Annotated in this window: 48 protein-coding genes (2 of these 48 running past the window's edge); 18 read left to right on the top strand and 30 right to left on the bottom strand. The window is 50.0% G+C overall.

Going from position 1 to position 57671, the window contains the following annotated elements; genetic code table 11:
* Both BZG25_RS00965 and BZG25_RS00960 read right to left on the bottom strand, forming a co-directional pair.
* Window positions 1-313, bottom strand: the beginning of a protein-coding gene (locus tag BZG25_RS00965; RefSeq protein WP_046075667.1) for a glutathione S-transferase. Its footprint begins 350 nt before the window's first position; 313 of the gene's 663 nt are visible here — the first part of the coding sequence; it begins with the start codon at window positions 311-313; its stop codon lies beyond the left edge, outside the window.
* 90 nt (window positions 314-403) lie between these two features.
* Entirely contained in the window at window positions 404-934 is a 531-nt protein-coding gene (locus BZG25_RS00960; RefSeq protein ID WP_052708116.1) for a hypothetical protein, read from the bottom strand.
* Window positions 935-1125: 191 nt separating this feature from the next.
* Here BZG25_RS00960 and BZG25_RS00955 point away from each other — a divergent pair, with 191 nt between their 5' ends.
* On the top strand, window positions 1126-2682 hold the full coding sequence (locus tag BZG25_RS00955; RefSeq protein ID WP_241828623.1) for a cryptochrome/photolyase family protein: 1557 nt from the start codon (window positions 1126-1128) through the stop codon (window positions 2680-2682).
* A 48-nt stretch (window positions 2683-2730) separates the two neighbouring features.
* Here BZG25_RS00955 and BZG25_RS00950 read toward each other — a convergent pair whose 3' ends face one another.
* Window positions 2731-3369, bottom strand: coding sequence for an OmpA family protein (locus BZG25_RS00950; RefSeq protein ID WP_046075670.1), 639 nt, complete (start codon window positions 3367-3369; stop codon window positions 2731-2733).
* Between the two features lie 285 nt (window positions 3370-3654).
* On the opposite strand from BZG25_RS00950, the gene yiaY reads away from it, so the two are divergent.
* Complete coding sequence (gene yiaY, locus BZG25_RS00945; RefSeq protein ID WP_077638373.1) at window positions 3655-4803, top strand: L-threonine dehydrogenase; 1149 nt, start codon at window positions 3655-3657, stop codon at window positions 4801-4803.
* 86 nt (window positions 4804-4889) lie between these two features.
* On the opposite strand, the gene BZG25_RS00940 is transcribed toward yiaY, so the two are convergent.
* Together BZG25_RS00940 and BZG25_RS00935 are read right to left on the bottom strand one after the other, a co-directional pair.
* A complete protein-coding gene (locus tag BZG25_RS00940) occupies window positions 4890-5903 on the bottom strand; it encodes a 2-hydroxyacid dehydrogenase (protein ID WP_077606719.1) in 1014 nt (337 codons plus the stop codon).
* Between the two features lie 160 nt (window positions 5904-6063).
* Window positions 6064-8238, bottom strand: a complete 2175-nt coding sequence (locus BZG25_RS00935) for a TonB-dependent receptor domain-containing protein (RefSeq protein ID WP_077638372.1) — start codon at window positions 8236-8238, stop codon at window positions 6064-6066.
* Between the two features lie 150 nt (window positions 8239-8388).
* Here BZG25_RS00935 and BZG25_RS00930 point away from each other — a divergent pair, with 150 nt between their 5' ends.
* The 4 genes from BZG25_RS00930 to glpD all read left to right on the top strand — a co-directional run bounded on the left by BZG25_RS00930 (window position 8389) and on the right by glpD (window position 13732).
* On the top strand, window positions 8389-9087 hold the full coding sequence (locus BZG25_RS00930) for a riboflavin synthase subunit alpha (RefSeq protein WP_077578465.1): 699 nt from the start codon (window positions 8389-8391) through the stop codon (window positions 9085-9087).
* A 281-nt stretch (window positions 9088-9368) separates the two neighbouring features.
* Complete coding sequence (locus BZG25_RS00925) at window positions 9369-10232, top strand: MIP/aquaporin family protein (protein ID WP_077578464.1); 864 nt, start codon at window positions 9369-9371, stop codon at window positions 10230-10232.
* A 129-nt stretch (window positions 10233-10361) separates the two neighbouring features.
* Window positions 10362-11885: a glycerol kinase GlpK gene (gene glpK, locus BZG25_RS00920; RefSeq protein WP_077578463.1), complete on the top strand. Its 1524-nt coding sequence runs from the start codon at window positions 10362-10364 to the stop codon at window positions 11883-11885.
* Window positions 11886-12190: 305 nt separating this feature from the next.
* Window positions 12191-13732, top strand: coding sequence for a glycerol-3-phosphate dehydrogenase (glpD, locus tag BZG25_RS00915; RefSeq protein WP_077638371.1), 1542 nt, complete (start codon window positions 12191-12193; stop codon window positions 13730-13732).
* An 84-nt stretch (window positions 13733-13816) separates the two neighbouring features.
* On the opposite strand, the gene BZG25_RS00910 is transcribed toward glpD, so the two are convergent.
* From BZG25_RS00910 to BZG25_RS00900, 3 genes are all read right to left on the bottom strand, one after another.
* Window positions 13817-14668, bottom strand: a complete 852-nt coding sequence (locus BZG25_RS00910; protein ID WP_077578461.1) for a DMT family transporter — start codon at window positions 14666-14668, stop codon at window positions 13817-13819.
* 115 nt (window positions 14669-14783) lie between these two features.
* Window positions 14784-15065, bottom strand: a complete 282-nt coding sequence (locus BZG25_RS00905; RefSeq protein WP_046075679.1) for a hypothetical protein — start codon at window positions 15063-15065, stop codon at window positions 14784-14786.
* Window positions 15066-15146: 81 nt separating this feature from the next.
* The gene (locus BZG25_RS00900; protein ID WP_046075680.1) at window positions 15147-15725 is read right to left on the bottom strand and encodes a BON domain-containing protein; all 579 of its coding nucleotides are present in this window, start codon (window positions 15723-15725) and stop codon (window positions 15147-15149) included.
* A 236-nt stretch (window positions 15726-15961) separates the two neighbouring features.
* Between BZG25_RS00900 and BZG25_RS00895 the strand changes: the two genes are divergently transcribed.
* Complete coding sequence (locus BZG25_RS00895; protein WP_198532131.1) at window positions 15962-17356, top strand: sigma-54 dependent transcriptional regulator; 1395 nt, start codon at window positions 15962-15964, stop codon at window positions 17354-17356.
* Here the strand turns inward: BZG25_RS00895 and BZG25_RS00890 are convergent.
* Complete coding sequence (locus tag BZG25_RS00890; protein ID WP_158010248.1) at window positions 17335-18987, bottom strand: diacylglycerol kinase family protein; 1653 nt, start codon at window positions 18985-18987, stop codon at window positions 17335-17337. The genes BZG25_RS00895 and BZG25_RS00890 overlap by 22 nt on opposite strands.
* Window positions 18988-19108: 121 nt before the next feature.
* Window positions 19109-20089, bottom strand: a complete 981-nt coding sequence (locus BZG25_RS00885; protein WP_046075682.1) for a rhodanese-related sulfurtransferase — start codon at window positions 20087-20089, stop codon at window positions 19109-19111.
* A 405-nt stretch (window positions 20090-20494) separates the two neighbouring features.
* Here BZG25_RS00885 and BZG25_RS00880 point away from each other — a divergent pair, with 405 nt between their 5' ends.
* Window positions 20495-21877, top strand: a complete 1383-nt coding sequence (locus tag BZG25_RS00880) for a sodium:alanine symporter family protein (protein WP_198535194.1) — start codon at window positions 20495-20497, stop codon at window positions 21875-21877.
* A gap of 110 nt (window positions 21878-21987) precedes the next feature.
* On the opposite strand, the gene BZG25_RS00875 is transcribed toward BZG25_RS00880, so the two are convergent.
* The 4 genes from BZG25_RS00875 to BZG25_RS00860 form a co-directional block, all read right to left on the bottom strand.
* Complete coding sequence (locus BZG25_RS00875) at window positions 21988-22983, bottom strand: chemotaxis protein CheV (protein WP_046075684.1); 996 nt, start codon at window positions 22981-22983, stop codon at window positions 21988-21990.
* A gap of 227 nt (window positions 22984-23210) precedes the next feature.
* Window positions 23211-24467 carry an FAD-binding oxidoreductase gene (locus BZG25_RS00870; RefSeq protein ID WP_077638368.1) on the bottom strand — a complete coding sequence of 419 codons (1257 nt, stop codon included), beginning with the start codon at window positions 24465-24467 and terminating at the stop codon, window positions 23211-23213.
* On the bottom strand, window positions 24464-25843 hold the full coding sequence (locus tag BZG25_RS00865; RefSeq protein ID WP_077638367.1) for an NAD(P)/FAD-dependent oxidoreductase: 1380 nt from the start codon (window positions 25841-25843) through the stop codon (window positions 24464-24466). The genes BZG25_RS00870 and BZG25_RS00865 overlap by 4 nt, the downstream gene beginning before the upstream one ends.
* Window positions 25836-26177, bottom strand: coding sequence for a (2Fe-2S)-binding protein (locus BZG25_RS00860; RefSeq protein WP_077638366.1), 342 nt, complete (start codon window positions 26175-26177; stop codon window positions 25836-25838). Before BZG25_RS00860 ends, BZG25_RS00865 begins: the two co-directional genes overlap by 8 nt.
* Before the next feature lie 341 nt (window positions 26178-26518).
* Between BZG25_RS00860 and BZG25_RS00855 the strand changes: the two genes are divergently transcribed.
* The 5 genes from BZG25_RS00855 (at window position 26519) to BZG25_RS00835 (ending at window position 31863) form a co-directional block, all read left to right on the top strand.
* A complete protein-coding gene (locus BZG25_RS00855; RefSeq protein ID WP_077638365.1) occupies window positions 26519-27955 on the top strand; it encodes a coniferyl aldehyde dehydrogenase in 1437 nt (478 codons plus the stop codon).
* Between the two features lie 213 nt (window positions 27956-28168).
* On the top strand, window positions 28169-28513 hold the full coding sequence (locus BZG25_RS00850) for a hypothetical protein (RefSeq protein WP_077638364.1): 345 nt from the start codon (window positions 28169-28171) through the stop codon (window positions 28511-28513).
* Window positions 28514-28691: 178 nt separating this feature from the next.
* A complete protein-coding gene (locus tag BZG25_RS00845) occupies window positions 28692-29138 on the top strand; it encodes an immunity protein YezG family protein (protein WP_158010247.1) in 447 nt (148 codons plus the stop codon).
* Between the two features lie 266 nt (window positions 29139-29404).
* Complete coding sequence (locus BZG25_RS00840) at window positions 29405-29908, top strand: hypothetical protein (RefSeq protein ID WP_077638362.1); 504 nt, start codon at window positions 29405-29407, stop codon at window positions 29906-29908.
* Window positions 29909-30279: 371 nt separating this feature from the next.
* Complete coding sequence (locus tag BZG25_RS00835; protein ID WP_046075691.1) at window positions 30280-31863, top strand: S8 family peptidase; 1584 nt, start codon at window positions 30280-30282, stop codon at window positions 31861-31863.
* Between the two features lie 86 nt (window positions 31864-31949).
* On the opposite strand, the gene rihA is transcribed toward BZG25_RS00835, so the two are convergent.
* The gene (gene rihA, locus BZG25_RS00830) at window positions 31950-32885 is read right to left on the bottom strand and encodes a pyrimidine-specific ribonucleoside hydrolase RihA (protein WP_046076034.1); all 936 of its coding nucleotides are present in this window, start codon (window positions 32883-32885) and stop codon (window positions 31950-31952) included.
* 425 nt (window positions 32886-33310) lie between these two features.
* Between rihA and BZG25_RS00825 the strand changes: the two genes are divergently transcribed.
* The gene (locus tag BZG25_RS00825) at window positions 33311-34558 is read left to right on the top strand and encodes an aromatic amino acid transport family protein (protein WP_046075692.1); all 1248 of its coding nucleotides are present in this window, start codon (window positions 33311-33313) and stop codon (window positions 34556-34558) included.
* A 73-nt stretch (window positions 34559-34631) separates the two neighbouring features.
* Here BZG25_RS00825 and BZG25_RS00820 read toward each other — a convergent pair whose 3' ends face one another.
* The 4 genes from BZG25_RS00820 to BZG25_RS00805 form a co-directional block, all read right to left on the bottom strand.
* Window positions 34632-36062 (bottom strand): diguanylate cyclase, encoded by a 1431-nt coding sequence (locus BZG25_RS00820; RefSeq protein WP_077578447.1) that lies wholly within the window; start codon window positions 36060-36062, stop codon window positions 34632-34634.
* A gap of 225 nt (window positions 36063-36287) precedes the next feature.
* Entirely contained in the window at window positions 36288-38213 is a 1926-nt protein-coding gene (locus BZG25_RS00815; protein ID WP_077638361.1) for an ATP-dependent DNA helicase RecQ, read from the bottom strand.
* A 156-nt stretch (window positions 38214-38369) separates the two neighbouring features.
* Window positions 38370-38978, bottom strand: coding sequence for a bifunctional 4-hydroxy-2-oxoglutarate aldolase/2-dehydro-3-deoxy-phosphogluconate aldolase (locus BZG25_RS00810; protein ID WP_046075694.1), 609 nt, complete (start codon window positions 38976-38978; stop codon window positions 38370-38372).
* Between the two features lie 10 nt (window positions 38979-38988).
* Entirely contained in the window at window positions 38989-40368 is a 1380-nt protein-coding gene (locus BZG25_RS00805; RefSeq protein ID WP_046075695.1) for a GntP family permease, read from the bottom strand.
* Window positions 40369-40521: 153 nt separating this feature from the next.
* Between BZG25_RS00805 and BZG25_RS00800 the strand changes: the two genes are divergently transcribed.
* On the top strand, window positions 40522-41043 hold the full coding sequence (locus BZG25_RS00800) for a gluconokinase (RefSeq protein ID WP_046075696.1): 522 nt from the start codon (window positions 40522-40524) through the stop codon (window positions 41041-41043).
* A complete protein-coding gene (gene edd / locus BZG25_RS00795) occupies window positions 41043-42848 on the top strand; it encodes a phosphogluconate dehydratase (RefSeq protein WP_077638360.1) in 1806 nt (601 codons plus the stop codon). The genes BZG25_RS00800 and edd overlap by 1 nt, the downstream gene beginning before the upstream one ends.
* Window positions 42849-43009: 161 nt before the next feature.
* Here edd and arfB read toward each other — a convergent pair whose 3' ends face one another.
* The 5 genes from arfB to hmpA all read right to left on the bottom strand — a co-directional run bounded on the left by arfB (window position 43010) and on the right by hmpA (window position 48189).
* On the bottom strand, window positions 43010-43423 hold the full coding sequence (gene arfB, locus BZG25_RS00790; RefSeq protein ID WP_077520596.1) for an alternative ribosome rescue aminoacyl-tRNA hydrolase ArfB: 414 nt from the start codon (window positions 43421-43423) through the stop codon (window positions 43010-43012).
* A 94-nt stretch (window positions 43424-43517) separates the two neighbouring features.
* Window positions 43518-44213, bottom strand: coding sequence for a pirin family protein (locus BZG25_RS00785; RefSeq protein WP_077578442.1), 696 nt, complete (start codon window positions 44211-44213; stop codon window positions 43518-43520).
* A 152-nt stretch (window positions 44214-44365) separates the two neighbouring features.
* Window positions 44366-46234: a DUF4105 domain-containing protein gene (locus BZG25_RS00780; protein WP_077578441.1), complete on the bottom strand. Its 1869-nt coding sequence runs from the start codon at window positions 46232-46234 to the stop codon at window positions 44366-44368.
* A 104-nt stretch (window positions 46235-46338) separates the two neighbouring features.
* A complete protein-coding gene (locus BZG25_RS00775; protein WP_077578440.1) occupies window positions 46339-46821 on the bottom strand; it encodes a DUF3015 domain-containing protein in 483 nt (160 codons plus the stop codon).
* 183 nt (window positions 46822-47004) lie between these two features.
* Window positions 47005-48189 (bottom strand): NO-inducible flavohemoprotein, encoded by a 1185-nt coding sequence (hmpA, locus tag BZG25_RS00770; RefSeq protein ID WP_077638359.1) that lies wholly within the window; start codon window positions 48187-48189, stop codon window positions 47005-47007.
* Between the two features lie 108 nt (window positions 48190-48297).
* Here hmpA and nsrR point away from each other — a divergent pair, with 108 nt between their 5' ends.
* Together nsrR and BZG25_RS00760 are read left to right on the top strand one after the other, a co-directional pair.
* Entirely contained in the window at window positions 48298-48723 is a 426-nt protein-coding gene (nsrR, locus tag BZG25_RS00765) for a nitric oxide-sensing transcriptional repressor NsrR (RefSeq protein ID WP_069360987.1), read from the top strand.
* Between the two features lie 29 nt (window positions 48724-48752).
* Window positions 48753-50564, top strand: coding sequence for an ABC transporter transmembrane domain-containing protein (locus BZG25_RS00760; RefSeq protein WP_077638358.1), 1812 nt, complete (start codon window positions 48753-48755; stop codon window positions 50562-50564).
* Here BZG25_RS00760 and BZG25_RS00755 read toward each other — a convergent pair.
* From BZG25_RS00755 to BZG25_RS00730, 6 genes are all read right to left on the bottom strand, one after another.
* Complete coding sequence (locus tag BZG25_RS00755; RefSeq protein ID WP_106406577.1) at window positions 50561-50734, bottom strand: DUF6435 family protein; 174 nt, start codon at window positions 50732-50734, stop codon at window positions 50561-50563. The genes BZG25_RS00760 and BZG25_RS00755 overlap by 4 nt on opposite strands.
* A 126-nt stretch (window positions 50735-50860) precedes the next feature.
* Window positions 50861-51637 carry an ABC transporter substrate-binding protein gene (locus tag BZG25_RS00750; protein WP_131826101.1) on the bottom strand — a complete coding sequence of 259 codons (777 nt, stop codon included), beginning with the start codon at window positions 51635-51637 and terminating at the stop codon, window positions 50861-50863.
* 233 nt (window positions 51638-51870) lie between these two features.
* Window positions 51871-54735 (bottom strand): aminomethyl-transferring glycine dehydrogenase, encoded by a 2865-nt coding sequence (gcvP, locus tag BZG25_RS00745; RefSeq protein ID WP_077638355.1) that lies wholly within the window; start codon window positions 54733-54735, stop codon window positions 51871-51873.
* A 15-nt stretch (window positions 54736-54750) separates the two neighbouring features.
* Window positions 54751-55128: a glycine cleavage system protein GcvH gene (gcvH, locus tag BZG25_RS00740; protein ID WP_074214574.1), complete on the bottom strand. Its 378-nt coding sequence runs from the start codon at window positions 55126-55128 to the stop codon at window positions 54751-54753.
* A gap of 166 nt (window positions 55129-55294) precedes the next feature.
* On the bottom strand, window positions 55295-56593 hold the full coding sequence (locus tag BZG25_RS00735; RefSeq protein ID WP_046075706.1) for a serine hydroxymethyltransferase: 1299 nt from the start codon (window positions 56591-56593) through the stop codon (window positions 55295-55297).
* A 26-nt stretch (window positions 56594-56619) separates the two neighbouring features.
* On the bottom strand, window positions 56620-57671 hold the 3' portion of the coding sequence (locus BZG25_RS00730; protein ID WP_046075707.1) for an L-serine ammonia-lyase. Its footprint extends 349 nt past the window's final position; the window shows 1052 of its 1401 coding nt (coding positions 350-1401); the start codon falls outside the window, past its right edge — the gene reads right to left on this strand; its stop codon occupies window positions 56620-56622.

Below are 57671 nucleotides of genomic sequence, written 5' to 3'. Positions count from 1 at the left end.
TCAGGGAGCCTTCCGCATAATGCATCCAATAGCGGTACAGGCCCTTTTCTTTATCCGTGTTGGGGGTTAGCGTGCCATCGCCGTACTTGTCGATAAGATATTCAATGATCGCCCCTGACTCGGCAATCACCACATCGCCGTCTTCGATGATGGGTGCTTTCCCTAAACTGTGTATCTTCTTCAGTTCGCGAGGCGCAAGTTTGGTTTTTGGATCACGTTGGTGACGTACCAGCTGATACGGAATCGCCAGCGACTCTAATAACCAGACAATCCGCTGCGATCGCGATTGCTCTAGATGATGTAAGATAATCATAGTGGACCGTTTTTTTGACTGTAATTTAAAAACTAGGCTCGGGATTAACGTACGGATTGACAACTAATTCGATCAACGCCGAGCGCGAGATCATTGATTTAAAGAAGGAAGCACCTGGCCTTCAATACGAAGATCGGGGCTGACTGACTGGATATTGGTACCGCGGATATAGAGATTTCCGCCTACGTAGATATCGTCAGGAATGCGCTCAATGGGTGAATTTGTCAGGTATAGATTTCCTTCCACAAACAAACGGCGCGGTAATTGCGTAAGCGGTGTGTTGACGAGGCTTAAATCACCCCGCACGACTAAATTAGGAGGAAGGCGGTTAATGGCGGTATTGGTGAGGTTGATATATCCCCCCACTTTCATTCTTGGGAGTTGTCTAATCGCTGTATTGGCGGCATTAAAGTAACCACCAACATCAAGCCCACGCGGGAGACGTACGATATCACTGGCTTCAATATCCAAGTAACCTTTGGTCTTAAAGCCTGCCGGTAGAGCGGTAATCGGGGCAAAGCGAAGTTTCACATTGCCATAATTGTCGATATAGCCATGAAAGCGAAGATCTTGAACAAATTGGCTTGCCGGTTCATTCATGGCACGCGCTGGCTCAGCCACTATCATTGCTATTGGGAGTAAAAAAAGCCCGACAAAGAATGCTCTCATCGCCTCGCCGCCGCATGGGTGATCAATACTGGCTCTAATGTAGAGGGTTTTCCCTAAGATTCAAGCACCCGCCAGGGTTAATCATCGAAAATGTGGTTTGCTGCGTATCGCTTAAAGCTTATTTGATAAATACCGAGGTGCCAGTGACCAATAGCCAGTACTCAACGTTGCGTCTTGTGTTAGGTGATCAACTCAACGCCAGCCACTCATGGTACAAAAAGACCGATGAAAATGTGCTGTATCTTGTTGCCGAGCTCAAGCAAGAAGCAACCTATGTCAAACATCATATCCAAAAGGTGTGCGCTTTCTTCGCTGCCATGGAAGCGTTTTCCCATGCCCTGAGTCAAGCGGGGCATCATGTTTGCTACCTAACCTTGGATGACACGCAAAATTACGAAAATTTACCGGCGTTAGTGGCTGATCTGTGCGAGCACTATCAGATCAAAACGTTTGAATATCAACGCCCGGACGAATACCGGCTAGACGAGCAATTAAAAGAGATGGCTTTACCCCAGCCTGTCACAGTGACATGCGTGGGTACCGAGCACTTTTTACTGCCGTTCGATCAAATATCCAAGCAGTTCACTGCCAACAAACATCGCAAAATGGAGTATTTCTATCGCGATATGCGTCGGCAGTATGGCATTTTGATGGAGGGAGAATCTCCAGAGGGAGGGCGGTGGAACTTCGATCAAGACAATCGTAATAAACTCAAGAACAGTGATTTAGCGGCTATTCCAACCCCCTTAATATTTAGCAATGATGTGCGCGATATTTTGGCGCGTATCGAACGGCATCACGTGGCGACGATCGGAGAGCCAGCGCCAGACTTGCTCTGGCCTGTGACCCGTTCCCAGGCTAAAACGTTGTTGGATCATTTTTGTCGTCACTGTCTGCCCCTGTTTGGTCAATTCCAAGACGCTATGACAGGGCAAAGCGAACACCAATGGAGCCTCTATCACAGCCGTCTATCCTTTGCGTTAAATGCCAAGTTATTGCATCCAATGCAGGTGATTGAAACGGCGATTAGCCACTTTCGAGCGGAGGAGGCGATTAACCTTGCTCAAATTGAAGGGTTTGTGCGTCAAATTCTAGGCTGGCGAGAGTATATACGCGGGGTATATTGGACAAACATGCCTGCCTACGCTAACAAGAACGCATTATCCGCGCAGCGGCCGCTTCCTCGTTTTTTTTGGACGGGCGATACCAAAATGCGTTGTGTCTCACAGGCGGTCACGCAATCCTTGCAGACCGCATACGCGCATCATATCCAACGCTTAATGGTGACGGGCAACTTTTGCCTATTGGCGGGCGTCGCGCCGGATGAGGTAGATGATTGGTATTTGTCGATTTATATCGACGCGATTGAGTGGGTTGAGATGCCTAACACCCGAGGGATGACCCAGTTTGCCGATAACGGGCTTGTGGCGACTAAGCCTTATGCCGCCAGTGGGGCCTATATTCATCGCATGAGTGATTATTGCGGTGATTGCCATTATTCGGTGAAGGACAAAACCGGCGAGAAAGCGTGCCCGCTCAACGCACTTTATTGGCATTTTATGCATCGGCATCGCGAGCGATTTGCGCATAACCCTCGTACAGCAATGCCTTATAGAAATTGGGACAAAATGGCGCCGACCCAGCGTGATGGCATCTTACGTCATGCAGAAGCGTTGCTCGAAAACTTAGATGCTTTGTAGTCTGTTTATTCGGCGCGCTCACGTACGATGAACGCGCCGGACTCATGATTACTGGGTATTAGGAACGACTTGGATCTCGACGCGACGGTTCAAGGCGCGGTTTGAGGCGCTGTTGTTCGCGACCAGAGGACGGGTTTCACCAAATCCCGAGGTATACAGGCGTGCGCTGTCAATCGATTGGCTGGCAAGGTAGCCCTTAACACTCATTGCACGGCGCTCTGACAAGCGTTGGTTGTAAGAGGCGGCACCGGTGTTATCCGTGTGCCCTTCAATGCTTAAAAAGGTTTTATCGTATTTACGCATCACTTTAGCGACGGCATTGAGGGTCGGATAAAAGTCGGCAGCAATGGCGTCTTGGTCAAGCCCAAACGTGATGTTTGACGGCATAATCAAGCGAATATTATCCCCTTCACGGACCACTTGGATGCCAGAACCAGCCAGTTCCTCACGGAAAGCTTGCTCTTGTTTATCCATGTAGTTGCCGACCGCAGCCCCTCCGATGGCACCAATCGCGGCCCCAATAAATGCGCGCTTATCCTTATGATTGGATGTCGATTTACCCGCGATAGCCCCGGTGATGGCACCAATGGCTGCGCCCTTTTGGGTGTTAGACATCGATTCACAGCCGGTGAGCGCCAAAGATGCCGTCAATACTGCCACAGCGGTGAGTTTGTATTTTTTTCCCATTGTCTTCTCTCTATTTACGCGTTAGCTACCATAACCTATCGCACGTTAGACAGTGTTCTTCAAGAAAGTGTCAAAAAAATGAATTGTTGCTGCCGTTTTAAACGATATTGAGCACGCCGATGACACAACTCTCAATTCTGCCTTTTTAGCTCTGCATCCTGTCAAGCAAATTGCGCTGGATCAAAATGTGACGAACAAACCACGTGTTACAAAAAGGCATCAAATCAAAAGGGGAGCACAGTCTCTGTGACAACCCTGTTATCCCTACAAAAGGAGCCAACGATCATGTCGAGCACTTTCTTTATCCCAGCCGTTAACCTTATGGGGGCAGGGTGCCTTGCAGAAGCGGCAGACGCGATTCAGTCACACGGATTCAAAAAAGCCCTGATCGTGACAGATAAGGTATTGAGTCAAATTGGTGTGGTAAAACAAATAGCCACACTGCTTGATAGCCGGCAGGTCGATTGTGTGGTCTATGATGGCACACAGCCGAACCCGACGACTGATAACGTGGCGCAAGGTCTGGCCTTGTTGCAAGAGAGCCAGTGTGATTGCGTGATTTCACTCGGTGGTGGCTCACCACACGATTGCGCTAAAGGGATTGCCCTGGTGGCGACTAATGGCGGGCAAATAGGCGACTATGAGGGGGTTGATCAATCTGCCAAACCGCAGTTGCCGCTTATCGCGATTAATACAACGGCAGGAACGGCATCGGAAATGACACGTTTTTGTATCATCACCGATGAAGCGCGTCATATCAAAATGGCGATTGTGGATAAGCACACCACCCCTATCATTTCGGTCAACGACCCTGAGTTAATGTTGGCTAAACCCGCCTCATTAACGGCGGCCACAGGTATGGATGCGCTCACTCACGCGATTGAAGCCTATGTGTCTACCGCCGTGACACCCATTACCGATGCAGTGGCGTTAAAAGCGATGACGTTAATCCAAGAGAATCTTCGCACCGCTGTGGCGGATGGGCAAAACATCGACGCGCGCGAGCAAATGGCGTATGCCCAGTTCATGGCGGGCATGGCATTTAATAATGCGTCACTGGGTTATGTTCACGCGATGGCTCACCAGCTTGGTGGCTTTTATGATTTGCCGCATGGCGTGTGCAATGCCGTATTGTTGCCTCATGTTCAGCGCTATAACGCGCAGGTTTGCGCCGCGCGTTTGCGTGATGTTGCCACCGCAATGGGCGTGGATACGGAGAATATGACGGCCGATGAGGGGGCGAAAGCCGCCATCCAAGCCATTCAGTCGCTTTCAACGGACGTAGGAATTCCAGCTGGCTTGAATGAATTAGGTGCCAAACAAGAAGATATTGATGTGCTGACTGAAAATGCGTTGAAAGATGCGTGTGGTTTCACTAACCCGAAACAAGCAACACACGACGAAATCGCCAAGATTTTTATGGAAGCCATGTAGCACTGACGTTATCCCGTGATCATTGAGCGGAAACAGGCCTGAATATCCAGGCCTGTTTTATGGGTGAATCCGTGAAACACGCGAGGTTAATCGCTGCGATCTTCGACTTCAGCGATCTGGTTTTGACAGGTTTGCCCGCCCAGAACGGTTTGAATATTGGTTAAAGTCGTCTCGGCGATATTGTGCAGTGCTTCTTTGGTCAAGAACGCTTGGTGGCCGGTGATCAGCACGTTGTGACAGGCTGAAAGGCGACGGAACACATCATCGACAATCACATCATTCGATTTATCTTGGAAAAACAGTTCACGCTCATTATCGTAAACATCCAGTCCCAACGATCCGATGCGCCCCTGTTTAAGTGCCTCAATGGCGGCAACCGAGTCGAGTAGCTCGCCTCGGCTGGTATTGATTATCATCACGCCATCTTTCATTTGCGCAAAGGCGTCGGCGCTAAGCAAGTGATAGTTATCTTGAGACATTGGGCAATGCAGGGAAACAATGTCGCTTTGGGCATACAGCGTTTCTTTCGAGACATACTCAGCACCAAGCGCAATGGCTTCGGGGTTTTCATAGGGGTCGTGGCAGAGAATACGCATGCCTAGCCCATTAAGAATGCGCATGGTAGCAATACCGATTTTGCCCGTGCCGATGATCCCAGCTGTCTTACCATGGAAATTAAACCCAACTAAACCATCCAGCTCAAAGTTAGCGTCTCGGGTGCGTTGGTATGCTTTATGAAAACGGCGGTTGAGGCACATCATCATGCCAACCGTATGCTCGGCGACCGACTCAGGCGAGTAAGCGGGGACACGGACCACGGTGATGCCCAACGACTTGGCAGCATCCAAATCGACACGATCGTATCCCGCGCAACGTAATGCAACTAAATAAACCCCTGAATCTGCCAGAATTTCTAAAACAGGTCGAGAAAGGTCGTCGTTCACGAAAGCACAAATGGCTTGAGCACCTTGCGCCATTTTGGCGGTTTTTTCAGTGAGTAAGAAATCATGGAACTCAAACGTATAATCAAACGCAGCGTTCACATGGGAGAAGGCGGCCTTGTCATAAGATTTGGCGCTAAATACGGCAATGGTCGTCATTAACTAGCCTCCGAAGCTGTCGAGGAGGAAATGTGATGTGTATCAATAACGTGATTTCCATCAAAAATAAACCCTTAAATATTTAAGGATAATTGTGCCAGCATGAACGGACAAAGCCGAACGTGTGTCCGGCTTTGCGAGTTGGGCTTCTCCCGATTGGTTAAAAACGCATCGTGGCATTAATGCGGATATCTCGGCCAGCGGCTGGCACACCGGCAGACAGATAAGGCGTGTAATACTGATCGGTAAGATTGACGATGGCTGCGTGAAGCACGAAATCATCGCTGGGTTTCCATTCTCCATACAGGTTTTGGAAGAAGTAAGCGTCGCTCTCCACATTTGCCGTATACAAAAAGGAGTTCTCTGGAAGACGGTCTTGCTCATCCCAGTATTGGCCTTGCCATCCGAGTTGGACGGTATCCGTCAATTGGTGTCCAATCCCTAACTTGGCATTGAGTGGTGGGTTTTCATACCAGTATTCGTCGTCGCCAGTGCTATCGCGCAACGAACCTTTGTGTTTACCTCGCACCATAGAGACAGACGCATCGGCAGACCACTTGCCGAGACGATATTGCAGTTGTGCGTCGAAACCGTAGGTATAGCGCCCGTCCAAGTTGGTGTAATAGCCCTCTTTTTGCTTGGTCGCATTGACACCTCGGCGCTGGGCAACATCATGAATAATATCATTCCAGAATAATGTGACTTCGGAGGCGAGATGATCGCCCGCAGTTAACACATTTTGACGTTTATCAGACAAGCCCAACAGATACGCATTGATACGAGTGACGGAAAGGTCGCGACTTGAAGATGCCCGTTTTGAGGCCTTGGCATATTGCACCGTATATAACTCGTCAATGGTTGGCGCTTTCACTCCATAGGCATAAGCCGCTTTAAGCTGTGTTGATGCACTGACATCATAAGTCAATGCAACACGGGGCTCCCAGCCTTGGTGGCTGATAGCGCTGTAATCATGGCCGACTGATGGATCGTTGTAATCAGGCGCTGGGTTTGGCACACCTTGTGATCGAATATGGCTATAGCGAAGTGAGGCGGTGAGTTCGAGATCTGGGGTAATAAAGTACTTATCTTGTACAAACACACTGGCTGTTTGTTGCGCGCCCGATGGTTCAAAGTTGGGTGTGTAGTAGCCGTTGTTTTTCGATGGCTTTTTACGATACGTATGGTTGTAGACGTGTGAGTCTCGGTCTTGATCTTGATACTGGGCCCCGATCATGACTTCGTGATCACCGAGGTAACTGGTATTGGTGATCTCGGCAAACCAACGCTCATAGGACAACCAGACTTGGTGGCCGTATTGGCCTGATGTGATGTAAGACTGATAGGTACTATCTGGGCGCTCCCAATAGCGATGGTTTTGTGAATGCGCGATCACGACACGGGTGTCGATATTGTCGTTAAACGGTTGATAGTGATAATTCAACGTACTGGTATATTCGCGATAGTGATTATCTACTGAGGTGGCGAATAATGCGGCTTCGTAGCTACCATATTTATTGATTTTGTAATCACTAATTGAAGGCATGGTGCCGCGACGATTCGCCCACGGCTTTCTCCCTTGGTCGTCATAGCGGGTGTGGCTGAGCATCATATTGTGCGCGTTTGACTGGTAGCGAATCTTACCCAGCAAACTGTGTTGACGGTAGCCAGAGAACGTAAAGACATCACCGTTGCCCAGTTCGATATCATCGGCATCACGTCGAGAGCCGTGCAACAGCACTGACCAACCAGCGTCAGAAGCACCATAAGTGGTCACACTGCGCTTCCATTGTTGGTTCACACTGTTGAAGCCGGCTTGAGCCATCGCGCCAATCGACGAATCAGGGTCAAGAAAGTCAGCCGCTTCTTTGGTTTCCATGATAAAGCTGCCACCAAAAGCCCCCACACTGGCACGCACATTATGATCGCCTCTTACTACGCGCACGGATCGTAGTAACTGAGGATCGATGAAAAAGCTACCATAGCGATACTGTTGAAAGCCGACGGGGGCACCATCGACCCGAACAGACAGTGCCGAGGGATGCGAAAAGCCCCACACATTGATACGTTCACTGCCTGGACGTGCGCCAGCGTCGAGTGAGACGCCAGGCATCTTCATTACCAATTCTCCGATATTATGCGCCTGTTCGCGTTGGATATCGTCTAGCTCTAACGTCGACTTTCCGGGTGAGGTGAGGGTGATAGGGTGGTTTAATTGCTCACCTTGTATCTCGATAGTTTCAATGTGGCTAGAAGAGGAGTTTGTGGTCGCACTGGCGGTTTGGGCACTAACGGCAAAGGCTGCCAAAATGGAAAAACGTAGAGAGCGATATGGCATATTGATACTACTTCACTGACGTATAAAAGCGCGCACTATACGCCAGCTCTGGGTAACTAGCAATGCTAATGAGATTGATTATCAGTTATGCATTGGTTATTTTTGTTGCCAAGCAGTATGATACTGGGAAATGCTCAATAGGATATGCCCATGTTTACCGGAATTATTCAAGCGGTGGCACATATTGAAGTTTGCCGCGATCATCAAGGTATTCGAACATTCGATATTCGTTTCCCGGATGGTTTTTGTGAGGGGTTAGCGGTTGGAGCCAGTGTCGCCATCGATGGCGTGTGCTTGACAGTGACTGAGCAGCTTGAGCAGACGCTGGTGCGCTTCGATGTGATGGTACAAAGTCTCGCGATTACGACGCTAAACAGCATCAAAGCTGGGGATACGGTGAATGCTGAACGTGCCGCGAAAGATGGCGCTGAAATTGGCGGACATCCGTTATCGGGACACGTCGATTGCCGTGCGACCTTATCCGATGTGCTGGTACAAGAAGAAAATTATCGTTTGCGCTTTTCGGTACAGCCTGAATGGATGCGCTATGTTTTTTCCAAAGGCTATATTGCCATCAATGGTGCGAGTTTGACCATCGCAGAGGTGAACAAAGACCAAGGCTGGTTTGATGTTTGGCTTATTCCTGAAACACGTCGAATGACAACGTTCGAGCGAAAGGCAGAAGGGGATCAAGTGAATATCGAAATCGAGCGCCAGACGCAAGTCATGGTCGACACGGTGCGCGAGACGCTCAATGAGCAATTGGGTCCTTTACTTCCCGTACTCGAATCGCTTGCGAAAGAGCAGGGGATTGATCTAGATACCATCGGTATCGCTAAGCAACCATGAATTAACAAATAGCAAACATTCTCTCCAGCCGGCTAATGCCGCAACAGGCGGGGCGAGCGACGCGCCGCCTGCCTTCCAAGCTGCCCAAGCTCCACTTGTTCACTTTGTGCGCGAACTTGCTCAAATGATGATGTGGTTAACAAAAATGTCAGTATTGAGACATAAAATTATGCTCGAACGCTCATTTTTGTTGTGAGTTTGTTTTCGAGATGCTGTGATTATGCAAAATGATAGTGTGGTTTTGAACGTGTAACCCTACTAACAGTGACAAGGATAATCATATGAAAAAGGCATCGTCGACTCTATTAGGAGAGTGCGTGTCCGAGTTTATCGGCACGGGCTTACTCATTTTTTTTGGTGTGGGCTGCGTGGCCGCTTTAGTGCTCACCGGCGCTGACTTTGGTCAGTGGGAAATCAGTATTGTATGGGGCTTTGGTGTCGCCATCGCCATTTACTGTACCGCAGGGGTGTCCGGCGCGCACATTAACCCCGCGGTCACCATTGCACTCGCCGCGTTCCACGGCTTTGATAAGAGTAAAGTTGTTCCATACATCATTTCACAAATGCTTGGCGCGTTTGCCTCGGCTGCGCTCGTCTATAGCCTTTATAGTAACCTTTTTGTCGAGTTTGAGCTGGCAAACAACATGGTGCGCAGTAGCCCTGAGGCCTTGTCGACGGCGGGGATCTTCTCGACCTATGCGCATCCTGCCTTGTCATTTACGGGCGCCATGGCGGTAGAGTTTGTGATCACTGCGGTACTGATGTTCGGTATTCTCGCACTGGGTGATGAAAACAATGGTGCGGCTCGTGGTCCAATGAATCCGCTGCTAATCGGTATTCTTATTGCCGTCATTGGTGGCTCTTTGGGTCCATTGACCGGGTTTGCGATGAACCCAGCGCGTGACTTTGGTCCGAAGCTGTTTGCTTACCTCGCTGGATGGGACTATGCCCTGACGGGCGCGCGTGATATCCCGTATTTCATTGTCCCTATTGTTGCCCCTATTTTGGGTGCCTGCTTTGGCGGTTGGTTGTATCCGAAAGCGATTGCCCCATATCTCCCCCAAGCAGGACATGGCTGTACGATCCCTAACCAATGTGACGACGATGAGCTGGCTGAAACGGAGACGCGAGAAGTCAACGCCTAACCTAGCACTGTGTCCAATGGCGCTCAGCATGAAATAAAGCAATGCGCGACATTGAGCAATGTGCAATGACACATGGCGCGAAATGTCGCAATACAGACTAAAATAAGAGAGATAGAAGGAAACCCTATTATGTCAGCGAACAAGTATATTGTTGCTCTCGACCAAGGCACCACCAGCTCACGTGCAGTGGTTATGGATCACGATGCCAATATCGTCGGTGTATCTCAGCGCGAGTTTACGCAAATTTATCCGCAAGCAGGTTGGGTTGAGCACGATCCAATGGAAATTTATGCCACCCAAAGCTCAACGCTGGTGGAAGTGCTGGGCAAAACCGGCATTCGTAGCGATGAGATTGCTGGGATCGGGATTACTAACCAACGTGAAACCACGGTTGTGTGGAACAAAGAAACCGGTAAACCGGTTTACAATGCCATCGTGTGGCAATGCCGCCGTACTGCTGACATCTGTCATGACTTGCGCGAGCGTGGATTGGCGTCTTATGTGCGTGATAATACTGGGTTAGTCCTTGACCCTTACTTCTCTGGCACCAAGGTGAAATGGATCTTGGACAACGTAGAAGGTGCGCGCGAAGACGCAGAAGCCGGTAAACTGCTATTCGGTACTGTGGATACCTGGTTGGTATGGAAGATGACTCAAGGGCGTGTGCATGTGACTGATTATACTAACGCATCACGCACCATGCTGTTTAATATCAATGATATGTGCTGGGATCAAAAAATGCTCGATGAGCTTGGGATCCCTGCTTCAATGCTCCCTGAAGTGCGCCGCTCTTCCGAAGTCTATGGACAAACGAACATCGGTGGTAAAGGCGGTACGCGTATTCCTATCGCGGGGATTGCGGGTGACCAACAAGCAGCCCTATTCGGACAAATGTGTGTTGAAGCCGGCCAAGCGAAAAACACCTATGGAACGGGCTGCTTTTTGCTAATGAACACCGGGCAAGAGAAGGTGACATCGAGCCATGGCCTGTTGACTACCATTGGTTGTGGCCCGCAGGGCGAACCATCCTATGCGCTTGAGGGCGCGGTCTTTATGGGTGGTGCCTCAATTCAATGGCTCCGTGACGAGCTAAAAGTGGTGGAAGACGCCCATGACTCTGAATACTTTGCCACCAAAGTTGATACATCGAATGGCGTGTATGTTGTCCCGGCGTTTACCGGTTTGGGAGCACCCTATTGGGATGCCTACGCTCGCGGTACCATTGTGGGGCTGACCCGTGGTGTGAACTCTAACCATATCATTCGCGCAACCCTAGAAAGCATTGCCTATCAAACGCGTGATGTATTGGATGCCATGCAGGCAGATTCAGGTATTAAGCTTGAAGCGTTACGTGTTGATGGCGGCGCCGTTGCCAATAACTTCTTGATGCAGTTCCAAGCCGATGTGCTCGACACCGACGTGCATCGTCCGGAAGTGACAGAAGTCACCGCGTTAGGCGCGGCGTACCTTGCGGGTATGGCGGTCGGTTTCTGGGATGGCCTGGATGAGCTAAAAGATAAAGCCAAACTGGACCGAAGCTTTGAACCACATCGAGACGAAGAAAAACGCAATCGCCGCTATCGTGGTTGGAAGCGAGCAGTAAAATGCGCACAAGCGTGGGCTGAGCTGCATAATGAAGAAGAAGATGTGTAAGCCTGATATCACTCTTTATAATGAAAGGCGCGTTTTCGCGCCTTTTTTCATATTGCCCTGTCGCCGGCCGATTGATCGTGTTCCTCTCTTTTACTGCGTTTTTTCTCCGCCTATAAAGGCATAGGGCTACTCGCCAGACGGTTTTTTAGTTCACATGAACGCCTTTTTCTTAACACTTCTTCTACACTTGTCACAGTCAATAATAATTTTTCGAACATATATAGTGACCGAAAACGAAAGTTGATATACAGTTATACTCATCAGTTAATGTTCGTTCGCTCATATTTGAACAAGGTCGGCTAAAAATGACTACGCATAATTCTCATCAAGACGCACTTCTCGACATCCTCGTGGTTGGGGGCGGGATTAATGGTGCCGGTATCGCTGCTGATGCGGCGGGTCGTGGACTCAATGTGGGTCTGTACGATGCCAAAGATTTCGCATCGGCCACTTCATCCGCGAGCTCGAAGCTTATTCATGGTGGATTGCGCTATCTCGAGCATTATGAGTTCCGTTTGGTCTCGGAAGCACTGGCCGAACGTGAGGTACTGATCAACAAGGCGCCCCATATTGCGTTTCCGATGCGTTTCCGTTTGCCGCATCGCTCGTATCTGCGCCCAGCCTGGATGATCCGTTGTGGATTATTTTTATATGACCACCTTGGTAAGCGCTCAACATTACCGAGCAGCCACAAGGTTGATTTGCGTAAAACTGGCTACATGAACAAAGACATGAAAGTCGGGTTTGAGTACTCAGATGCTTGGGTGGATGATGCGCGCTTAACCTTACTCAATGCGCAATATACGCGTGAAAAAGGGGGAGAGGTGCGCAATTACTGCCAAGTGGTCGCGGCAGAGCGTGAAAACACGATTTGGCGAGTGACGCTAGAGGACGCACATACCGGTGAGCGCTTTGAGCGCAAAGCCAAGGCATTGGTGAACGCGACTGGCCCTTGGGTGAAGCAATTCTACGATGACAGTCTCCACGAAAAATCGCCGCGTGGGATCAAAATGATCAAAGGCTCTCATATTGTTGTGCCACGTATTCATCAAGACCCACAAGCGTATATTCTGCAGAATAATGATGGCCGTATCGTCTTCGTGATCCCATATCTCGACAAGTTCTCATTGATTGGTACCACGGATGTGGAGCATAAAGCCGATCCCCGAGAAGCAAAAATTGACGAGGCTGAGATTGATTACTTAGTTGATGTCGTCAATCAGCACTTTACTCACCAAATTCAGCCTCAGGATGTCGTTTGGAGCTACAGTGGCGTGCGACCATTGTGTGATGATGAATCGGACTCGCCACAGGCGATGACACGCGACTACACCATAGAGTTGGAGCAACAAGGCAATCAAGCGCCGTTGGTTTCCATCTTTGGCGGTAAGCTCACGACTTATCGTAAGCTGGCGGAGTCTGCGATGCGCAAACTCGAGCCATTCTTTGACAAGATGGGTCAGCCTTGGACGGCTAGCGGTGCGCTTCCCGGTGGTGATTTCAGCTGCACACGGGATGAGCTCGCCCTGTCGATTAAACAACGTTATCCGTGGTTAAGCCATCATACGGCGCAGCGATTTGTCGATACCTACGGTACCCGCACACATCAACTAATGAGAGGTTGTCACAGTGAAGCGGAGATGGGTCATCGGTTTGCTGATGGGGTTTACCAGGTGGAAATTAACTATCTGGTGCAATATGAGTTTGTTCAGCATGCGGAAGATGCCTTATGGCGTCGCACCAAATTAGGCTTGTATCTGACTGAAGAACAGGCTGATGCGATTAGCCAATACATCGAGCAGCAGCGCGTTAAAGTACACGCACTGCCATTAAGCGAGGCAAGCTAGCACTCAAGTGAGTCCGTGTTGCTAACACGATGGGATGACAAAAAAGAGCGCCGATGGTCGGCGCTCTTTTCGATCGACTGTCTTTTAACGCCGTTTAGCCGATAACGTGCTGCCTAGTGATGCGCTGATCACCATGCCAATCGCGAGCCATTGACGCAGGGCCAGTTGTTCATCGAGCACGAGTAGCCCAGCCATGGCGGCAACAGCAGGCTCTAAACTCATCATCACACTGAAGGTTTGTTTGGGCATGTTGCGTAACGCTATCATCTCCAGAGAATAAGGAATAGCACTAGAGACAAGGGCGACAGCGATCCCCAAGGGTATCAATTGCCATTGAAAAATCGCACCGTCAGTCGCAATGTAGCCCGCTGGTACGAGATAAAGGGCAGCAATGCTCATCCCCAGAGCAACCGTCCCGCCGCCTGGCGCTAAATTTCCTGCCTTTTGCCCAAATAGGATATAGCCAGCCCAGCAGCCGCCCGCCGCTAATGCGTAAGCCACCCCTTTTGGATCCAAGGCATCCACGCCTGACAAATCGGGGAGGAGAGTAATAACACCGCCAACGGCGAGCACGATCCAAAGACTGTCTCTGGCGCGACGAATAGAGATTAAAGCCACCAATAAAGGACCGGTAAACTCAAGTGCGACGGCAATCCCCAACGGAATAGTCTCGATAGACAAATAAAGCAGCATCATCATGCCACCAAGACAGCCACCATATACCGTTATCGCTCGCCAATGTCGCGCGCGTGGCCACTGACGCCAAGGGCGAAAGACGAGCCACAAAATGAGGGCAGAAAAGCCGACACGCAGGGCAGTGGTCCCAATAGGGCCCACCAGAGGGAAAAGCTGTTTGGCAAAGGATGCGCCAAATTGAATGGCGCACATGGCACCAAAAACACTCAATATCGCAACAAAAAGCGCACGAGCCTGCATAATCCCTCCTTTTCAGTAAAATAGAGCTATTACCTTAACATAGAGGCAAAAAAAAGCCGCTCCGATGAGAGCGGCAAAGATTTTGGAGCGAATTGTCTCAATCCTATCGTATTCGCTAGAATTTTTGTTTAGCTGAGTCGTAGGCATCTTTGAGAGACGTCAGTGCCTGTTCGGCGCCTTGTTTAATGTCGTCCCACGCATCGTCACTGGCATGCTGCAGCTCATTAATGCGTGTTTTCGCTTGCTCTTTTCTTGCGCGCAAATGCTCAATTGACTCTCGGTACTCTGCTTTTGCATTTGCCGAAGCAACATTCGCTTTTTCTTCGAGTTTATCAATTTCTTGATTCCAGTCTTGCAAGCGATTATGTAACTTATCTATCATCTCTTGGCGTTGCATAATACCTCCTGTTAAAAGGGCCTAAGTCTACGTACAGGCGATTAATCAGTGGCGAAACGCAGTGGCGAAACGCCTTATTATTTAGGCATTGCCTTCGACGTCGAGTTCATCAATGACTCGTTCAACGTCCTGCGCGTTCTCTGCCATTAATACGGCAAGATCGCGCGCGGCATCACTTTTCACTTCGCCTGATAGGGTTGCGACGCCATCGTTAACGGATACATCAATATTGGTTCCACTAATATCGGGATTCAGCAACAAGCTTGTTTTAAGCGCCGCGCTGACTTTGGTGTCAACGACGGCTTGGCCTAGGTCGGCTGACTGGCTCGCAGGTTGCGACACAGTGAGCTCGTTTTTTATCTCACTCACGCCATCAATCTGACGAACTAAGCCACTGGCCAAGCTTTTATCAAGCTCGGTATCGACTTTCCCGGTTAGAATGACCACGCCTTGCTCAACATCTGTGTTGATATCAAAGTTATTGAGGTTAGTGTTCACCATCAGCATGGACTCGGCTTTGCCATCAATCCAAGCGTCTTTGGCTTCATCTTGCCAGTCATTGGCGCTGCTCGCCGCAGAGACAGAAGAAGCGCCAAGCGCAAGCGCTAACCCTAATGATACAAATAAAGGATGAAATCGACCTTGCGGAGTCGTCTTCATTAAATCCTCCTTTTTCAATGAGTGTGAGCAACGTTGTGGCGCTGCTAGGCTCCCAAAAGCGAAATCTATGCCAATTTTAAAATAGTTTAAATATCAACAGCTTATATAGTGGTTGATGATTTGATGGTTTTGCTTTTTAGGTAATTTTTTCCTAAGTTCTGGTAATTATTACTTAATAACTGGGGTTGGATATGGCAGTCTAGAACAAGAAAACGCTTGGAAGGAATGCGATGTATATGTCTTGCTTGTTCGCTTATTTACCTCAGTCGTCAGATGCCTCTTTGCGTCATATGCTAAAGGTGGCGCTTAACGCGCGAGCGACGAACGTGGTGTGGTTTGATACGTTAGCCGCACTGTTAGAAGCGTGTCAGGTTGATGACCCTGACTGGGTCGTAATAGATGTTGACACCAAGGATGGCGATATCGATGAGCTGCTCGCCATCATGATGCGTATCACCCACACGCAATGGGTGTTATTGACTGATGGCGCGCCCTTTCCTGCTTGGAATCACCACGCCCAAGACATGGCTGCGACGGTATTTCGTCGTCCTATCGATAAGCAGGCCTTCCAGCATCTCGTTATTGATCAGATGCGCGGTGAGGATCGTGGGCAATCACAGGGTACCCCCGTTATTACTAGCCAGGCAGATCAATACGGCTATTTATTGGGCTCATCAAGCCCGATGCTGGCCCTGTACCGCCAGCTTCAACGACTAGGTCCAACGAAAGCGAATGTGTTTATCATCGGTGAGAGTGGGGTGGGCAAGGAGCATGTCGCAAAAACACTCCATGGCTTGGGTCGACCGACTGACATAGGCGGGATGGAGAGGCGAAGCCAAGGGGGGGATGCCCCTTTTATGGCGGTCAACTGTGGGGCGCTGAGCCCAGAACTGATCGAAAGTGAGTTGTTTGGTCATGTCAAAGGGGCGTTCACTGGCGCGCATCAAGATCACCAAGGGATTTTTTACCAAGCCGAAGGGGGAACGGTGTTTCTCGATGAAATAACGGAAATGCCCCAGTCGCTGCAAGTGAAATTATTGAGGGTGCTGGAGTCAGGGGAATACCGCCCAGTTGGTTCGACACGCAATCAAAAAGCAAATGTGCGTCTTTTGGCCGCCACCAATCGCGACGCGCAAGAGGCGATTCAGCAAGGCAAGCTGCGTGAGGATATTTATTATCGCTTGGCACAATTTGTGGTGACGGTTCCGCCATTAAGGGCGCGAGGAGATGACATTCATGCACTGACCACGCATTTCCTCGCTGAATTGAATTTTAATCATCAGACAACCGTGAGCATTAGCGATAACGCGCTCGAGCACGTCCAGCACTACCACTGGCCAGGGAATGTACGTGAACTCAAACATGCTATTGAGCATGGCTTTCTATTGAGTAATGGGTGCATTGAAGTCACGGATCTACCCGCTAACGTGATGGGTGATGATCCGTCAACAGCGGTTGAGGCGCTTTCGCTGCCAGAGGGAATCAGGCTTGATGAACTTGAAAAAGCAGCGATTTTACAAACACTCGCACGCTGTCAAGGAAATCGTCAGCGTACGGCTAAGGCACTTGGGATCAGCCCTAAAACCTTATACAACAAACTCCAGCAATATCATGCATTATCGTCTGATTGAGCGGCATCAGGAAGAGGCGGAGATAGGATCGCGAGTGATTGAGGCTGCGCGTCAATCGTCAGTTTTCGGTCGCGATAAAGCTCGCCGTCAATGACATAGTCAATGACTGATGTAGCACGTATCGAGACGCGTGTGACTTGTTGATAGTGAGTAAAGCGGCCTAATCGTGTTTCAAACAGACTCGCGAATGCTAATTCCATGAGGGACAACGCGGTATCTGTTTTGGTAGAACTCGCGGTGAGCCAAGTGACATCGAGTTTGCCGTCGGCATAATTTGGTTGGCCTTGCCCTTGGGCTAATAAGGTTGTCATTGGTGCGGCATTGGCGACCACCATACTGGTTGTGCGGATCAACTGAGGCGCTTGGTGATCGAATTGAACGGTGAGATCGATGGCTTGATTTTGACTGGCAGCCCCGAGTAGACCCTGCAAATACGCCCACTGGCCTAATTGATTTTTCTGCTCCCGAGCGGCGTGGCGAATCATTTGTTGTTCAAAGCCAACGCCCACGACTAACAACGCCACTTTGCCGTTACAGCGTGCGGTGTCGATGGTTCGTGGCGTCCCATCTAAAATGACATCGCAAGCGGCATCAATATTTAAAAATTTGGTCTTTATCCCCCACAATGCATGGCATAAGGCGTTTGCGGTGCCAAGCGGTAATACGCCTAAAGGGATTGCGGTGTTAATCAGTGCTCGCGCAACGGCGTTCACAGTGCCGTCTCCACCGGCGGCGATCACCACATCAGCCTGTTGTGAAACAGCGCGGCAAGCGAGTTGATAACTACGACGATTATGGCGTGTCTGATGGACGACTAACCGATACCCGTCACCTAAATAGGCCTGAATATAGTCGCGGTGCTTACGCCATTTCTTTCCACCTGCAGCAGGGTTAGCAATGATCCAGGCAATGGGACGCGCCAACCGCAACGCACCGCTTTGCTGAAAACGCACTAAAGCGCGGCGCTGGCGTTGATTCAAGTGTGCTTTGGGGCGTACCATTTTGATGTCACCAAGCACATCCTCGAGCGAATGGTGGGGAGAAAGTGCCCAAAGATAGGCGGCAACAACCATCACGGACCGTCCGCGTCCTAGTGCACAATGCACCACCACCTTGTGTTCGGCTTGTCGCTGTTGATGTAGCCATTGTAACGCGCGCATCAGTTGGCTACGCGAGGGATAGGCATGATCCAATACGGGCACCGAGAGATAGGCGACAGCCTGTGATTGTGTGAAACGGTCGACGCTCTCGAATTCAGCGGTAACATCTAATATCCCATCAATACCTTGCGCTTGCAGATCGGGGATGTCTTTGTAGGTCAGGCGGGCACCGACATAGAGCCCAGGGGCGACTTGCTGGACGGGCGGTGCAACATCGCGTTTTCTTGCCCAACGATTGTACAGGTGGGTAAAGGTGAAAAATGGCGCAAACACCCACTGGCTGATGCGAGGCAACTGCCCGGACTGGCGTTTGCGAAAAAGGCGAGGCTGATTGCGCCAATAAGCGATACTAACGGCGAAAAATGCTGCCGCACACCATGAGAAAAGCAAGGTAAGGAGGACGTTAGGTATCCACCAGCTGATCGTAAATAAACACGCGGCGACCAAGCTATAAAAGGGACCTATAAACACGCTTATTCACTCCTTTTTATTCAGCACAGACGCCATCGGTAAAACAATCCAGCTTTTACTATACGTTAGCCCTGCCCAATATCATAAAAAACGGCACGTCTGGCGTGCCGTTTTTGTATTATTATTTATCTTGATTTTGATGTTGGCGCCGGAATTTTTTCATTGCGCGACGTTGTTCAATGATTTTTCTCGCCTCACCGCCAACGTGCTGTTCACCGCGTTCTCGTGCAAGACGGACTTGGTACTCTCGCTCTCGAAACGCTGCCTTTTGGGCGTCGGTGTGTTTGTCGATGCATTTAGGGCAAGAGACGCCTTGCTCATAGTGTTCGCTTTCCATGTCCGCTTGCGTGATGGGTAGGCGACAGGCATTACACATTGCGTAAGACCCTCGCTCCAAATCGTGATTAACGGCAACACGGCTGTCGAAGACATAACACTCTCCGTTCCACAAGCTTTCACTCTCAGGCACTTCTTCGAGGTACTTAAGGATCCCGCCTTCTAGGTGATACACCTCATCAAAGCCTTTTTCTTTCAAAAAAGCGGTCGATTTTTCACAGCGGATCCCGCCGGTACAAAACATGGCGACTTTTTTGTGAGTGCTAGGGTCAAGCTGCTGTTCAACATAGTCTGGGAATTCACGGAAGCTATCTGTATGCGGATTAACGGCTCGTTCAAAGGTACCAATCTCGATTTCGTAATCATTACGCGTATCGATCACTAACACATCTGGATCGCTGATTAATTGATTCCACTCTGTTGGTTTGACATAAGTGCCCACGCTTTGGCGCGGATCGATGCCTTCAACCCCCATGGTCACAATTTCTTTTTTGAGTTTTACCTTGGTGCGACTAAATGGCTGGCTGTCTTCGAACGACTCTTTATAGTCAATATCCGCTAGGCGTGGGTCATTTCTAAACCACGCAAACAGCGCATCCATATTTTCTCTTGTCGCTGCCACTGTGCCATTTATGCCTTCCTGGGCGAGAAGGAGCGTGCCGCCTATTTGGTTGGCTTCCATTACTTCAAGCAATGGTGCTTGCAAAGACTGGTAGTCGTCGAGTGTGACAAATTTATATAAGGCACAAATGACATATTTAGACATCTTGTTTCCTCTTGCTGGCTGGAGCGTAAATCCAGTGCATGGGTGGTGTATGTATACGTGAGCGCGAAGTATAGCGAATGCTACTGACGCAAAACACCGGATAAAAGTAAGGTTAAATATCGAGCGCTCTGATAGCGACGAAGGCGATGCACTCTACTTTGTGTTCAAATCAAATTGTATTGATAGTTATTCATTATCGTCTGATTTTTATGAGATCAACATCACGTATGAACGGAGTTTTTATCGCCTGAAAGCGTGTTTGGACTTAGTTTGAATGGGTTTTTAGTCACGCCAGAATGGTTTTATTGCTTTATGGTCTAATTATTTTGTTGGTTGGCGTGCATCGGCTAGACAGTGGTCTAGTAAGCAAAGTAATTAGCCAAGCATCAAGAAAGGATGCAAAACATGATTGAAGAATGGATTAACGCATTTGTCGGGTTTATCTGGGGTAAGCCGATGCTGATCTTATTGGTTGGTGGCGGGGTTTTCTTTACCCTTTATGGCAAACTCACGCCGTTTCGGTATATGGCACACAGTATCAAGCTGTTAACCGGTAAGGTGGACGATGGCAGTGGCCATGGTGATTTATCTCATCGCAAGGCGCTCGCCGCCGCTCTCTCCGGCACTTTGGGCCTTGGTAATATTGCCGGCGTGGCACTGGCGCTCAGCGCAGGTGGACCCGGTGCGGTGTTTTGGATGTGGTTAACGGCATTACTAGGAGTCTCAACCAAGTTTTATACCTGTACATTGGGGGTCATGTATCGTCACAAAGATGCGAACGGCAATGTCCACGGTGGCCCCATGTATACAGTTCGGCACGGTTTAGGGCCAAAATTTAAATGGTTAGCGGTGATGTTTGCCATTGCAGGCTTGATGGGATTTGTGCCGTCTTTCCAAATTAACCAGCTTGGTGCCGTGGTGCAAACTCAGCTATTTCCGGGGATCGCTTGGCTAGAGAGTAGTGCGTTCTCTTGGGCACTGGGCATTGTACTGGCGGTCTTCGTCGGTATGGTGATCTGGGGTGGCTTGCAGCGTGTGGCTGATGTTGCTGGTGCGCTAGTGCCTTTGATGGCGGGCAGCTATATGGTGATGGCGATCGCCGCTTTGGCACTTAATGCCGAGCGCGTGCCTGGCGTGTTTCAGTCGATTTTCGCCAGTGCTTTTTCACCGGATGCGATGTTCGGTGGCCTGATCAGTGTGATTATTGTGGGGGTGAGTCGTGGTGCTTTCTCTAATGAAGCCGGGATTGGCACCGAGGTCATGGCCCACAGCGCGGCAAAAACCAATGAGCCAGTCCGAGAAGGATTGGTCGCTAGCCTAGGTCCTATCATTGATACCTTAATTGTCTGTAGTTGCACTGCGCTAGTGATCTTGGTGACCGGTGTGCTTGATCAAGCCGAGGGCATGCAGGGTGTTAGCCTGACCATGGCAGCATTTAAAGCAGCGTTTGGCGCGCCAGGGGCCTGGTTATTGGCGGCACAGGTGTTAGTTTTGTCTTTCACCACGGTATTTACATTCTGGTATTACGGCTATAAATGCTTTGTCTATTTGTTTGGCGAGCAGGCGGGTCAGTATTATAAGTACCTATACTTATCGCTTGTGGTGCTGGGGGCGGTATTATCGCTGGATGTGGTGTTCTTATTCCTCATTGGGGCGTATGGGCTGATGGCAGTGCCCACCATGGTTTCCGCGTTGCTGCTGGCGCCTAAGGTAAACCAAGCTGCTAAACGTTATTTTGCCAGTCATCGTTACCGTGAAAGCCATCGCTCACAGGTAACCGACAGTTAATGAGCCGATAGTTAATGGCTTGACTGAAAACTTTGTTGTCACGCTAAAACGAACAAAGGCTGCCAATGTGCAGCCTTTGTTTTGTTCACTATGTTGGCCTTTATCGTTGATTAATCATCAAGTGGTGCGCCGAATACGTAGGTATCAGCCAGGCTAACCATGCGACCGATTTCGGGTTTGGTGATGGTATCATTGGCGCCCAATTGCAGAGCCTTAGCGCGGTTATCCTCGCTCATGATCGACGAGAACATGATAATAGGCATGGTTTTATAGGTATCCATCTCTCTGAGGCGTTTGACTAAGTGCATACCGTCCATACGTGGCATCTCTACGTCTGACACAATCGCATCCACAAACTCATTGATCGACACACCTTCTTCTTTGGAAATGCGTTCGAATTCGGTGAGTTTGTCAAAGGCCTCGCCACCATCTTTGGCCGATATAATGTTAAAGCCAGCTGAGCGTAGCGTGTTCTCAATTAAGCTACGGATGAAGGCGGAATCGTCCACCACTAAAATCGTTTTTGCTTCGCGTTTTTTCGCGCTGGATTCGGAAATGTTGACGTTTCTGTCCTGAGTGACATCGTATTTTTCCATACTCAACTCAGGGTTAATATCGGCAATGATTTTCTCAAAATCCAGGATCATAATCAGGTTTTTGTCTTTGCGGACAACGGCGACCACACAATCTTGCTCGCCTGCTTCTAAAAATTGGCTCGGGGACTCAACCGCTTCCCAGGAAATACGATGGATACGACTAATACTGTCAATCAAAAACCCATTAGTCATGTTGTTAAAGTCGGTGACAATCACAAACTTATTGTCTTTCTCTGGACGCGTCGGGACGCCTAACCAGCCTGCGAGATCAATCAGTGGCGTTAGCTTGTCGCGTGACGAAAACACCCCAATCATGTGCGCCTGGGCGTTTGGATAGTCAGTGGTTTCCGGAACTTGGATAACTTCGCGAACCTTGGCAACGTTGATACCGTAGTAGCAGGTTTTGGTACTGCCGTCAGGAAGTTGCTTGATTAAGTGAAACTCAATGATTTCTAGCTCATTCGTACCACTTTCCGTCAGTATTTCGTTTTTTGATGGCTCGTCGTTCATGCCTACCACATTTCCTTTCGATATCAGCGAATAAAGCTGGCGTTAAACTGAGTTTGTTCCAGTATAAGCCTGAGATCAATAAAGCGACAATCTTTGCTCGATAATCGTGCTGCTTTTCTGTGGGCTATCGCGCTAAATTGATCGCGAAAATCATCGATAAGTTACAGCTTAATAACAAAAAAGCCTGCGGCGAGCAGGCTTTGAAGACCGTTAGGGCCGTTTGGCAGTTAAGGTAAGGCCACGTCTAAGTGGTAATTCCCGATCATTTTTCCTTGGCTGTCCAAAAAGCGTGTATAGGAGAACGGCGCGAGATCAATGGTGGTTGGCAGACCACGTACCACTTCATTCATCACCTTTCCGGTGATGGCAGAGGTCAACATACCGGTACGGAAATGCCCACATGCATTGAGGTAACCGTCAATATCCGGCACTGCACCAAGAATCGGCAGCTCATCCGGTGAGCCCGGACGCAAGCCTGCCCAGCAGCGCTTGATATTCATCTTCTTCAGCTCGGGGATAGACTTCATGGCGCCTTGTGCCAGCTGTTTGATGTACTTCATGTCTGTGGTGGTGTCAAAACCACGCTCTTCGGTGGTTGAGCCAATCAAGACTTCGCCGTTATCTTTTTGGGCGATATAACAATCACTGGTGGTTAAACAGCCATTTAAAAGCTTAGGTAGCTTCTCGGAGACGATCACTTGGCCTTTGACTGGGAAGACAGGCATTGGCACCCCCGTTGCCCACAAGCTGAGCTTTTCCGCCCATGCGCCACCTGCATTGATCATGGTGCCACAACCTAGCTTGCCGTTTTCTGTTTCAACCGCGACAACGCGGTTACCTTGTCTCACCACACCCGTGACTTTGGTATTGAGGTATAGCTCGACACCGTTCTGCCGTGCTGCTTCCAAATAGGCCTCGTTAAGGCGATAGGGATTGATTTGGTGATCACCCTCAAACTCCATCGCACCAATTGCCGCACGCGACACGTTAGGCTCTTGTGCGTGAAGATCTTCTTGAGACACCCAACGGACATGCTCTTGGCGATCAGGAATGGCGGCCGCAATATGTTCGGCATAGAGTTTGTCGTACTTATCAAACATGACAAACTTCAGACCAGTACGCTCAAACTTAAAGTCTACACCGTGATGCGTCAGCAAATCATCATACAATGCCGGATAGAGCTGGTTAGACAGCATCGCCATATCGAAGAACGGCTTGGGCATAATGTGCGGTTTGATCTCTGGTGATCCACCTTCGCCGCTTTCTTGCATCTGCTTAGAAAGGGTCTTAAACAGGATAACGCCGCAGCCAAGGCCGGTTGACTCGCCCATCGCCCATAGACCACCGGCTGACGCACGCGAGGCGTTTCCGGGGTATTTATAGTCCACAACGGCGATGGATAAGTCGCGCTCGCGGCTTAAATGATAAGCCACTGACGCGCCGATCACGCCGCCGCCACAAATTACGATGTCGTACTGTTTCATGCGTCATCCTCCAACGCAGCAAAAGGAATAGGGTCGAGTGGGAATCGAGGGCGAATCAAAGGTTGAGGCGACGTCGTGCTCTCATTGAGTCGGTCGTAGCAGTAGTGTGCACAGGTTTTTCCTTGGCAGTCACCCATTGTGACGCGGGTACGCATTTTCAATGTAATGACATCCTTGACGCCTTGATTGATGGCGTTATCAATGTCCGCCTTTTTCACTTGTTCGCAGCGACAGATCACTGTGTCTTTTTCCGGCAAACTGAGCAGGCCCGGGCGGCGGTAGCCTGCCGTATCAAAGCCTTTACGGAAACGGTAGCTCTTTTCGAGCTGATGACGCAGAGCCTTAAACTCATTGTCAAGATTAGGCATTGAAATATTGCGTGCCTTCAGTGCGGAGTACGCCGCAATCTTTCCTTCCAACATGGCGGCTTCAGCGCCGGCAAATTTCACGGTATCACCGGCGCAGTAAACATTGTCGAGACTGGCACGTTGCCACTCGTCCACCACGGGGATTGCTCCGCTCATATGATCGTACTGCATATCTAGCCCCATTAGTTGCGCAAGCTGAGAGCGTGCTGCAAAGCCGTAACCCACACCAAGTACATCGGCATTTATGGTTTCGGCACGGCTAACATCTGGGTGCCAATCTTTACTGTAGGGTGCAACCGTGACGTGCTCGACTTGGGGGTCACCCGAGGCTTTGACGACGCCCCAGCCGTAATGCATCGGAATATGGTGGCGTTTGAGATACATCATCATGGAGAGGCCATCTAGCGCGAGCTGTGGACGGTTGAGGAGGGCGAGCGTTTCACGTGCCAAGTCTTTAAACGGCGCCGCTTCATAGATACCGGCGATATCACAACCGGCTTTGTGAAGCTGACAAGCAACCAGTACAAGCAAAGGCCCTGTGCCGGTGATCACGCAGCGGTGCCCGGGACGAACCAAGCCGCTTTTTATTTGAAGCTGGATCCCCCCAAGAAGCATCACCCCTGGTATATCCCAGCCAGGAAAGGGAATGCTGCGCTCTTGGCAACCGGTGGCGAGGATCAACTGCTCATAGTCAATCGTTGATAGCGTATCTTCATGAGCAGTGAGGAGATGTTGATCCGCCATTGGCCCCAGTACCCGCGTCAAACTGCGTAGGTCAATCAAATCCTGATGCTGGTGATATTGTTCGCGCAGGGTTTGTGAGGTGGCCTTCCATTTGTCATCCAAATGGGGCAGTGCGTTGGTCTCTCGCCACGGGCCACGATAGACGACGCCACCGGGTTTGGGGGCTTCATCAACAATAATACTGGCAACCTTGTGCTTGGCCAGTGTGACCGCTGCAGAGAGACCAGTAGGTCCAGCACCAACAATAACAACAGGCTTAGACATGGGTTTCTCCTTGCTCGACGGTGTGGCTTTCAAGATCCGTGTTCTCAACCACAATATTGGCTTCAGTGCGGACATCCATATCCGGTTGAACGGCAACTTGACACGCACGTTGTTTATGGCAGCCGTTGATTTCCAGCGTGCAGCAATGACACACGCCCATGCCGCAATAGGCACTGGCTAACCGGCCATAATCATTTTTAGATAGCGCACGGATATTGCTTGCGAGCAAGGTGCTTAGCACGCTTTCTCCAGCGATGGCGGGAACCGTCTCGCCATTGACATGGATCGAGAAGGTTTCGCCAACGGCATCGGTAATGTCTTGATTTCGTCTCATCGTTTTAATTTGCTCATTGGTATGTTGTTGGCACAGTGATGACGCCCACTCAGCCTGTTTAAGTGAGCGGAGTGTGTTGTCTTATTTATTAGGCGAGGAGTATACTAAACTTGCTTTGTGAATATGACGTTACTTTTTGTTTCTTATTTGTTATTACTCGCAAAATGTATGGAAATAATGATGATGTTGTGAGCTTTATCATGATAACGATCAGGTTTGCGCGGAGAGGGGCCTGTGAACAGTGACGCTATATCGGTCAAGCGCTGTTGCGTAAACAAGGTGGCTATGTCATCAATGAAGAAGTGGTGTATCGCGATCTTGTATCGGCAGAGGAGGCAAGGATGACAGAGTCAGGCTCACAGTGGTTGGAAACGGTTAAAGAGATGCGAGAGACATTCGACGCGCAAAAAGAACAGGTGTCTCAGTGTCCTTTTTTAGAGTACAGCCATCGTCGCGACGCACTTCTGCGCTTGCGTCAGGCCATCAAGCAAAAATCGTCTGCGTTACAACAAGCCCTTAGCGACGATTACGGCTACCGTGCGCCCGTTGATACTGAAATTGCCGACATCTTGCCTTTGCTGCACCAGATTGATTACACCCGTCGTCGATTAAAGCGATGGATGAAGCCGCAAAAACGGCGTCCTGGTATTACCCTGCTAGGCACCAAATTGGCTGTGCACTCTCAGCCAAAAGGCGTGGTTGGGATCATTGTACCTTGGAACTTTCCGATTATGCTGGCAGTGAGTCCGCTGATTTGCGCGTTGGCCGCGGGCAATCGGGTAATGCTTAAGCTTTCGGAGTTCACGCCCAACACCAACCAGGTATTACGCGCGTTAATCGCTGAGGTGTTTAGCCCAAACGAAGTGGCCGTGGTTGAAGGTGAAGTTGAAGTGTCGCGCCGCTTTACCGAGTTAGAGTTCGACCATCTCTTTTTCACCGGCTCAACCCAGGTCGGACGTCAAGTCATGCTGGCGGCGGCCGATAATTTAACACCGGTTACCCTCGAACTGGGGGGTAAATCGCCGGTGATCATTGATGATCAAATTGATATGGACGTGGCTGTCTCACGGCTCATTTACGGGAAGTGCTTAAATGCTGGGCAGATATGTGTTGCCCCCGACTATGTGCTTTGCCCTGAACATCGGCAAGAAGCCTTTATACACGCCTATCAACGTGCATTTCGTGCTATGTATCCTGACTTTGAGGCCAATCAAGATTACAGCCAGATCGTTAATCAACCCCAAGCGATGCGGCTAGAAGAAACGCTCCAAGATGCGCTCGATAAGGGTGCGCGTCGCTGGTGTGCACTCGACCAGCAAACCATGCCAACTGCGGAAAAACGACGCTGGCCAACTCAGCTACTGACCCAAGTCACCGATGATATGCGGGTGATGCAAGAAGAGATTTTTGGCCCGCTCCTGCCTGTGGTTACCTATCAAGATATCTCTGAGGCATTGCGTTATATTCAGGCGCGCCCGCGACCGCTCGCTTTGTATTTGATGAGCAATGACGCTGAGATACGCGCGCAGGTCACCACGCAGCTTCACGCTGGCGGTATGGGGATTAATGAAACCTTGTTCCATGTCGCTGCCGAAGATGCGCCTTTTGGCGGCATTGGTGACTCCGGCATGGGGCATTACCACGGCATTGAAGGCTTTTATACTTTTAGCCACAGTAAAACCGTCCTCACCCGTGATAAATGGGACACCAGCTTTTTAGTCAAACCCCCGTACAACCGCTGGTACAAACGCTTAATGCGCTGGTGGTTAATGCGGTAAGCCTAACCTCGCACTCGTCAGCAATATAAAACGTGGAGCATGATAGGTATCATGCTCAAGCATAAAGTGTAATTATTCTTGGAGTTTCTCCTTTACCAAAATATACTGGTAATGCAGCTGAACCTATCTATGAAGCAAGAAAAACCAGCTTAGATACCGTAAATGCTTCCAATAACTTTGAAAAAGCACGAAAAGAACTAGTGAGGGAGACTAGTGAAAAATAAAAAAATATTATGGGGCTTGTTGGTATTCATGCCTGTATATCTATACTTGTTTCAATATGAGGGTAAAGTATCAATAAATAACGCAGTTATAGATGCTGCATACTGCCAAGGTACTCTAAAGTCGGGCACGTTACTTAAAGCAAATTATACTATCGATGGTAAGAAGGATTTTTTTTCTATTTTACCACTAGGGACTACTTGCGAGATACTACTAGAAAAACTAAAAGTAGATAATTCAGTTTTGTTGAAACAAGAGATGGGACCTTTCGGAGGGCTAAGCTGGACGATGATAAGTGTTGATGGTGGAGAAAGATATTATGGTAGCGATGACTAGTTATGATTGTATCCACTCTCCCTTTGATGATACCAGTCAAAAATAGACGTTTAAAGTGCCTCTGGTTTTCCACCTTAAAATATTGCCTGTGCTGTATCGATTGAAATAATTTTATGGTTTAGAGGTTGTTGCTATTAAAAATATAAAGATAAAAATATTGTTTAGAAGATGTGATATAGTGAGTGAGAATGAAGTAAAAGACCCACAAGAAATTTACCAGGAAATTGGAAGCCTTATTTGGTCGGTTTTTCCTGAAGATGCATTAGAAGCGTATTTCTACTGTCAGGTTTTCGATACTTTTAGAGAATACTGTTATTCATGGATAAATTCTAACGGAAGTGAAGCGAGCCCTGATTTTGACGACAGCCAAATCAACGAAGTAACGTATTTGATTGGTAAACAATTAAAGTTTCTTCAACAGCATCCGATTTTTTCTCAAGAACGTTGGACTCATTGCAAAGTCACTGTTACAACCGAAGGGAAGTTGAATATAGACTTTGCTTATATTGAGGAAAGTGATACTTGGACTGGTCTGTATATGAGGGGGATAAGTTCGCTAACCGAGGAGGAAGCTGACAGGTACAGCGTGCCTGAAGAGCTTTGGGAAGAGCGTCGAGCTCAGTGAGTCTTTTGAACCCGTGAGGTGAGAGTGCTAGAACACCGCTCAAATAGGTTTGTAAGTCTATCCGCATGAGTGACCGGTATGCGCTTACCACGAGCCTTTAATTTTTATATCAGTCAAAACGTTAAGGTATGTTTGCGTGCTTCACGGCTCAGCGATGTTGCTAGATGAATACAGGGTATCACTAAACTTTTCCGAGAAATTGATCTATATCTTTGGTTGTTACATAACTGTTAAGAGTGGTGCGAAGCAACCAAAGGAGCGACACAATGGCGTTTTCAGTACAACCCGATTCCATGTTGCCAGACATTGGCGATCATGAGCGCGCGATGGTTGAACAAGAGGTAAAGCTCGCGGTCACCGATGCCAATGGCAAATCACTGGGGTATTTAGCGATGGTGCCAGATGCACAGCGCTTTATTACCTTAACCCAAGATAACGCAGAGGCGTTGAGTTTTATCAAAACCCCTTGCAGCGTCAATGCGGGTTATTATCAGTGGTCGTTTTTTTATGACGACATTGAGTATGGCCTGGACTGTTTAATTGAACCTGACAGAAACAAGTGTCGGCTATATGCCAATGATCATGCGGCAGCCGCGCCATCGTGGAAGCTTGTTGATGAAGGGGAGCGTGGCTCTTTGATGATGGCAGCCCCTATCTCAGCGATTGGGCCGGGCACGCGTATTGCTGTTACCTCTGATGAAGCCGACGTTCCGAATGTATTAGTTGGGGCGCTTGAAGGCGGCGTGTTGGTGCATGAGCAGCCAAGTTAATAGGTTGAACACCGAGTATCTTACCGGCCAGTGCTCTGTCACTGGCTTTTTTATGCCAATCAATCTCACTCTCTAACTGCATGTGTTAATTCACTTTCATTTTAGCTGTGAGCAGCATCAAAGAACTGTTCATCAATCATTTTTAGTAAAAAAGTGTTAAGTGCTCACAGATGGCCTACATAAACACTTTGTAAACAAAAAGTTAAAATTGATGCTGCTGATGCAATAGTAAATAATGCTGGTAGGTTGGATAAATAAAGCGATTTTCTCTGCGGAAAAAACTGCTGTTGATGCATAGCTTTATAAACGTGCTTGTTGTTATTTGTAGGCAATTAATTTTTGATACGTTTAACCATTGTAAGGAATACAATATGTTAAAGCATGTACTTAGCTGCTGTATTGCATCAGCATTAGTCGCTGCATCGCCTGCAGCGCTCGCAAAACAGGAAGAGGGTAAACAAGCGATCTCTCAGCAGCAAACGCTAGCGCCACTCGTTGTCGCGTCAGACAAGCAGGGGATTGAAGACCAATACATTGTGGTATTCAAACAACCGATGACGCTCAGCGACGATCCACAAGCGCTACAAACCTTCACTCAGCAGACCGTTTCAAGCATGGTCAACCAACACGCGGTTAAAGTTGAGAAAGTGTTTGATCGCTCGCTGAGTGGCTTTGTAGCCAAATTGACGCCAGAGCAACTGCGCGCGTTGCGTATGGACGAGCAAGTGGACTTTATCGAGCAAGATAAGACGATTTCCTTGGACCCGGTAATCACCCCAAACGCCAACCAGAGTAATCCAGTTTGGGGGTTGGATCGCATTGACCAACGTAACCTGCCTTTGGATAACAATTACAGTACCAATTTTGATGGCACAGGTGTGACGGCGTACGTCATTGATACAGGTGTGACAACGTCACATGTAGAGTTTGGTGGTCGTGCTCGCTCTGGCTATGATTTTGTTGATAACGATAATGACGCGTCGGACTGTAACGGTCACGGCACCCATGTGGCCGGCACTATCGGTGGTAGCCAATATGGCGTCGCTAAAAATGTCGACATTGTTGGGGTGAGAGTGCTGAGCTGTAGTGGTTCGGGCTCAACGTCCGGTGTGATTGGCGGGGTTGATTGGGTGGCTGCCAATGCCAGTGGACCATCGGTGGCAAACATGAGCTTAGGTGGTGGTGTGTCTACAGCACTGGATCGTGCGGTTGCCAGTGCGGTGCAATCGGGTGTGAGCTTTATGCTGGCGGCTGGCAATTCCAATGCCGATGCGTGTAACAGCTCGCCGGCCCGTGAGCCAAGTGGCGTCACCGTGGGTTCAACAACAAGCAGCGATAGCCGCTCAAGTTTCTCCAACTGGGGCAGCTGTCTTGATGTATTTGCACCAGGCTCGCAAATCAAATCTGCCTGGTATGACGGTGGTTATCGCACCATCAGTGGCACGTCAATGGCGACACCTCATGTTGCCGGTGTTGCGGCCTTGTATTTACAAGAAAACAATAGCCTATCGCCAGCACAAGTCGAGAGCTTAATTAGCAACCGTGCTAGCGTAAATAAAATCAGTGATCCTCGTGGTTCGGTTAACAAACTGCTCTATAGCCAAGCGGATAGCAGTTGTGAGCCTGATTGTGACCCAACGCCAGGGCCAAAAAATGAGCTCAAAAATGGCCAGCCAGTCACGGGTATTTCTGGGGCACAAGGTACGCAGCGATTCTTTTACGTTGATGTTGACGCGGGGCAACGTCTAACGGTCAATATCAGCGGGGGCTCAGGCGATGCAGATTTGTACGTACGCTATGGGGCGAAACCAACTTTAAATAGCTGGGACTGCCGTCCATACAACTACGGCAATAGTGAAGTGTGTACGGTACAAAGCACACAAAACGGTCGCTATCACGTGATGCTTAATGGTTACACTGCTTTTAACGGTGTCAGTGTGACAGCGCGATACTAATGCACTGTCGCTAAGGCGGTCGCGTTATGACCGAAACCGTTTTATGACCCAAGATGACGATAAAGCGCGGCACAAAGCCGCGCTTTTTAGTGGTATTGGCGCAAGCAATCGTATAGCAAGTTGATAAAGCCCTTTCGATCGACGGCCATTGCCACCTCGGTATTGGCGAGATTGCCCGTGACGTGATAGCGGTCGACGACCGTCATTCCAGTGGTTAACGTCCCTTGTGTCTCGACACCCACCCATAGTGATTCACACTCGAAGAGCTCGGGCATCACCAGCCACGCGATGGTGCAGGGATCGTGCAGCGGTGAGCCGTCTAAGCGCCACTTGGGATCGCGGTGATAGCGCATAAAGAAATCAAGCCAACCCGCAACTGTCTGTGCCACGGGATTATCGATGCCACGGATGGAAGCCACATCTTCATCTTTGACTAACGCTTGGTGGGTAACATCTAATCCAAACATGGTGATTGGGATCCCAGCGCGAAACACGCGATCAGCGGCTTCTGGGTCGACATAAATATTAAACTCGGCTGCTGGTGTCCAATTGCCCAAGGTCACACCGCCTCCCATCAGCACAATCTGCTTAATCCGGTTGGTTAAATCCGGGTAGGCGGCCAGGAGTAAAGCCACGTTGGTTAAAGGGCCAGTCGCGACCAAGGTAATAGGCTGGTCAGCGTCTTGAAGTACACTGGCCATTAGGTTAACGGCATTATCAGGATGGGCGTCCATCGTGGGCTCTGGCAGCGCAGGACCATCCAAGCCCGACTCACCGTGAACATTATCAGCAATAATGAGCTCACGGGTGAGTGGTTTATGTGCGCCACCCGCGATAGGGATGTGTGTTTGTTGCAACAAAGTCAAAATGCGTCTGGCGTTGTAAAGGGTTTTATCTGGGGTTTGATTTCCGGCACTGGTGGTGACTGCTTTGATATCAAGCTGGGGGAGTGCACAAGCCATCACCAGTGCAATGGCATCGTCATGGCCGGGATCGCAGTCGATAATAATGGGTTCACGCATAAGCTGGCCTATCGCGGAGTTGGAGAACACGTCGGTCAGCACAGGATAAACGCCTTGCCACTTGCAGCGTGTGATCGTCCTCGCTAATTGCTCACGCGAGCGAAATGTAACAGGTGAATAATTTATCATCAAAAACTGAGAGATGAGTTGTTACACATTGTCAACATGTTGCGAGCGAAAATGTGGTTGTTGCATTATTTTGCAAACAATTCAATCAATCTGTCTTTGCTTGATAATTTGGAGGTTTATGTTGAAAATTTATGGTATTAATAGAGTTATAAACTGCTTTTTAGATTTTAACCTAGATTATATGACAAGTATTTAACAAAACAATTAGGACATATATCTATTACATTTATGTGATACTTTAAGTTGAACTCGCTACTATGCAACCGCTCAAAATATTATAACTAAGAGAGTTTGACGTGAACCAGACTATAGATATCTCCTCAAAAAGTGTATCGCACCGCTGGACCCAACATGATACCCATTGGGCACTCAGCTTGTTCGGTACAGCGGTGGGGGCCGGGATCCTGTTCCTTCCCATTAATCTCGGGATGGGGGGCTTTTGGCCACTCATGATTATGGCCGTACTGGCGTTTCCGATGACGTTTATGGCTCACCGAGGCTTAGCGCGCTTTGTGTTGTCGTCTCGCCACAAAGATGCCGATTTCACCGATGTGGTTGCCGAACACTTCGGCAGCCATGCAGGCCGTTTGATCTCCGTGCTGTATTTTCTTTCTATTTTCCCCATTTTGTTGATATATGGCGTTGGGCTGACTAATACAGTTGATAGCTTTTTGGTTAATCAACTCGGGTGGGCGTCGCCAAACCGTGTCATGCTGTCTGGTGTGCTAGTCGCAGGTATGATTGCGATCATGATGGGGGGCGAGCGCCTGATGCTGCGTGCATTTGCGGCGATGGTTTATCCGCTGGTTGCTATCTTGGCGTTTTTGTCTTTTTACCTAATACCATCATGGCAAGCACCGAACCTCGCTATGCCCGGGATGGGAGAACTGGGCATGAATCTATGGCTCGCCGTGCCAGTAGTGATTTTCTCGTTCAGCCATGCGGCGGCGATTTCTAGCTTTGCCAACATTCAGCGCCGTCACTATGGTGATGATGCCCAAGGCAAGTCAGAGCAAATTCTTAAACGCGCGGGCGTGATGTTAGTTGCCTTTGTACTCCTGTTTGTTTTCTCGTGCGTGTTGACGCTCACCCCGGCACAAATGGCGGAAGCGAAGGCGCAAAATGTGTCTGTGCTCTCATACCTTGCTAATGTCACCCAAAATCCATTTATTGGCACCTTAGGGCCTTTGGTCGCCTTTATTGCTATCACATCATCGTTCTTGGGGCATTTCCTCGGTGCACGCGAAAGTCTGAACGGCCTGGTCACCAAACATAGCAAACTCACTTATAAAAAGGCCGATAAGCTCGGCGTGGTGGTGATGTTTTTTGCTATTTGGTGGTGTGCGGTGATTAACCCCAGCATCCTCGATATGATGGGCGCATTGTCTGGGCCTGTGATTGCGATGATCTTATTTATTATGCCAACGGTTGCGGCCTACAAAGTCAAAGCGCTGTCGCAGTATCGCGGCAAAGCGGGTACTTACTTTATCTTTGTGACAGGTATGCTGGCGATTTCAGCGTTGCTTTATAACCTGATGGGTTAAGTAAACAATATCATCTTGCATGAAAGCGCCCTCGCGGCGCTTTTTTGTATGTTGCAATGTCGTAAGCCCGCTCTCACTGGCTTATCTCGTGCAAAACGGCGCAGTTCTTACCCTGCTTTTTAGCTTGATACATGGCTTTATCGGCATCAACAATTTCACTGTGAGGCATACCATTTGGGTAGTAAGCCACGCCCAAACTCACTGTGACGGGCATAGATGGATGATTAAATAGTGCAAGGCTTTGTCTTGATATCTCGTTGCACAGCAGTTTGCCTTGCGCCACGGCACGCTCAGCGGTAGAAAAATACTGCAGCACGGCAAACTCCTCTCCCCCGATCCTTGCCACCACGGCGTCATTGGGTAATAGACTCCGCGCTGTTTGAGCGACAAAGCAAAGCACTTCGTCGCCATGTGCGTGGCCGAACCCATCGTTAAAGGCTTTGAAGTCATCAATATCGAACACCATCAGGGTTATTCCCTTGACTTCGCGCATTTGGCTATATAGGCACTGATAGAAATAACGTCGGTTGTGAAGATGAGTGAGAGAGTCAGTAATCGCTTGCGCTTGCAGTAAGTCATTGGCTGCTTGCAGCGCATGCGTCTTCTGTTTAACCGTTCTTTTCAGTAAAAAGATATAGCTGATGCCCACTATCACACCAAAGGCGATTAGCGTTGGTAACAAATACGCGGGATAGACGGTCTCGACATCGTAATATACCCAGCGATTTAATAGCCGCCGCTTGGTTTCATCGTCGAGCCAAGCAAATTTATTATCAACTTGATTGAGTAATGCCGTCTTCCCTTTCGCAAAACCGGCATATAACATTTCTGTATAGAGGTGCCTGACGGGTATAAACAAATTTTGGTTAGTGGTGGTATAAAGGTGATAATTGGCGACTTGCAGATCGGCGACGAATGCTTGGATGTCTGCAGATAACGCTGCATCAAGCATGGCTTGGTTATTCGGGAAGAGCTGTAGCGTTACGTCTGGAAATTCGGTTCTCATAAACTCTTCTTCGTACCCGCCTTGCACAACACCGACTGCGTGGTCGGTGTCGCCCGCTAACACATAATCTGCCGATACGCCCGTGAGAGTTTGGCTGAAGAACACTTGCGTATCGATGCTAAAAAGTGGGGTGCCGAAATCCATAAACGCTAACCGTTCTGGTGAGCGAAGTAAGCCTGCGTGAACATCGGCTTGACCGCTTCGCACAGCATCAATCGATTGTTGCCAATCAGTTAGCACAAATTCAATTTGATAGCCGTTACGTTTGCCAAATTCTTTCCAAAAATCAATTAGGATCCCTTTTGGCTCTTGATTGCGGTCAAGATAGGAAAATGGTCGCCAAGCATGCGAGTTCGCCACTTTTAAAACAGGGCTTTGTGGCTTGGACTGTTGGTTTTGCTCAGCGTCAACACTCAGCGTGATGGTCAAGAGGACGCCAATGCTCAGAACCACAACGATGATACGAGTCACCACATATAACACCCCAGAATGCCGCATAAACAACCCTTGAATCTGGCAATGGCTAGAAATGATGGCGCGCAATGCATGCGACCATTACTACCAGTATATGAACAAAACATTGGCAGCTGGGGATAAATGTCACTTTTTCCGCAAAACTGAGAGGGTAGTGCGTTCGTGATGATACACCCGATTGTGGCAATGCCAGCGGCATGAGGTGGCGCTCCGAGCGTTGCTAAGCTGGATGCGCCGCATTGTTATCCGTTATTGTTTGGCACCGTGCTCAGCGAGCACGCGAGCGTTGACCGTTTGAAACGGATACGACGCAAGTGCGCCAAAACCAGGTATTGTCTTCGCCTTGATTTTGGTATGAAGCGGTGAAGACAGCCCGAGTAAAAAACGTGTCGTTGCCGCGTGACTTGGCGTGGCATCGCAAGCGGCGGCGAAGTGCTGGCACCATGATGATAATGCCTGCACATCGATCGCGGGTAATTCAGGGCGTGGGGGTAGCTGAGCAATATGTCCTTGGCATACCGAACAATGGCCACAAGTAGTTGGCGCCGCGTGATCGCCAAAGTAGTCGGCAAGGCGCTGGCTAATACAGGTTGAAGAGGCCAATAAAGCCAGTAATTGGTTGATGCGGGCCAGTTCGCTCTCTTCCTTTTTAGCAAAAAGGTTATGTAATTGTTCAGCCTGCGCTTGAACATCAATCTCATGGGGACTGACCGAAAAGACTTGCGTGGCCTGTTGGGTGGCAAGTGATATCCAACCTTGCTCGTGAAAATAGTCCAGTGCCGCTAACGCGCGCTTTCTCTCTGCCCCAAAGCGTTGCCACAGTTGTTGGAAATCCATCTTGTACCAGGTTTTAGCTTTGACCGCGCACGTAAATAGTTGGGCGACAAATTCGCGCCGCTCACCCTGAAATTTAGCCGTAATGGTTTCTGGTGACTCAACGGATTGGAACTTCACATCGGCAAAATAACTGTATTGGCTGGTGATTACACCGGCCATTTCTAAATAAACCAGCAAGGTTTTAAGCGGCAAAAGCCGTATATTATACGTCCGTGATAGACTGTGTAGCATGACTTCCCATTGTTGACCGGCTTGTTTTATTTCTTCCAGTAGCCCCTGGATCGCCGTTTTGTCTGGCGTATCGCCGTAGATAAAATTTTCCAGTACATTCAGGCTTGATTGGTTGGCGAGCACAGTGCACGTTGCCTGGTGGCCATCTCGTCCCGCGCGGCCAATCTCTTGGCTATAGTTCTCGATCGATTTAGGCAAATCAAAATGGATGACACGTCGGATATCAGCCTTGTCGACCCCCATACCAAAGGCGATGGTCGCGACAATACATGGTGATCGGCCCGCCATAAAGGCTTCTTGTATTGATACACGCGTATCGTGACTCATACCGGCATGGTAAGCCGTCGCGGGGATATGCTGGGTTTGTAGCCACTGGGCGACATCCTCGGCGGTTTGCTGCTGGGTGACATAAATGACAGTTGGTAAGAGGGGAGCAGGCTGCAACTGCTCAACCAGCGCTTGCCGTTTTTGATCCTCTTCCACGGCGACCACATTCAGGTAAAGGTTGGAGCGATAAAACCCGGTTAATGTCGTGTTACTTGCTGGGATCGCGAATTTTTTTTGCATGTCCTCGACAACCGCGGGTGTCGCAGTAGCGGTGAGAAGCAATACCTGAGGAATATTTAATTGCTGTCGATAAGCGGGGAGTTTGAGGTAATCGGGGCGAAAATTATGTCCCCACTCAGAGATACAATGTGCTTCATCTATGACCAATAAAGAGATCGGGATAGGGGTAATAAATTGGCGAAAGCGTTCGTTGTTTAACCGCTCGACCGAAATCATCAGGACTTTGATATCGCCGCGACGGATCTGCTCCATCACTTGTTTAGTTTGCTCGGGAGTCTGTGTGGAATCAATGGTAGCGGCGGCAATACCTTTACGGCGCATAAAGGCGATTTGATCATGCATTAATGCTAGCAAAGGTGAAATCACTAGGGTTAAGTTGGGCAGTTGCGTGGCTGGTAGTTGATAGCACAATGACTTACCTGCACCGGTAGGAAAAATCGCACAGGCCGACTCCCCTTGCATTATCTGAGAAATCACCGACTCTTGTCCTGCACGAAATGATGAAAACCCAAAAACGTGCTCAAGTGCCTTGGTCAACATACCGCCTCTCCCCGTTTTTAACCCAGCGTTTTTTATAAATCGAGAAGAGACGGTATCGGTGACACGTTGGCGTTGCAAGCACAAGCGATGACGAGTGCGAGCGACTCCAGCATCTTTTTCAAGCGGAAAAGATGTCCTTGCTTGAGGTGACAACCATTACAACGCCTTAACTAATGCTGCGATGTGATCCCAGTTGCGCGCGTCAATCAACTTGGCAGGGACCATCCAAGTGCCACCACATGCAAGCACCGAAGGTAATGCGAGATAATCGCTTACGTTCGCCTCACTCACGCCGCCGGTTGGCATAAAACTCACGGGATACACGGCAGATAATGCTTTTAACATCGCAATGCCGCCTGAAGCTTCGGCAGGAAAAAACTTCAACGTATCCAGCCCCAGCTCCATGGCTTGCTCGACTAAGCTGGGGTTGTTGATCCCAGGGATGATAGGAATGCCGCGTTGCTGGCAATGTTTTACTGTGGTTGGGTTAAGCCCAGGGCTGACAATAAAATCGGCGCCTGCGTCAATTGCGGCGTCGACTTGGGTTGCAGTGAGTACCGTGCCGGCACCAATCAGCATATCGGGATAGGCATCGCGCATGAGACGGATAGCACGGGCGGCCGCGTCAGTGCGAAAGGTAATTTCAGCGCACGGTAGGCCGTTATCGACCAAGGTTTTTGCTAGCGGCACAGCATCATCCGCATTATTAATCGCAATCACTGGCACGATGCGAATTGCCTTAAGGCGTTGATTCAGTTCAGTCATGGGGGTTCCCTTACAGTAAAACGCTTAATAGCGCTACGATAACAAACGCAATGGTCCCGAGCAGGGTTTCCATCACAGTCCAAGTTTTAAGTGTGGTTTTTTCATCCATTTCGAGTAGGCGCGATACCAACCAAAAGCCCGAGTCGTTGAAATGCGATAAAACGGTCGCCCCACCAGCAATCGCGATGACAATAAAGCACACATCCAGTTGGGATAAACCCACAGTATGCGATACGGTGGGCGCGATAAGTGCGGCCGTGGTGGTGAGAGCAACGGTGGCAGAGCCTTGTGCAACGCGCAAGCAGGTAGCAATAACAAATGCGGCCAATATTATCGGCATGCCCGTGTCTGACAGCATGGTGGCGAGTGCTTGACCGATACCGCTCGCGCGCAAGACGCCACCAAACATGCCGCCCGCGCCAGTGACCAAAATGACGGCACAAATTGGCGCTAACGAATCGGTACACAGTTTTTCCATTTTACTTTTGCCCAGTTTTTGGCCAAAGACCAACAAGCAAGTTAATAGGGTGATCAGCAGTGCAACGGGTGTTTTACCCAGCATACGCAAGAAGCCGACCCATTGATGTTCACCGTTGACCATGCCAGCCACACTGAGTGCGTTCAGACCCGTATCGAGGAAAATGAGCAGTACAGGGAGCAGTAAAATCATCAACACAGTTGAAAAGGCAGGGTAATCCTTTTTGCTTTTAAACATGACTTCAGTGTTTAAAAAAGCCTTTGCGAGCGGAATGTTGAACCTCTTGCCTGCATACAGTCCGAATAAGTAGCTACCCAAATACCAAGTAGGAAACGAAACCAGAAGCCCAACGACTAAGAGCAAGCCCATGTCTGCGCCGAGTAAATCTGAGGCTGCAACGGGACCGGGATGAGGGGGGACAAAGGTATGCATAACTGCAAACGCCCCCGCGACCGGCAAGGCGTATTTTATCGGTGAGCCACCCAAGCGTTTTGCGACGCTAAACATGATGGGCATCATTACAATCAGCCCCGCGTCGAAAAAGATAGGAAAGCCAAAGAGCAAAGAAGCAATACCGAGTGCTAATGGGGCACGTGCTTCGCCAAACCGAGCGATCAGCGTATCGGCCAAGACATTCGCACCGCCGGTGACTTCGAGAATTTTGCCTATCATGGCACCCAGCCCGACGAGTAAGGCAACTGATGCGAGGGTATTGCCAAACCCTGTCATCATGGTTGGCACCACGTTATCGATCGGGATTCCGGTGGTGAGTGCAGTGGCCAAGCTGACCAACGTCAGCGATGCAAAAGCATGTACCTTAAGTTTCATTATTAGTAGTAATAACAATGCGATAGCGCCCAGTGCTATCAAGAGCAGAGTCGTTGGCTCAGGGCTTTGTGCGAGTAGTTCCATGGCTCACCTCTTCCGACTAAGATGTTTTGTGTCAAACGTCACAAAGTTAAAAGTTACCGGTAACATGTTACCGGTAACCACACTAAGATAAAGACAATTATTAAATGCATGACCAAAAATGAGATCTGGTTAAAATCTCGCTAAGGAGTTGGTATGGCAATTGGTAGTGTGATTGTGATGGGCGTGAGTGGTTCTGGAAAAAGTACGCTAGGCGTGAAATTGGCACAGCGCTTAGACGCCAAGTTTATCGATGGTGATGATTTACACCCACGCGCAAATATCGAGAAAATGGCATTGGGACAGCCTCTCAATGATAGAGATCGAGAGCCTTGGCTCGAACGGCTCCGTGATGTCGCGTTTAGTTTGGAGCAAAAAAACGAATTCGGTGTCATCGTTTGCTCTGCGCTTCGACGTCAATACCGAGATAGGCTTCGTGAGGGAAATAAGAGCGTCACTTTTCTTTTTCTAGATGGTAGCTATGAGTTAATTCTTGAACGTATGCGAGCGCGTAAAGGCCACTTCATGAGAACCGAAATGCTTGACAGTCAATTTGCCGCTTTAGAAAAACCGACGGGGATTGAATCAGACGTGATTTCTGTTGATATCAACCGAGACATCGAATCCTTAACAAAATACGCAGCGTGTCTCATTACTCGTCAGCAAGAGGTGGCTTGATGGTGCACTCTAACGTTGAAGCGGTGACTAAAGAGCTACGCCAACGCAGCGAGTCTGCGCGCACCGCGTTTTTACGCCAAACTCAGAGACAAGCCGATATGGGAAAGACGCGTGCAAGCTTGTCTTGTGGCAATATCGCACATGCGGTGGCCGCATCGTGCCAGCAAGATAAACAGCACATGCTGGATATGACCACCGCCAATGTGGCAATTATCAGCGCTTATAACGATATGCTTAGCGCGCATGCGCCCTATGCTGACTATCCCGATCAGATCAAAGCTGCTCTGCAGCCTTTGGGCCATACGGCGCAAGTGGCAGGCTGTGTGCCCGCGATGTGTGATGGGGTGACGCAAGGTCAGCCGGGGATGGAGATGTCGTTGTTTTCACGTGATGTGATTGCGCAGGCGACTGCGATATCGTTAAGCCATAATGTCTACGATGCCACACTGTTGCTTGGCGTATGCGATAAAATTGCACCGGGGCAACTGATGGGCGCACTTGCCTATGCGCACTTACCGACTTTATTTGTGCCCTCTGGCCCGATGTCCACAGGTACAACCAACGAGGAAAAAGTGGCGGTACGTCAAGCGTATGCAGCCGGTGACGTCGGTAAAGAGGCATTATTGGCGATGGAATGTCAGGCCTATCACAGTCCGGGGACCTGCACCTTCTACGGCACGGCTAACACCAATCAACTGGTGCTTGAAGCTATGGGGTTAATCCTCCCCGGCGCCGCGTTTGTCGCCCCGAACTCGGCGTTGCGCCACGCGTTGACTTGTTATGCGGCGACAGCGTTAGCATCCCAGTGTGCGGGAAGTGCGACTTACCGACCACTCTGCGATGTGGTGACGGAAAAAAGCGTCATCAATGGTGTGGTCGCGTTGCTGGCTTCAGGCGGCAGCACCAACCATACCATCCATTTGGTGGCCATGGCGCGAGCAGCAGGGATCATCCTGACGTGGGAAGATATTGATACATTGTCCCATGTGGTTCCGTTACTGACTCGAATGTATCCTAACGGCCCGGCTGATATTAATGCTTTTGAAGCCGCTGGAGGCGTCCCAACGTTGATGGTGCACTTACATGCGCTTGGGTTATTACATGACGATACCTTACCTGCCGTCGGCCAATTTAGCGATCAATTGACCACACCACGATTAGACCAGGGGCAGCTTGTTTGGGAACCTGCCGCACCATCAACCGACACAGGGGTTATAGCGGCTTCCGGCTCGCATTTCAGCTCAACCAGTGGATTACGCATGCTCTCTGGCAATATGGGCAACGCGGTGATCAAAGTCTCCGCGGTGGCTCCCGCACATCGCGTGGTTTGCGCGCCTGCGCGAGTGTTTGACTGTCAGCACCAGGTTGAGCAGGCCTATCAAAGAGGGGAGTTCAACCAAGACGTGGTTGTGGTGGTACGTTTCAATGGCCCAGCCGCTAATGGCATGCCAGAGCTTCATAAACTCATGCCTATTCTTGGTAATGTGCAAAAGATGGGATATCAGGTTGCTCTAGTGACAGATGGACGGTTATCGGGGGCGTCAGGTAAGGTTCCTGCCGCTTTGCACGTCTGTCCAGAAGCCATGCATGGCGGTGCGCTGGCCGTTATTAAAGATGGCGATCTGATCACATTGGATGCCAATGCTGGCGTATTGACCTGTCATGCTGACTTATCCCTGCGTCCTGTGACAGAACCGCCCCAAGCGACCAATACATGGGGCCGTGATTTGTTTGCTGCGGCGCGTCAGCAGGTGTCACGCGCTGATGAGGGGGCGACGTATTTATTTCCTTCACCGCGTGCATAAGCCATAGTGTGTCATCGCACGGTGTATTTCGTTGATGCGTTATGTCACATAAATGGGCTAATACTTGGCGAAATAGTGAGGGCAGCACACTACCGGTTGTGATACAGCAAGCGAGATGATGGTTTCGTAAACGCCTGGACTTAGCCGTGGAATGTGAGGCGCTAAGGGGCGACCTTTCCACGCAGGGCTTTAGTTTGGCTCTTACGTTTTTTAGCATCCACGCGGCGTCGTTGTGAGGCCTTGGTAGGTTTGGTGGGTTTACGTTTTTTCTGCTCTACCATCGCGCCTTTGATCAACGCCTGTAAGCGCTCTAGCGCGTCTTCTCGGTTTAGCTCTTGGGTGCGGTAGTTTTGCGCTTTTATGACTACGACGCCCTCTTTGGAGATGCGCGAATCAGACAGAGCCATTAATCGGGCTTTGTACGCATCAGGCAGTGACGAGGCTTGGATGTCAAAGCGCAGATGAATGGCGCTCGATACTTTGTTGACGTTTTGCCCGCCTTTCCCTGCGGCGCGGATGGCCGTGAGCTCAATCTCATTGTCGGGAATTGCCACCTTATTCGATAGAGTGAGCATTCAACCTCTCATGCATGAAGAAAGGGCGCAGTGTACACAGACTAAGGCCTGCGGCGCAAATAGACCGGCAGGCCAGAGTGGCTGAATCTGCGCGTTAGGGGAGATCAAACACCAGTGCTTGGCTGGTTTCGTTGCCCTTATTGCTAAAGGTTACGTGATGGATATCTTCAATCTTTGCGCCATCGCCTGGAGCCAGAGATGTCGTTTCAACGTCGAGCGGGCCCGCGACTTGATGTACATAGGCATGGCGTCCTGCCTCCAAAGGCAAGGTAACCGATTCACTGGGCGGTAGAATCAGCTGTAGCAAACGCGCATCTTGTTTGATGCGTAAGGTGCCATTTTCTCCGGTTGGGGTCGCGATGACGGTAAAGCCAGCCTGCTTACCAAAATCTTTTTGCTGATAACCCGGCTCCCCGCCTTGCTCATTGGGCTCAATCCAAATTTGTAGAAAGCGCAAGGCTTGGGTTGATGAGGCATTATACTCGCTATGATAAATACCGCGCCCAGCCGACATCAGTTGGAACTCGCCAGCCGGTAGGGTTTGTCGGTTGCCTTGACTGTCTTTGTGCTCTATTTCCCCTTCCAGCACCAGACTGATGATTTCCATATCACGGTGTCCGTGGGTATCAAAGCCTGCGGCGGGCGAGACGATATCATCATTGATCACACGCAGTGCAGAGAAACCCATATGATGAGGATCGTAATAGCTACCAAATGAAAAAGTATGGCGGCTTTGTAGCCAGCCAAAGTTGGCCTGACCGCGATCGCTGGCATGACGGACGGTAATCATAATGCTTCTCCTCACTGATTCGATGTTGAACAGCGGTGACGCTGAACAATAGCTGCAGTGTAGAAACAAAAACGCCGTGCGAACACGGCGTATGATTGAGCATCTTGTTCTAAAAAATAGAACGACAATGAGGACAATGGTAAGCGATGAAGCTAGAAATAAAAGTAGTTAGTAATATGGCCACTCATCTCTTCGCTCTCCCAATGCTGATAGCGTGCTTTACTGCGGATAGACCAATCCGAAGTAACACGCCAGTTCCATGTCATATCCACTTGTGAATGTGACAGCGAATCACGATTAAGTAGGGGGAGAGATTGGGCTTGTAAACCGAGGCGGTGGTCATCAGCAAGCTGCCAAAGCAAGCCAGATTCAATCCCTGTTGCAATATTTAGCTGGTCATCACTGGCATCGCCATGTGAGAGTGCCGTGGACCACAGAGCGTAAGCATGGAGACCATCGGCCTCGCCCCAAGACTGACCGATGCCGCCTTGCGCAAACCAACGACTGGATGGCTCTCGCGCAGTAGGTAGGCGATCAAAGCCCGCGCGGATATTCCACGACAGGCTAGAAAAAACCGGCTTTTTCGGGGCGATTGTCATGGCATCGATCAGATAGAGCTTATCTATCTGTGTCTTGCCGTCTTCATCATGACTCATTGCCACATCGACAAAACTGATTTGTGCGCCGGGGACAAAGCCATCTTGAGGATCCAGTAAATCATGATAAGCCGCGCGCCATTCGAGTGTTAACGCATCTGGGCGATGCTTTGATGCCCTTGCGCCAATTCCTACGCGTGTAGAGCCGTGTCCTTTGTCCGGTGCGACACTGGTATTAGCGACGGGTTCAAATGGAGAGACGGCGCTAACTTGGCTCCGTAATGCAAGTAGCTTAGTGAGACGCTGTGCATAAGGGTCTCTAGGCAGCCCTTGATCATAGAAATCAAAATTGAGCCATTCGTACGCAAATTCATAAATAGCTGCCAGCTGCTCCGCACTATATTGTTTGTGGTCAGGAAAATCGCCATTTTTGGCTTTTTGTGCTGCTTCAAACACGATTGGAGACGTCTGCTGCGACATGTTTAACAACCGGGTGCCAAATGACGCCCGGAAGTTGGGCGTTTCAATCAAATCATTATTGGCGAGCGTTTTAACCGTATCTGAAGGAATCGCTTGAAAAGGAAAGTCACTGACTAATCGCAGCTCTTCGCGGGCCAGCTGTAGCAAGGCAAGTAGTTGGTATGAGCAGTTTTCATCGAGAAAGTAGTAATCGAATGTTGCGCGCTGCATTTCCCATAAGTGCAGGAGTACCCGGTTAACCTCTTGTTCGGAGAGGTTAAGGGCATACTCCCAAATATCGCGAGACTCAATGTCATTGTACTCTCGTACCTTACGGTAATAAGGCATGACGGTAAACTGTCCCGGATAGGCGCCAAACAGGCCTTTTGCGGCATACAAAGCAGCGTTATCACTTTCGTTTGGCTCGGCAGCAAAGTTGACGGCGAAGGCGACTAATTCTTTGTTTCTGGTCTGATCCTTGGCATCAATGCGTAGCAGGGTATGGCCGAACATGGATGACGGGTTATTCATAAATGCTGTCGGGAACACCAGCGTCATGGCTTCAGGATCAAGCACCTTTTTCCAGCGTTCAAGTTCGGGACAATCGAGTGTGGCAGTGCGCCCTGCTTGAGATTCGAGCCACGTATATCGTGCAGGATAACGGCACCGTGTAGCTTGTGCCACAGCAGTGTCGGCATGATAAAGCGCGTCAATGGTCGCCTTGAGCTCTTGTTTTGGCTCCGTTTTTCCGTGAGGAGAAAGGAAGAAGGTTTGAGAATCGATCGTACTCTCATAACCAGAAAATGTTTGAGGTAAATAGTGGCCAAGTTTAAGCCAATACGCGTGCTTAGCTAAATTAGGAATATCAAAGTCACTTTTCTCGGCAAAAGTAGGCGCGCTAAACAAACAGAGAATAATGAGACTAATAGGGGACGATAGAGAGGAGAAAGCGTTGAGAAGTCTCATATCAGTACAACGAGTTATATATGAAAACATGAAAGTGCCCGAGTAGGGCACTTTCGTACTCTATCCTAACCAAGCTGGAGAGGATGTTATTAGCGTTACATCACTTAGATTTTATACGCTGCAAGCTGCTCATTTTGAGCCACAACCGTGTTTAGGTTGGTAAGTACTTCCTGTGAAGTTACTTGCTCTGAGGTCACGATTGACGCAAAGTTTTGCTTTGCAACATCGTTAAATGCTGCTTTGTCTGCATCTTTGATGCCCCATACTTCAGAAAGCGTTGCCAAGGTTTCCCCTTCACCACGTGCGATATCACGAGCTAGATTGTCCATATTTCCGTCGATGAACATAGCCAGTTTCTGCTGTGAATCAATGGTGCCTGTACCGTCACAGCCCAGAGTACCAAAGGTGATACCAAAGGTTTGGTTACCTGAAGTACCGTTAGTGGTGGCGCCGAGAACTTTGTAAACTTTGCCTTGTTGGCCATCAAATACCATTGTACCCAGACCACAACCGATATCAGAGTCTGCCATTGCAGCGCCTGATAGAGGAAGAGTTGCAAGAGCAGCGATTGCAATTAGTTTTTTCATGGTAATCCTTTTGATTGAAAATGTTGGCATTCGGCGTTTCTTCCCCATCCTTTTCTCAACTGTGAGAATATTAGACAGAGCGATGCCAAAAACTTGGTCTGACGATTCTATTGACTGTTTTGTATAATTTCAACTACACCCTATAAAACTTGGGGTTAGTCACCCAAAAATAGAAAATGAAAGCTACAAGGCCTTGTGTGGCCCAAAGCACTCATAGTGGAACTGTTCGTCAGGCACGCCAAGTTCGCGAAGTTGCGCTTGGATATGGCGCATAAAGCCAACTGGGCCGCAGAGATATACCTGCACCGTGGCGGGACTGAACGTATCGCTAACCGCAGTGAGATCCATCCATCCGGTATGATCAAAGTCTTGTCCAAGCGTATCTGCGGGTTGAGGTTGGTTATACCAAACGTGCGTCTGAATATGCGTGTGCTGACGCGCGAGAGTGCGAACAGGATGATTGAAAGCATGCAGTTTGCCGTTCTCGGTAGCATGCAGCCAAGTTACAGATGCGTTGTGCTCGGTAAGGCTTTCTAGCATCGCCAACATTGGCGTTATGCCCACCCCGCCAGAAATTAATACCACGGGCGTATTCGGATCCACGTTCAGTTTGAGATCGCCCGCCGGTGGGGTGAGCATCACAGTACCACCAACGGCTAACTCATCATGTAAGTAATTAGAGACCTGACCTTGTGGCTCCCGTTTCACCGAGATCTGATAATGCTTGCCGTTCGGCGCGTGTGACAAACTGTATTGGCGAATTTCTTGATGTTCAAAGCCAGTATGATTGACCACGATGCCAATGTATTGCCCGGCCGTAAAAGGCGCGACGGGCTGACCGTCTTGAGGGGCAAATACAAAACTGGTGACCTGCTCACTTTCAGGACGTTTTTCAATCAAAGTAAATGCTCGCTGCCCTTGCCAGCCACCAATTTGGGCGTGGCTATCTTCATAAAGCTGCCGCTCTTTGGCGATAAATACATCCGCGAGCACTTGATAGGCCTCAGCCCACGCATCAAGCACGGCTTGTCCCGGCGAAAGCAGCTCATCAATGGTGGCCAACAAATGCTGACCGACAATCGGATAGTGCTCGGCTTTGACCAGCAAACTCGTGTGTTTGTGAGCAATTTTCTCTACCGCACCCAGTAAAGCGGGCAAGTTGTCGATGTTCTGTGCATAGGCACAGATTGCGTTAAACAGTGCTTCCCGCTGATCGCCATTTTGCTGGTGGCGCAGATTAAAAATGTCTTTTAGTTCAGGGTGATGGTGGAATAGCCTTTGGTAAAAGTGGCTTGTCAGCTTCGGGCCAGTTTCGGCGAGTACAGGAGCAGTTGATTTCACAATATCAATGGTTTGTTGGCTTAACATCAGCGTTTCTCTAAACATGTATATTTAATGCATGTTTTAAGTTGTATCTCAAATATATCTTTTGATCAATAGAAGACTTACAATTTGGCGGGGCAGCAAGAGGCGCACATGCAACTAACTAGCTTTACAGATTACGGACTTCGCACCTTGATTTTTCTGGCGTCCTTGCCAGAGGGTGAGCTCACCAACATTACTGAGGTGACACGCTTGTTTGGGGTGTCACGCAATCATATGGTGAAAGTCATCAACCGTTTAGGGCAGTTGGGGTATATTCAAACGGTGCGTGGGAAGAACGGGGGGATTCGTCTACTGCAAGCGCCGACCGCGATTACCGTGGGGCAAGTGGTGCGCGATCTTGAACCGTTGGAGCTCGTCAATTGCTCGGTTGAGTTTTGTCATATCACCCCAGCGTGCCGTTTAAAAGAGCGTTTAGCGAAAGCCAAGCAAGCCTTTTTAGAGGAGTTAGATGCATGCACCATCGATGCGCTTATCAACGACAATCGCGAGTTAATGATACTGCTCACTCGCCCCTAAATGTGCAAGGACAGCACTAAGTAGAGCTTATGGCTAATTCCGCTTTAACGCGCGCCGCCTCGACGCCATCTGCTTCAAGTCGCAACAGTAAAAATCTGACTGTTCTGTGGGAACTCATCGCGTTTATTCGCCCTTATCGCTGGCAAGTGAGCGCGGCATTGCTGGCCTTGGTGTTTACCGCGTCATTGACGCTCTCGGTCGGACACGGCGTTCGCCTTTTGATCGACCAAGGCTTTGCACAGCAATCACTGGTTGAGCTGGGGAATGCGGTAAAGTTTATTTTGCTGATCACGGTATTGATCGCGATCGGTACCTTTTTCCGGTTCTATCTGGTGTCATCGGTGGGTGAACGGGTCAGTGCCGACATTCGCCAAGCGGTGTTTGATCATGTGATTGGCCTACATCCGAGCTATTTTGAAACCCACGGCAGTGGCGAAATTATGTCACGGATCACCACAGACACCAGCTTGCTGCAAAATATTATTGGCTCCTCCTTTTCCATGGCAATGCGCAGTGCACTGATGTGTGTGGGCGCCATCATCATGCTGTTTGCCACCAATATTAAACTGACTTTGATTGTGCTGGCCTCCGTACCTTTTATTTTGGTGCCAATACTTATCTATGGTCGTCGTGTGCGGGCGTTATCGCGGCAAAGCCAAGATTCGATGGCGGATGTGGGCAGTTATGCCGGTGAAGCCATCACCAATATTAAAACCGTGCAAAGCTTCGCGGTAGAAGATCACGCCAAAGCCGCATTTGGTCAAGAGGTGGAGCGCGCCTATCAGATCGGACGCGAGCGCGTCAAACAACGAGCCATTCTTATTTCCGGCGTGATCGTGATTGTGTTCAGCGCCATTACTGGCATGTTGTGGGTTGGCGGTCGCGATGTGATTCAAGGTACTATGTCAGCAGGGGATCTAGGCGCGTTTGTGTTTTTCGCCATCATGGTTGCCTCTTCGATGGCTACCTTGTCGGAAGTGATGGGGGAGTTGCAGCGCGCGGCAGGCGCGACGGAGCGCTTGGTGGAGCTGTTGCACGTGCAAAGCCATATTCGAACTCCCGCCACCTCGCCGAGTGTCGATGCCCAATCATTAAGCAATGATATTCGCTTTGAAGCGGTACATTTTCATTATCCCACGCGTCCCCATCAAGCAGCGATTGATGCGTTGAACCTTGTGATTCAGCCCGGTGAAGTCGTCGCCTTAGTCGGACCGTCGGGAGCGGGGAAAACTACCGTATTTGAATTACTGCAACGCTTTTATGATCCGCAGTCAGGTGCGATTAGGCTGGGCGGGCAAGATATTCGTCGCTTACCCCCGCAAGCGTTGCGCCAACAAATGGCACTGGTGCCACAACAACCCGCTCTGTTTAGTGATGATGTAATAGGCAATATTCGCTACGGCAGGCCAGGCGCCAGTGAGCACGCCGTCAAAGAGGCGGCAATTCAAGCGCACGCCGATGAGTTTATTCAGCAATTACCGGACGGCTACAACAGCTTTTTGGGTGAGCGAGGCGTGCGGCTTTCGGGTGGGCAACGGCAGCGAATCGCGATTGCCCGCGCGATTCTCAAGGACCCGCGAATTTTATTGCTCGATGAAGCCACCAGCGCCCTTGATAGCGAAAGTGAATATGCGGTGCAGCAAGGCTTGGCGGCTTTAATGCGGGATCGAACTACCTTGATTATCGCTCACCGCTTATCGACCATTCAGCATGCTGACCGCATTGTCGTGATGGATCAAGGCAAGCTTGTTGATGTAGGCAGCCATACCGACCTGCTGGCACGCTGCCCTCTGTACCAACGCTTAGTAAAACGGCAGTTTAGCCATGTCTCAAATGGCTAAGCGTTGTTTTCCAATTCTTTGATTTGTTGGTCAATCTTTTCTGCTTCTTCGGTGAGCAGTGAATAACCACGGATGTCGCCGTTGCGCTGCGCCTGGAAGGCTTGTTGCTGCTTAGCTTCGTACTGCTTTTTAAGCTTTTTAACCGGATTCGGCTTTAAAAATGAGAGCATGTCGCGTCCTTTGTTGATAACTGACATGCTCCATTACGGTGTAAGGGTGGACTTGGATGATAAGCGGCCTTTGTTTAGCGGCTCAAAGTGAGTGCGCGATAAAACCTTGTGCAGGAATGTCAGCGATTAATCATTAAAAAAGTCATCAATTATCGCTTGGTACTCTCCGGTGGCTTTCATGTCTGCTAACGCTTGATCTAATTGGTCACGTAGGGCTGATAACTCTTGCGCTTTAGAAAAGGCAATGTAACTAGGGGTGTCTTCGATAGGATGGGGATTGATCTCGACAACATCCTTCATATCGAGCTGGTTAACCAGGGCGCGTGCGCCAAAATGGTTGCTGAGCCACAGGCGTGCTCGGCCACTTTCCAACATCCGAAGGCACTGTGGTGCGCGAGTCAGGCGGAAAACCTGATCGAATTGATTTTGCGCCAAGGCAGCATCCATCCGGCTGCCGTAACTGACTTGGTTGATCACGCAGACGGAGTAAGCGCCAAAATTGAACGATTGAATCGCATCTTCAGAGAGACTGACATCGGGGCGATGAACAAAGCGGATCCCTTGTTGAAATAAAACCTGCTGAGAGTAATCGAGAAACGCTTCGCGCTCAGGTGTTTTGAAAATGGTGAATATGCCATCCGCTAAGCCAGTTCGGACCTGATAGAGTGCTCGCGCCCATGGCAGTACTTCAATTTCTACCTCATAACCGAGCTTGGCAAAAGCTTTGCTGACAACCCGCACCGCTACACCATCGATGGCGCCATCGGCGGTTTGAATGTAAGGCGGGTATTCGAGCGTGACTAAACGCACAGTTGGCGTAGCCGCATGGACCAAGCCGGTCATTCCCAACAGCAGTATCACCAACAGCACGCGTACAACAGGGCGTCGACATGAACTCAGCAAGGCTTAATCACTCTCAGTGAAAAGGTGTATTGCCTTAAGTTTAGCCAGCAAGCAGTAAGACGGGAGAAAATTTCGCTGAGCAAGGTATTGCGGAGAGCGGGATTAGCCAAGGCTGTCACTACAGGCTGTTGAACCGCAACGGTGGACACATGGAGCAATAAAAAAGGCGAACCGAGCGGCTCGCCTTTCGTTTATCAAGTTAGTTTTTAACTTGGTTATCTGTGACTAGTGGATTACTCATCCATATAGCTTTCAATGCTAGGGCAAGAGCAAATCAGGTTACGGTCGCCGTAGACATTATCGACACGGTTGACCGATGGCCAGTATTTGCTTGCCTTGTTATGGGCGGATGGGAAGCAAGCCAGCTCACGGGAATAGGCGTGAGACCACTCGTCTGCCATCAGATCCGCTTGGGTGTGAGGCGCATTGACCAATGGGTTGTCTTCCAGCGTCCACTCACCGTCTTGCACCTTGGCAATTTCCTCGCGGATGGCAATCATGGCATCACAGAAGCGATCCAATTCTTCTTGGCTTTCACTTTCGGTCGGTTCAACCATCAGAGTACCCGCGACCGGGAATGACATGGTCGGCGCGTGGAAGCCATAATCCATCAAGCGTTTGGCGATGTCTTCTTCGCTGATGCCGGATGCCTCTTTGAGTGGGCGAATGTCGATAATACATTCGTGCGCAATGCGTCCGTTTTTACCGCGATAAAGCACGGGGTAGTAGGGACGCAAACGCTCCATCACATAGTTGGCACTGAGAATCGCTAACTCGGTCGCGCGCGTTAGGCCTTGTTCACCCATCATGGCAATGTACGCCCATGAAATAGGCAAAATCGAGGCACTGCCCATTGGTGCGGCCGACACGGCAAATTCATCACCTTGCTCCACATGACCGGGAAGGAAAGGCGCAAGGTGCGATTTTACCCCAATTGGCCCCATGCCCGGTCCGCCACCACCGTGGGGAATACAGAAGGTTTTGTGCAGGTTGAGGTGCGAAACGTCTGAGCCAATGTAGCCCGGAGTGGTCAGCCCCACTTGCGCATTCATGTTGGCGCCATCCAAGTAAACTTGACCGCCAGCCTCGTGTACCAGCTCGCACACTTGCTGCACGGTTTCTTCGTACACACCATGTGTCGATGGATAGGTGATCATAATGCACGAGAGCGCATCGCGGTGTTTATCGATCTTGGCTTTCAGATCGTCAATGTCGATGTTGCCATCGTCATCGCAGCCAACTACGACCACTTTCATTGAGACCATCGCCGCGGAAGCAGGGTTGGTACCGTGGGCAGAGCTTGGGATCAAGCACACGTTGCGATGACTGTCGCCACGGCTTTCATGGTAGCGCTGAATCGCGATTAAGCCCGCATACTCCCCTTGCGCACCTGAGTTCGGCTGCATGGAGATCTCATCGTAGCCGGTGATTTCACACAGCATGTCACGCAGTGATTTACCCAGTGTTTGATAACCTTTGGCTTGCGCCAGTGGCACAAACGGGTGCAGGGCACCAAATTCTGGCCAGGTGACGGGGATCATCTCGGCCGCGGCATTCAGCTTCATGGTACAGCTGCCCAATGGGATCATACCGTGGGTAAGGGAGAAGTCTTTGTTTTCCAACGCCTTCATATACCGCATCAGCTTGGTTTCACTGTGATAGCGGTTAAAGACGGGGTGCGTTAGATATGCACTGGTGCGGCGGCATGCGGCAGGGATCGCGGCAAATTCATCGGCTTCAATATCGCTCGCCACGCTTTCTGCATTGCCTTGACCGGTGAGCGCGGTAAGCAATTGATTGACCTCTGCCAGCGTGCTCGCTTCATCGAAACTCACGCCCAGTTGGCCATTTAATTTACGCAAGTTAAAGCCGGCATCCTGTGCTTTTTGATACAAGGGGTCGGTTTGCTCGCCCGTGTTGAGCGTGACGGTATCAAAGAAGCTGTCGTGGGCAAGGCTCAACCCCGCCGCTTGGACCGATTTGGCGAACAGTGCGGTGAGATGATGCACTCGGCGGGCAATCTTCTTCAAGCCTTCAGGGCCGTGATACACAGCATAAAAAGCGGCCATGTTAGCCAGCAGTGCTTGGGCGGTACAAATATTGGAGGTCGCTTTTTCACGGCGAATGTGTTGCTCGCGCGTTTGCATCGCCATGCGCAGGGCTTGGTTGCCTTTGCTATCGACCGATACGCCAATCACGCGGCCGGGCATGGTGCGCTTGAGCTTGTCGCGTGTCGCCATGAAGGCGGCGTGTGGGCCACCGTAACCCATGGGCACGCCAAAGCGTTGTGCCGACCCAATCACTACATCCGCGCCCATTTCACCCGGTGCTTTGAGCACAGTGAGTGAAAGCAGATCGGTGGCGACCGCAACCAGCGTCTTCTTGCTTTGTGCGTCTGCAATCAGCGTGCTGAGATCGCGCACTTCACCGGTGGTGCCCGGATATTGGAGCAGGGCACCAAATACGTCGTACTGACTTAGCTTGTCCGCGTGATCAACAATGATGTCATAGCCGAGGAAATTGGCGCGCGTCTTAATCACGTCCAAGGTTTGTGGATGCACATCACTGGCAACAAAAAACGCGTTGCCTTTGTGCTTGCCGCCACGCTTACACAGGGTCATGGCTTCCGCTGCGGCAGTGGCTTCGTCGAGCAGCGACGCGTTGGCCAAATCCATCCCCGTTAAGTCCATTACCATTTGCTGGAAGTTCAGCAATGATTCTAACCGGCCTTGCGAGATCTCGGGCTGATATGGGGTATAAGCGGTGTACCAACCCGGATTTTCCAGCACATTGCGTAAAATAGGCGGTGGGGTATGCGTGTGATAATAGCCTTGGCCGATCAGGCTGCGCTTAATGGTATTTTGCGCGGCAATGTCGCTCAGTTCCGCCAACATCTGGGTTTCGCTTTTGGGGGCGCTGAGGTTTAGCGGCTGTGGCAAGCGGATATCGGCAGGGACAGTTTCTTCAATCACATGCTCGAGGCTGGTGGCATTGATCGCCGCCAGCATCGCGCTTTGTTGCTGAGTATCTGGGCCGTTGTGGCGAGCGATAAAGTCATTATCGGCCACCAGGCTATCGAGTAAACGAGTATGCGTCATGATAGTCGTCCTGAATTAGTCGTCGATGGCGGCGGTGTATGCGTCCGCGTCCATTAGATGATCCAAATTGGTGTCGTCAGCGAGTTTAATTTTGGCAATCCAGCCTCCTTCAAAGGGCGCTTCGTTAACTAGCTCTGGGCTATCTTCAAGATCCTCATTGACGGCAATGACTTCGCCATCGACCGGGGCATAGATATCAGACGCTGCCTTCACCGACTCCACCAATGAGAAGCCTTCACCTTTTTCAGTACTGTCGCCAACCTCGGGCAGATCGACAAACACGACATCGCCCAGCAGGCCTTGGGCATGATCGGTGATCCCCATGGTCACCGTGCCATCGCCGTTGTCTTTGACCCACTCATGGCTTTCAGAAAACTTTAGTGTCGCGTCCATTTGTTACTCTCCTGCGTTTAATGCGAGCTGCTCAGTCGTTGAGCGATTTACAATGTAAAGTGAGGCGGTCTGTGGATGACGATACCGCCTCCTGTGTCTTCATAACGTACGTGTCAATGGTATTGGCTAAGTCGTTGCAAGACTGTTTATGGCTTCGCGCCGCCATTTATTGGCGATATAGCGGGAAGCGCGCGCACAGCTGTTGCACCTCTTTACGAATGCGTGCCTCGATATCGGCATTGCCCTCTGGCGCTTCGACTAAGGCGTCCAGCACATCACCAATCCATTCTCCGATTTGGCGGAACTCCTCAGTGCCGAAGCCACGGCTAGTGCCGGCCGGTGTGCCAAGGCGAACGCCTGAAGTAATCATGGGTTTTTCGGTATCGAAAGGGATGCCGTTCTTGTTACAGGTGATGCCAGCGCGTTCTAACGCTTGCTCTGCTTGGTTGCCTTTTAGGCCTTTTGGACGCAGATCGACGAGCATCAGATGGGTATCGGTGCCACCTGTAACAATGTCGCAGCCACGTGTTTGTAGAACCTCGGCCAGGACTTTGGCGTTAGCAACCACTTGATCAATATACAATTTAAACTCAGGCTCCAGCGCCTCACCAAATGCCACCGCTTTGGCGGCAATCACATGCATCAGTGGTCCCCCTTGCAATCCGGGGAATACCGCTGAATTGATCTTTTTGTTGATGTCTTCGTGATTGGTGAGGATCATCCCGCCGCGCGGCCCACGTAAGGTTTTGTGGGTAGTGGTGGTGACCACATGTGCATGGGGCAGTGGCGAAGGGTGTGCGCCGGTGGCCACTAGGCCAGCAATGTGTGCCATGTCGACCATTAAATAGGCACCCACTTCATCGGCAATGGCACGGAAACGAGCGAAGTCAATATGGCGAGGGATCGCACTGCCCCCGGCGATGATCATCTTCGGTTGATGTTCACGAGCCAGCACTGCGACTTCATCGTAATCAATTTCTAGGCTGTCTTTGCTCACGCCGTATTGCACAGCATTAAACCATTTACCGGATAGAGCAGGGCGCGCGCCGTGAGTGAGGTGGCCGCCAGCATCGAGTGACATACCTAAAATGGTGTCACCGGGTTGCAGTAGCGCCAGCATGACGGCGCCGTTGGCTTGTGCGCCCGAATGCGGCTGTACGTTGACATACTCACAGCTAAACAGCTGTTTGGCGCGGGCTTGGGCGATGGCTTCAACTTCATCAACGTGCTCGCAGCCGCCATAGTAGCGGCGGCCCGGATAGCCTTCGGCGTATTTATTGGTTAAGCAGGTGCCTTGTGCTTGCATCACGGCTTGCGAGACGATGTTCTCCGAGGCGATCAGTTCGATTTGTTGTTGCTGACGTTTGTGTTCGGCCTGCACTGCCGACATCACAGCGCCATCGGATTCCGATAAGTTAGTGGAGAAAAACTGCTCCAATTCTACATTCGGGTAGCTCGGTTTCATTGCGCTTTCCTTGTTGGCGATGGTGGCTAACAGGCCACGACGTTAATCGGGATCACATTGGTGGCGAGGCCACCTTGTGAGGTTTCTTTATATTTACTCATCATGTCGAGCCCGGTCTCATGCATGGTTTTGATCACGCTATCAAGCGAGACGTGGTGCTCGCCGTCGCCACCCATGGCTAATCGGGTAGCGTTAATGGCTTTGACGGCGCCCATGGTATTGCGTTCTATACAGGGAACTTGCACCAAGCCATCGATGGGATCACAAGTGAGACCAAGGTTATGTTCCATACCAATCTCTGCGGCGTTCTCAATTTGTTGATTACTCGCTCCCATCGCCGCGGCTAAGCCGCCAGCTGCCATGGAGCACGCCACGCCAATTTCTCCCTGACAACCGACCTCTGCGGCCGAAATAGAGGCATTGGTCTTGTACAAAGAGCCAATAGCCGCAGAGGTGGCCATAAAGGTACGGATCCCGTCTGGGTTATTGGGCGACACAAATTTGTCGTAATACGCAAGCACGGCAGGGATCACGCCTGCCGCACCATTGGTTGGGGCGGTGACCACACGACCACCGGCGGCATTCTCTTCGTTGACCGCCATGGCAAATAGGTTGACCCAATCATTGGTATCTGTGGGTAAGCCATGGGCTTGTTTATCGTGAATGGCGTCGTACATGCCTTTGGCACGTCGCTTAATGTTTAAACCACCCGGCAATACGCCACCTTGTTTAATGCCTCTATCGATGCACTCACGCATCACTTGCCAGATATGATCCAGTCCCTGGTTAACCGTGTCACGTGTGGCGCCACTATCGTGATATCGCGCGCGTGCCACTTCGTTAGTAAACATCAGCTCACTGATGGTCATGCCCGTTTTTGCACATTGGTCAAGCAACTCCGCCGCACTATTAAACGGGTGAGGAGGGACAAAATCTGTTGCCAATGCATCGGTTTCGCCTTCTTCCACCACAAAGCCACCGCCGACAGAGAAATAGGTCTTGCTGGCCAAACAGTCACCGGCTTTATCGTATGCACTGACTGTCATCCCGTTGGGGTGCGCGGGCAGTACTTGCTCAT

The sequence above is a fragment of the Salinivibrio sp. ML198 genome, assembly GCF_001996015.1.
Taxonomy (GTDB): Bacteria; Pseudomonadota; Gammaproteobacteria; order Enterobacterales; family Vibrionaceae; genus Salinivibrio; species Salinivibrio siamensis.
This window is presented reverse-complemented; position numbering and strand designations above follow the sequence as displayed.

Bases quoted from the DNA above. Each gene is read 5' to 3' on its own strand.
- BZG25_RS00950 (WP_046075670.1), bottom strand. From the start codon at position 3,369: ATGGGAAAAAAATACAAACTCACCGCTGTGGCAGTATTGACGGCATCT.
- yiaY (WP_077638373.1), top strand. From the start codon at position 3,655: ATGTCGAGCACTTTCTTTATCCCAGCCGTTAACCTTATGGGGGCAGGG.
- BZG25_RS00940 (WP_077606719.1), bottom strand. From the start codon at position 5,903: ATGACGACCATTGCCGTATTTAGCGCCAAATCTTATGACAAGGCCGCC.
- BZG25_RS00935 (WP_077638372.1), bottom strand. From the start codon at position 8,238: ATGCCATATCGCTCTCTACGTTTTTCCATTTTGGCAGCCTTTGCCGTT.
- BZG25_RS00930 (WP_077578465.1), top strand. From the start codon at position 8,389: ATGTTTACCGGAATTATTCAAGCGGTGGCACATATTGAAGTTTGCCGC.
- BZG25_RS00925 (WP_077578464.1), top strand. From the start codon at position 9,369: ATGAAAAAGGCATCGTCGACTCTATTAGGAGAGTGCGTGTCCGAGTTT.
- glpK (WP_077578463.1), top strand. From the start codon at position 10,362: ATGTCAGCGAACAAGTATATTGTTGCTCTCGACCAAGGCACCACCAGC.
- glpD (WP_077638371.1), top strand. From the start codon at position 12,191: ATGACTACGCATAATTCTCATCAAGACGCACTTCTCGACATCCTCGTG.
- BZG25_RS00910 (WP_077578461.1), bottom strand. From the start codon at position 14,668: ATGCAGGCTCGTGCGCTTTTTGTTGCGATATTGAGTGTTTTTGGTGCC.
- BZG25_RS00905 (WP_046075679.1), bottom strand. From the start codon at position 15,065: ATGCAACGCCAAGAGATGATAGATAAGTTACATAATCGCTTGCAAGAC.
- BZG25_RS00900 (WP_046075680.1), bottom strand. From the start codon at position 15,725: ATGAAGACGACTCCGCAAGGTCGATTTCATCCTTTATTTGTATCATTA.
- BZG25_RS00895 (WP_198532131.1), top strand. From the start codon at position 15,962: ATGTCTTGCTTGTTCGCTTATTTACCTCAGTCGTCAGATGCCTCTTTG.
- BZG25_RS00885 (WP_046075682.1), bottom strand. From the start codon at position 20,089: ATGTCTAAATATGTCATTTGTGCCTTATATAAATTTGTCACACTCGAC.
- BZG25_RS00880 (WP_198535194.1), top strand. From the start codon at position 20,495: ATGATTGAAGAATGGATTAACGCATTTGTCGGGTTTATCTGGGGTAAG.
- BZG25_RS00875 (WP_046075684.1), bottom strand. From the start codon at position 22,983: ATGAACGACGAGCCATCAAAAAACGAAATACTGACGGAAAGTGGTACG.
- BZG25_RS00870 (WP_077638368.1), bottom strand. From the start codon at position 24,467: ATGAAACAGTACGACATCGTAATTTGTGGCGGCGGCGTGATCGGCGCG.
- BZG25_RS00865 (WP_077638367.1), bottom strand. From the start codon at position 25,843: ATGTCTAAGCCTGTTGTTATTGTTGGTGCTGGACCTACTGGTCTCTCT.
- BZG25_RS00860 (WP_077638366.1), bottom strand. From the start codon at position 26,177: ATGAGACGAAATCAAGACATTACCGATGCCGTTGGCGAAACCTTCTCG.
- BZG25_RS00855 (WP_077638365.1), top strand. From the start codon at position 26,519: ATGACAGAGTCAGGCTCACAGTGGTTGGAAACGGTTAAAGAGATGCGA.
- BZG25_RS00840 (WP_077638362.1), top strand. From the start codon at position 29,405: ATGGCGTTTTCAGTACAACCCGATTCCATGTTGCCAGACATTGGCGAT.
- BZG25_RS00835 (WP_046075691.1), top strand. From the start codon at position 30,280: ATGTTAAAGCATGTACTTAGCTGCTGTATTGCATCAGCATTAGTCGCT.
- rihA (WP_046076034.1), bottom strand. From the start codon at position 32,885: ATGCGTGAACCCATTATTATCGACTGCGATCCCGGCCATGACGATGCC.
- BZG25_RS00820 (WP_077578447.1), bottom strand. From the start codon at position 36,062: ATGCGGCATTCTGGGGTGTTATATGTGGTGACTCGTATCATCGTTGTG.
- BZG25_RS00815 (WP_077638361.1), bottom strand. From the start codon at position 38,213: ATGTTGACCAAGGCACTTGAGCACGTTTTTGGGTTTTCATCATTTCGT.
- BZG25_RS00810 (WP_046075694.1), bottom strand. From the start codon at position 38,978: ATGACTGAACTGAATCAACGCCTTAAGGCAATTCGCATCGTGCCAGTG.
- BZG25_RS00805 (WP_046075695.1), bottom strand. From the start codon at position 40,368: ATGGAACTACTCGCACAAAGCCCTGAGCCAACGACTCTGCTCTTGATA.
- BZG25_RS00800 (WP_046075696.1), top strand. From the start codon at position 40,522: ATGGCAATTGGTAGTGTGATTGTGATGGGCGTGAGTGGTTCTGGAAAA.
- edd (WP_077638360.1), top strand. From the start codon at position 41,043: ATGGTGCACTCTAACGTTGAAGCGGTGACTAAAGAGCTACGCCAACGC.
- arfB (WP_077520596.1), bottom strand. From the start codon at position 43,423: ATGCTCACTCTATCGAATAAGGTGGCAATTCCCGACAATGAGATTGAG.
- BZG25_RS00785 (WP_077578442.1), bottom strand. From the start codon at position 44,213: ATGATTACCGTCCGTCATGCCAGCGATCGCGGTCAGGCCAACTTTGGC.
- BZG25_RS00780 (WP_077578441.1), bottom strand. From the start codon at position 46,234: ATGAGACTTCTCAACGCTTTCTCCTCTCTATCGTCCCCTATTAGTCTC.
- BZG25_RS00775 (WP_077578440.1), bottom strand. From the start codon at position 46,821: ATGAAAAAACTAATTGCAATCGCTGCTCTTGCAACTCTTCCTCTATCA.
- hmpA (WP_077638359.1), bottom strand. From the start codon at position 48,189: ATGTTAAGCCAACAAACCATTGATATTGTGAAATCAACTGCTCCTGTA.
- nsrR (WP_069360987.1), top strand. From the start codon at position 48,298: ATGCAACTAACTAGCTTTACAGATTACGGACTTCGCACCTTGATTTTT.
- BZG25_RS00760 (WP_077638358.1), top strand. From the start codon at position 48,753: ATGGCTAATTCCGCTTTAACGCGCGCCGCCTCGACGCCATCTGCTTCA.
- BZG25_RS00755 (WP_106406577.1), bottom strand. From the start codon at position 50,734: ATGCTCTCATTTTTAAAGCCGAATCCGGTTAAAAAGCTTAAAAAGCAG.
- gcvP (WP_077638355.1), bottom strand. From the start codon at position 54,735: ATGACGCATACTCGTTTACTCGATAGCCTGGTGGCCGATAATGACTTT.
- gcvH (WP_074214574.1), bottom strand. From the start codon at position 55,128: ATGGACGCGACACTAAAGTTTTCTGAAAGCCATGAGTGGGTCAAAGAC.
- BZG25_RS00735 (WP_046075706.1), bottom strand. From the start codon at position 56,593: ATGAAACCGAGCTACCCGAATGTAGAATTGGAGCAGTTTTTCTCCACT.